Below are 57,671 nucleotides of genomic sequence, written 5' to 3'. Positions count from 1 at the left end.
GCGCTCGAAAGTATAAACCAAAAACGCATCGAACTAAATAAATAGGTGGTTTCATTTGGGAAACGAATGGCAAAATAATACACCAGATTTTTATGTTTAGGGAAAGAAACCGTTTTTTTTGCTTTTTCTTTTTCCGAAAACGAAATGTACTTTCCGTAAACCATTTCATCACTTTGGCAGTTGTATACTGCATATTCAAAATCTGTTGTAATATTCATTTTTTTAAACTCTGATCTCAGATAGAATTCTAAAACATCCGGTTCAAAAGCATTTTGAATGTTTACAATATAGTAGTCGTTTGATATTTTTTGAACGGGGTTCTGACATGATGATTCGTGGTCTTTTCCTTCGTATAATTTTCTGGCCACTTCGAGTAAAGCAATGTTGGCTTTCTGGCTCAGTTTTTTTTGTTCTAAAGTAAAAGCTTCTTTGGTCCAAAGCAGTTGTGCAACCAATATGCTTATAATGGCAACAAGTCCCAGAAGGATAATACTATTAAGTTTATTTATTTTCAAGAAAGCGGTGTTTTAGAGTGTAATATTAATCAAAATTATAGTTAAAAAAGCCCATTAACAAGTCGTTAACAAAGATTTGAAAGCGGTTAACAGCGACTTGAATTTGTCTGAATTATCTTTGTAATACAAAATTAGAACTATAAACCATTAAAAATAAATAACTATGAAAATGATTAAAATTTCGATGTTAGCCTTAGCTTTAAGCTTAATGTCTTTTTCAGCAATTGCACCAATAAAATCTTTAACTTCTGAAACAAAAGTGACTGCAGCAGCAGCTTCGACAATTGTTTGGAAAGCAGAAACTGTTGATGTAGGTGAAATTCCGCAAGGAACGCCAAAAGCAATTGTTTACGAATTCAAAAATACAGGAAAAACGGCAGTTGTAATTACAAATGTTCAGGGGTCTTGCGGATGTACTGCAACAGATTATACCAAAGAGCCTGTTTTGCCTGGTAAATCTGCAAAAGTAACAGCAACTTACAATGCAGCAAATAAAGGAGGTTTTACAAAAACAGTTACGGTGACAACAAGTGCAGAAAGCACTCCAAAAGTGCTTACCTTAAAAGGAACAGTAATTTAAAAATAAAGGTTGGTTATAAAGTGGCAGCTCCGGGTATGTAATGTATCCGGAGTTTTTTTTATGGTTTTTTTCTAAAATCAACAGAGCATCTGAACTGTTTTTCAGGATTGTAACGCCAATATTATTTTTTTTATAAATGAATTGTTTTCACCAAAACTTTTCTATTTTTATTAAAAAAATTACGATGAAAATTTTATATCCGCTTGTTGCTGTTTTCCTTCTTGTAACTGCTGTTTCCTGTAATAAGAAATCAGAAAAAAAAGAAGACGAACTAAAAAAGATTTCAGAAAAAGTAGTACCGGAGCTTAAAATTTCAATTGATAGTGCTAAAATCGCCGCTTTTTATGAAGCGTATCCCAAATTGATTAAATTTCAGACAGAAGTTTTAGCTCTTTACAAAAAAAATAAATCGACTCAATTGTGGTTAGACAATAAAGGTGTAGTAGAGTTTGGAAACACCTTATTCAATAAATACAAAGGATTAGATCAGGAAGGTTTGAAAGCCAATTTCCCCTATAATGAAAAGATAAGCCCCGTTTTTGAACATACGGCTGAAAATAAATTGTCACAGGCAGATACAGATTTGATGATCACGAATTTGTATTTCTATTATGTTCAGAAAGTTTCCGGTGTAGATGAAAAAACAACCAAATCATTAGAATGGCTTTTACCCCGAAAAAAAGTAAATTATCAGGTTTTCTCAGATTCGATCTATAAAAAATCGACCATTAGTGATGATAAGAAGAGCAAAATGTTCAGTCAATATTATAAACTTCGTGATGCCTTGCATCAATACAGGGAAATTGAAAAAAAAGGAGGCTGGAAAACAATTGAAACCCTGGAAGGTTTTAAAAGCTTTAAATTAGGAGATTCTGTTGCTACCATTGGCCAGATCAGAGAAAGACTTTATATCACCGGGGACCTTAAAGAAAATAATAAAAGTAATGTATGTGATTCTGTTCTAATAAAAGGAATTAAAAATTACGAATTACACCACGGATTAACACCAAAGAATACAATTTTACCGGAGCATATTGCCGAATTGAATATTCCGGTTTCAGACCGAATAAAAACCATAATCGTTAATATGGAACGTTGCCGATGGATTGATCCGGAGCTCGAAAAAGGCAAAGAATATATAGAAGTGAATATTCCGGAATTTAGATTATACTTAATTCGCAATCATGAAATTGCTTTTGTATCGCCAGTGGTAGTTGGAAAAGCGATGACCAAAACCGTAATTTTTAGCGGAATGATGAATAATATTGTTTTTAGTCCGTATTGGAATGTTCCTACCAGTATCATTAACAAAGAGATCAAACCCGGAATGGCTAAGAATAAAAATTATCTGGCACAAAAAAATCTGGAATGGAATAATGGTGCAGTGCGTCAGTTGCCGGGTAAAAATAATTCGCTTGGTCTGGTGAAGTTTTTATTTCCAAATTCAAATAATATTTATTTGCATGATACACCGGCAAAAAGCTTATTTGAAAGAGAAAACAGGGCTTTTAGCCACGGATGTGTCCGCGTAGGAAAACCAAGAGAATTAGCCATTGAACTTTTAAAACAAGACCCGACATGGACTCCCGCCCGAATCGATAAAGCCATGCATGCCGGCAAAGAAAGCTGGTATACCTTAAAAAAGAAAATTCCGGTTTATATTGGTTATTTTACTGCCTGGGTAGATCGTGATGGGAATTTGAATTTTTATAAAGACGTTTATCAAAGAGATGAAAGTTTGATAAAATTACTTACAGAAGAATAAAATTAAAAAAAAGCTGCCACGAATTTCCCAAATTAGCACTCATTTTTATCCAAAAGTTAAAAAATTAGTTCGTGTAATTTGTGGCAAAAAAACATTATTTGGGCAATACATCCACACACTTATAAAAACGTTTGCTGTAATGGTCCGAATCTAAATCACTAATAGTTACGCTGCCGGCTTTTCCGGAAGAAGCGTGTATGAATTTGGAATGCATGCCATTAGCCTCGCAAATGATGCCCACATGCCCTACGATGTTTTTGTTTTTATAACCGTAAAAAACCAAAACATCACCCACTTTAAAATCTTCTGCTGATTTTGCAGTCCCCAAATTTTTATAACCACTTGAGCTTCTGGGTACAGTAACTTCAAAATGCTGAAAAACATAATTAACAAAACCGGAGCAATCAAATCCTTTTTTGGGATCATTTCCGGCGTATAAATAAGGAGTTCCCATATATTGTTTGGCATACAAAATAATAGAATCCCGTTCTATAGTAGTTTGTGTGTTTTGTATGGAATTTGTTGCTGCAACATTTTCTTTTTTAAGCGTAAACGATGAACATAAAACAGTCAGGGAAATTGTGATATAAAGAGGTAGTTTCATTTTTAAGGGAGTAACGTAAGATTTGATTTATAAAGATAGTCCGTTGCTTTTGAATATCAAAGGAATGTTGGATAATCTGTCTCATTCAGTTATTAAAAGCATAATAATAATTTTGGTGTTTTTTTATTGCTTTTTGATGTTTTAGTATCTTTCTATATACTGTAATTCAGATATATTTGTGAATCGTATTTATATTTTAACAAATAAATTATGTTTCTCAAAAAAATAGCATTTTTAATTTCGTTTTCGCTGATTTCGGCCATTTCGACTTCGCAAAACAAAACGAATACATTTCTTTATCAGGGCCGGGTTGAAAAACTTGAAAACAACAATGTTATTTTAATCGGAACGGCTTCTTCTGTATCGTTTAATTTTACAGGAAATGAATGTGCTGTTTCTCTTCAAAGCGTTGATTCGTATGAACATCATAATTATGTTTCTTTAGTTCTGGACGGAAAATATATCGGAAAACTCAGAATCGAAAAAGGGGCAGCACAATCTTTTCCAATCCAAACGACATCGGAGAAAAAAGTTCATACGCTTGATATTTATAAAACTACAGAAGCACACAGCGGCGGAATTCTATTCGCCGGAACAACAGCAAAACTGACTTCGATTACTTCCAAAAAGAAAAAGAAAATTGAATTTATTGGGGATTCGATTACATGTGGAGCAGCAAGTGATCCTTCGGATGTTCCTTGTGATAAAGGAGAATATTTTGATCATCACAACGGATATTATGCTTATGGGCCCGTGCTTTCCCGTGCAATTGGAGTCCATTATCTGGTGAGTTCAGTTTCCGGAATCGGAATGTATAGAAACTGGAACGATGAAAACAAAGACGAAGCCATAATGCCCGATGTCTATCAGAATTTGTATTTAACCAAAGATGCTTCTAAACCAAAATACGATTTTGCTTTTCAGCCTGATGTGATCAGCATTGCCTTAGGAACCAATGATTTTTCCGGAGGAGATGGCAAAAAAGAACGTTTGCCTTTTAATCCTGAGAAATATGTTTCGAATTACATCAACTTCGTTAAGATGTTGTATCAGCATAATCCGAAAGTACAAATTGTAATTACAAACAGTCCAATGGTGGGAGGAGAAAGAGGAGTTGTTTTTGAAGATTGTCTGAATAAAGTAAAAGCTGCTTTTGCATCGGATAAAAGCCATAAACCAATCCTGATTTTTAAATTTAAACCCATGACGCCAAAGGGGTGCTCCGGACATCCTGATGTGGCTGATCATAAAGTTCTGGCAGATGAATATGGGCCGTTTTTAAAAAAAATACTAAATGAGAAATAATATATTTAAGTTTGTTTTCATTCTGATGATTTCCAGTACTATGATGGCAAACGTTACACTTCCGAATATTTTTGGCGATAATATGGTTTTACAACGCAATTCCGAAGTGAAAATTTGGGGTTGGGCCAATCCTAAAGAAGAAATCAAATTAGTTTCAGGCTGGAACAATCAGGAATATAAAGTCGTTGCCAATAATCAGGCACAATGGGAACTTCATATCAAAACACCAGAAGCCGGAGGACCTTACACGATTGCTATAAAAGGATATAACGAAGTCATTCTTAAGAATATTTTAATTGGCGAAGTTTGGGTGTGTTCCGGACAATCCAACATGGAAATGTCGGTGAGTTGGGGAATCGATAATGGCGAGGAAGAAATGAAAAATGCTGCGAATCCCAATATTCGCTTTTTTACCGTTCCGAAATTAACCGCTACAACACCTCAAAATAATTTACTTGGAAATTGGGCAGAGTCTACTCCCGAAACCATGAAATACTTTAGTGCGATTGGATACTTCTTTGCCAAACGCCTGAGAGAAGATTTAAAAAATGTCCCGATCGGATTGATTTCTTCCAATTGGGGCGGAACTCCGGCTGAAATCTGGATGCCGGAAGAAGTCGTTCAAAATGATCCGGTTTTGCTGGAAAATGCTAAAAAACTCAACGAACAAGAATACGGACCACGTCAGCCCGGGCGTGCTTATAATGCTATGATTTATCCTTTTGTGGGCTTTAAAATTGCGGGAACACTTTGGTATCAGGGCGAATCGAATGTTGGTTCATTAGTTTACGATCAGACTTTATCGGCGTTGATTACGTCCTGGAGAAAAGCCTGGCAAGATGATTTTCCTTTTTACTATGTTCAAATCGCGCCTTACAAAACAGGTTCTAATAACTTCTCGAATGTTACTGTGAGAGATTCTCAACGGAAAATCCTGAAAGAAGTTCCAAAGACCGGAATGGTAGTCATTAGCGATATCTCAGATACGGTCGATATTCACCCAAAGAATAAAAAATCGGTTGGAATTCGTTTGGCCAATCTGGCTTTGGCTGATATTTATAAAATCAATTTGGGATTGGTAAACAGCCCGCTTTTTAAGAATATTAAAATCGATAAAAACAAAGCAATCGTTTCATTTGATTCTGCAGACGGTTTGTATTTTAAAGATAAAAAAACGGATCAGTTTGAAGTGGCCGGAGCCGATGGAACTTTCTATCCTGCCGAAGCTGCTATAAAAAATAATCAGGTGATTTTGACGAGTAAAAAAGTTTCAAATCCGGAAAAAGTGAGATTTGCCTGGGGAAATACAATACAATCAGATTTGTTTAATAAAGCGAATTTACCGGCTTCTTGTTTTATTACGGAGTAATCGAATTTTAGAATGTAGATTTTAGAATTTTTGCCCGCGTATTGTGCGGGTTTAAACGGATTGGCGCTGGTTTTTTTGTTTTATCTCGTTTTATGTCAGGCTGAGCGGAGTCGAAGCCCCGCAAAGTTAAGACGCGAAGTTTGTCATTTCGACCGAAGGGAGAAATCGCACTAGAAACTCCGCAAAGAATTGTCAATCTGTGTCGATTTGCTTGTGTTCCTTCGACTTCGCTCAGGATGACATGTGCTAAAATGACAAGCATGTCGAAAAGTTCTCGTTAACCGTATGCGTGAGGGATAGCAGCGAAAAGCCCGCAGCCTGATGAAGGAAGTGCGAGGACTTGAAGCGAATAGCCCGATTCGCCGCGGCGAACACGCCCAAATTACTAAAATCAGAACCTTAGCGCCTTTAAAATAAACTATCTGACCATTATACCACTATGAAAAATAAAAAAATAATAACGATTGGGGTTTTTGCCCTCTTTACAGTTGGAAATATGAATGCACAGAAAAAGCCGTATCTGGATAAAAATAAAACAATTGAGCAACGTATCGATTTGCTTTTGCCTTTAATGACCCTAGAGGAAAAAATAGGACAGATGAATCAGTATAACGGATTTTGGGATGTCACGGGACCAGCTCCAAAAGGTGGAACAGCCGAATTAAAATACGAGCATTTACGAAAAGGATGGGTGGGTTCGATGCTTACGGTTCGTGGTGTGAAGGAAGTTCGTGCCGTACAGAAAATAGCAGTTGAAGAAACACGATTAGGAATTCCGTTAATTATTGGTTTTGATGTCATTCACGGTTATAAAACGTTAAGTCCGATTCCGTTGGCAGAAGCGGCGAGCTGGGATCTGGAGGCCATTAAAAAATCGGCGGCAATTGCGGCTGATGAAGCTTCGGCATCCGGAATTAACTGGACTTTTGGTCCTAATGTCGATGTGGCAAACGATGCGCGCTGGGGGCGTGTGATGGAAGGCGCGGGTGAAGATCCATATCTGGGAAGTAAAATTGCCACTGCCAGGGTTCATGGTTTTCAGGGGGAAACTATTGCCGATTTGGCGAAAGTAAATACCATTGCAGCTTGCGCGAAACACTTTGCAGCTTACGGTTATGTAGAGGCAGGATTAGAATATAATATAGTAGATATCAGCAATTCGAAATTGTACAATTCGGTTTTGCCGCCTTTTGAAGCGACGGTAGAGGCAGGAGTTCGTACATTTATGAATTCGTTTAATACCCTGAACGGAATTCCGGCAACAGGAAATGTATTTCTGCAAAGAGATATCCTGAAAGGAAAATGGAAGTTTGATGGTTTCGTAATCTCTGATTATGCTTCGATTCGCGAAATGATTGCGCACGGATATGCCAAAGATGAAGCCGATGCAACTGCAAAAGCCGTAATTGCAGGTTCTGATATGGATATGGAATCGTACTTGTATGTCGCAAAATTAGTGGCTCTAGTAAAAGAAGGAAAAGTAAAAGAAGCTTTGGTTGATGATGCTGTCCGCAGGATTCTTCGTGTAAAATTTGAATTGGGTTTATTTGATGATCCGTACCGATATTGTGATGAAAAACGTGAAAAAGCGGTTGTGGGAAGTAAAGCCAATAACGATGGTGTTCTGGACATGGCAAAGAAATCAATTGTATTGTTGAAGAATGAAAAGAATTTGCTTCCGCTGAAAAAATCAGGGCAGAAAATAGCTTTGATTGGTGCTTTGGCCAATGATAAAAACAGTCCGCTTGGAAGCTGGCGAATTGCAGCCGATGATAATACGGCGATTTCAGTTTTAGAAGGTATGCAACAGTATAAAGACAATCAGCTGGTTTTTGAAAAAGGAGCAGATTTGCTTTCGCAAAAAGCCACTTTTTTAACCGAAACTATTTTTAATACCACGGACAAAAGTGGATTTGAAGCCGCGAAAACAGCCGCAAAAAATGCAGATATTGTCGTTATGGTTTTAGGCGAATACGGTTTTCAAAGCGGAGAGGGAAGAAGCAGAACCGATCTCAATTTACCGGGTCTGCAACAGGAATTATTAGAAGAAATTTACAAAGTAAACCCAAACGTAGTTTTGGTTTTAAATAATGGGCGTCCGTTGAGTATTCCGTGGGCTGCTGAACATGTCCCTGCTATCGTAGAAGCCTGGCAATTAGGAACGCAAACCGGAAATGCCGTAGCGCAGGTTTTATATGGCGACTATAACCCAAGTGGAAAACTGCCAATGTCTTTCCCGAGAAATGTAGGTCAGGTTCCTGTTTATTACAACAAATACAGCACAGGAAGACCTGTTGACAGTGATAAAAACGTTTTCTGGTCGCACTATATGGATGTGGAGAAAACACCTCAATTTCCGTTTGGTTTTGGATTAAGTTATACTAAATTCGATTATAAAGATTTAAAAATAAATAAAACATCTTTCGCAAAAAACGAAAATGTACAAGTGAGTGTTGCCGTTACGAACTCAGGAAATTATGACGGAAAAGAAGTGGTACAATTGTATATTCATGATGAATATGCCAGCATTGTCCGGCCAATAAAAGAACTAAAGGGTTTTGAATTGGTAAGTCTGAAAAAAGGCGAGACAAAGACTGTAACTTTTACTTTAACCAATAAAGAACTTGGTTTTTATGACAATGAAGGAAATTATTTAGTAGAACCGGGAACTTTTAAAATTATGGTTGGAGGAAGTTCAGATGCTGGTTTAACGAGTGGTTTTGAAATAAAAGAATAGAAGTTTTGCCGCAAAGGCACTAATTGTCAAATATTGCTCTCGCAGGTTTTGCAGCTTCGGAAGATTTTTTAATTTCTGTGATCTGCAAAATCTGCGAGAGTTTTTTGTATTTTTAAAACCTATAAACTTCCAAACCATTAAATTAAAATAATGAAATACAACAGATGCGGAAAAAGCGGGTTATTACTGCCTGAAATTTCTTTGGGATTGTGGCACAACTTTGGGTCAGTAGATGATTTTGAAAATGCCGAAAGTATTGCTGTAGAAGCTTTTGATAAAGGAATTACCCATTTTGATTTAGCGAATAATTACGGACCGGTTCCGGGTTCAGCAGAAACGAATTTCGGAAAAATCCTCTGGCATAATTTTCAGGGAAATTTACGCGACGAAATCATTATTTCGACAAAAGCCGGTTACACCATGTGGGACGGACCTTACGGGGATTGGGGTTCCAGAAAATATTTATTATCAAGTTTAGACCAAAGCCTGAAAAGAATGAAAGTCGATTATGTTGACATTTTTTATTCGCATCGCCCGGATCCTGAAACACCAATCGAAGAAACCATGATGGCTTTAGATTACGCCGTAAGAAGTGGAAAAGCATTGTATGTTGGAATCAGTAATTATTCGGCAGAACAAACCCGTGTTGCAGTTGAGGTGTTGAAACAATTAGGCACACCATGTTTGATTCATCAGGCAAAATATTCCATGTTAGAACGTTGGGTAGAAAATGGTTTGTTAGATGTTCTGGAAGAAAAAGGAGTGGGCTGTATTGCCTTTTCACCTTTGGCACAAGGACTTTTAACAGATAAATATCTAAAAGGAATTCCGGAGAACTCCAGGGCCCATAATCCAAACGGACATTTAAAAGAAGATGAGGTTACAGCAGAACGCATTCAGAAATTAGTGCAACTGAATGAAATTGCTCAGAATAGAAATCAATCTTTGGCGCAAATGGCTTTGGCATGGTTGCAGAAAGATAAAAGAATTACTTCGGTTTTAATTGGTGCCAGTTCTGTACGACAATTAAATAATAATATTGATTGCTTGCAGAGTCTGGAATTTACGCCAGATGAATTGAATGCGATCGAGAAGATTTTATCGTGACTTATATTTAACCTAACAGGTTTTTAAAACCTGTTAGGTTTTCTTTTTATCGAATTATCATGGCCAATCCACCACCACTGGCTAATCGATAGGTTAATTTGGTTGTCGAATCAACGTTTACAATTTCTCTTTTATAATCAACGGCAGCTTTATCAGCATTTATTCCGTCTGAGAATATTTCGGCTTCGAATTTTTTGCCTTTTTCAAGAAAAGAAAAATCGATTGTAATTTCTCTGGAATCCCAATTAGTGATTGCGCCTAAATACCAGGTATTTGCTTTTTTTCGGGCTATTGTTACAGATTTTCCAACTTCACCATTTAGCGAAACAGTTTCATCAAAAGTGGTTGGAACTTTGGCTATAAAATCAGTGCTTTCCTGTGCTGCCATATAAGCTGTAGGACTATCGGCCATCATTTGCAAAGGTGCTTCAAAAATAGTGTAAAGTGCCAGTTGGTGACACCGTGTTCCCTGGCTCACCGGATTGGAGTGACTGGGTTTGAATTCGCTTTTAGTCGCATTTCGCATTGCACCCGGAGTATAATCCATAGGCCCGGCCATCATTCTGATAAACGGAATCGTACAATCGTATAACGGAACATCATCATTTGGTGTCCATTTGTTGTTCTCTAATCCTTTTACGCCTTCAAAATTGAGGATATTCGGATACGTTCTTTGAATTCCGGTTGGTTTATACATACCGTGAAAGTCTAACAGCAATTTGTTGTCGGCCGCTTTTTGTGCAATATCATAAACTGATTTCACCATTTTAGCATCATCGCGATCTAAGAAATCTACTTTGAAACCTTTAATGCCCAAATCAGCATAATTTTTTAAAATACCCGAAGTGTTTTTAGTTAAAGCCATCCAGGAACTCCATAAAATAATCCCGACATTTCTTTCTTTTCCGTAAGCGATTAAAGCTTCTAAATCTACATTCGGATTGTGTTTCATGATATCGTCTTCCAGACTCCAGCCTTCATCTAGAACCACATATTCTACTTTATTTCTGGAAGCAAAATCAATGTAATATTTATAGGTTTGCGTATTGATTCCCGCTTTAAAACCGACATTGTAAATATTCCAGTCGTTCCACCAGTCCCAGGCTACTTTTCCGGGTTTTATCCACGACATGTCTTTTATTTTAGACGGTTCAGCTAATTTCTGTACCATATCGCTGTTGGCTAAAGCAGCATCGTTTTCAGAAATTACTATAATTCTCCAGGGGAAACTTCTCGTTCCTTTTGTCTGCACCAAATAATCAGCTCTTTCTGTAATTAATCTGTTGATGTTATTAAAGCCACCGTTTTTTTCCTGCAAAGGATATGAAGAAAAACGGGATTCAAAGCCTGACTTTGAGTTGTTGTTTGTTACAAATAAACCAGGATAATCTTCCAGATTTGCTTCGAGAAAAACGGCTTTTTTATGATTTTTATAATCAATTAAAAACGGAAGAAAAGCCAGAGTATCTTTAGCAAACTCACTTATTTTTTTGTTTTCATAATGCGCTTCAAACGAAGAAATAAAAGGATCTTTAGGGTTTCGTAAATCACGAACATACGGCATTAGAGTGCTGTAATCCTGATCGAAATTCAAAACTACTTCTTCAGATTTTACCGTGATATTTTTTTTCTTTTGAGTTATAAAACGATAAGCAACACCATCATCAAAAGCACGATATTCTATGCTGAAATCATTTTTAAAGTTCAAAATCAATTTATTGTATTTGTTCTGAACTGATTTCTTTTTATAAAATGGAGCATCGAACGAAGTATCGACACTTTCTTTCTTTGGGTTTAAAACCACGGCATGCTGCCCTAAAACCCTATTTTGATCCAAAGTCATGGACATTGCCGAAGGAGCTAAAATCAAATCTTTTTCGTGAGAAACAGTCCAGGTTATTTTGTCATTCACGGCAATTTTAACTTCGATTTTCCCGTCAGGAGAATTCAAAACAAAATCCTGTTTCTGCTGTGCAAAAGAAAGGTTCAACAGTAAAAGACAAAGGCCGGAAAATAATTTTTTCATATTGGAATGTTTTTTTACCAGGTAAGTTATATAAGCTTTATTTAAAATCAATAAAAAAGATACTTATAATTTCTTAGATCACTTACAGGGTTTAGAAATTTTAAATTATCTCAATTGTAAATTGTATTTTTTTACAATATCTAAAGTTGATTTATCCGAAGAAAAAACAGAATTTAACCCTTGCGGTTCCTGCGGAGGATCAGTTGTTAAAGGATCACCGGGATTCCATTTTCCATCTTTGTTCACTGCTTTTCCTTCTCCGCCAAATCCCCAGAAATTTGCTGCTTGTAACGGACCATTATTTTGAACACTTTCAGCAACACGGCTAAAAATATAATTGTAAAAAACATCTCTATCCGCAACAGAAGTGCCTGCCACTAAGTTTTCATTTTCTCTTGGCAAACCAAATTCTTCAATAATAATAGGACGTTTTAAATTATGGGCCACCTTAATATGATCGTCAATATATTTGCCGGCATTTTCCAATGTCACCGGCATGGTTTTTTCGGCATTATCTGCTTTAAACCAATTCCAGTTTTTCGGCCAGATATGCATTGTCAAATAATCGATATTTGGGTTTTGATGTGTGCGTTCAAAAATTTCCATACTATCATTCGAACTGTTTTTTCCCTCAGAACCTGTAGAGACAAGATGTTTTTTGTCTAAACTGTCTATTAAATCAACAATATTGTTTAGCCACTTTGTAAATTTAATTTCATTTTCCGGCGTAAAAGTCCGGGGTTCATTCCCAACTTGCCATGCCATGATGGTATTGTCGTCTGTGTATTTCTTTTTAGAATACGTATTGGTTCTTCCCATGATAAATCTCACATGATTTTCTAAAGCTTTCATGCAGGGCTCACAACTATGAAATTGCTCGGTATACGACATAAATTGCGGCCAGGTATTGGGCGGAATAGCCGGAACCGGAATTGCACCTTTTCCATTCCATTCTAAATATTGGGACATTCCGCCAGACCATTCCCAGTTGTTTGTCAGATATAGAACGGCATACATTTTACGTTTGCTCATTTCGTTGATTAAGAAATCCAATCCGTCCAGTAAATCTGGATCATATTTTCCTTGTTCGTACTGTAATGCCGGACGCACCGTAAAATCATATTTTCCACCATCTCCACCCACCAGAATCCGTAGATTATCAATGCCGTTTTGCTGCATTAAATCCAATTCGCGAAGCAATCTTTTTCTGTCACCGACTTTTTTTGAAGCCAGTAAGCTTCCGTACCAATAATTGGTTCCAATATAAGCATACGGTTTGTCGCCTTTGTAAAATTGTGTTCCTTTTACCGTAATCCTTTCCTGTGCCTGACAAGCGATGGCAGAAAAAATTAAAGCCAATTGCAGGGTTTTTAGAAATCTGTTTTTCATTATTTATTTTTTAGGAGCTATTTCCTGCTATCCGTTTAAATCCTGTATGCCGAACCCCGGCATAAAAGGATATCCACTTCTGGCAGGGCTATGGCAATCCGTTATTTTATATGTTTTGTTATTACAACCTGAAACCTGAAACCTGAAACCTGAAACCTGAAATTTTCAGCCTGAAACAAAAAATCATTTTGGCAATTCATACATCTTCGGCAAAGAATTTAACAATGCCGATTTTGGTTTAGTAGCAAACGTCTTGAAATCAGCTGTATTTGAAACCGTACCATTCGGGACATAATAACCATCCTTAGTATTATTCCAAAACATGACATAGCTTATGGATAGAATGGTATCAAAACCCTGAATATTGTTTATTGCCCCGTACAGGTAATTAGAAAACCAATCAGTAACAGGCGGTTTTGTTGCAGTAACCTGATATCCGGTTTCTGTTAGTGCGGCTATTTTTACTTTATCAGATGCCAGGGCTGCAATCATTATCAGTTTTGAATTGGCTCTATTAGCACCAGCTTGCCCCTGATTGTCAAAGTCACCATAATTATCCATTCCCAGAACATCAACATATTTATCACCTGGATAGCGACTTAAATAATTGGCTGCTGTAGTATAAGAGTTGTCCGGTGAAAAAGCATATAAAATGTTATGAACCCCTTTTGTATTTTTTAAATAATCAACTGTAAACTGATAAGCCGTTTTATAATCTTCAGGGGTACAAAAATTAGCTCCCCACCAAAACCAGCTTCCGTCAAATTCGTGAAAAGGCCTGAAAATTATCGGGATCAATTCTCCATTCGAACCTTTTAAACTTAGCACGACACTGGCTATTTTGTCGAGTTTTTTCTTGTACCATTCATGATTTGTCCCGCCTGGCAAAATGCTTTTAAAAGCAGTGTTTTTTTGCTCAGTGGTCATATCAGCGGCATAAAACGAATCCTCTTTGTTGGGTTCTCTCAAATGCCAGCTAAAAGTATTGATTATACCTTTTGCGTAAGCGGCTTTTACATCGCTAATTGTTTTTTGTTCTTGTTGATAAAACCAATTATCAGGTTGATTGGTATTGTTTTTATCGGTAATAAAGATAAAATCAGAGCCTAAAAGTGCCGGATCGTAACCTGTATTTTTTTTAATATCGGATTCTCCGCCGTTATCCTGATAATAACTGTTAAAGGCGTCCTGCTGACCTATGGCGACTTTAGTTTTTGCAAGCTTTTTTAAATTATAAAATAGAGCTATGGTTTCTTTGGTTGCATTGGCATCGACCATATAAGAGGTCACATTTTGTGTCGTCAGGGGATCCGTTTCTGCAGGCGGGTTTACGATGACTTCCTCTTGTGAATCTTTATCAGAAGAACAACCTGCCAGTGATAAAACCGACAGACTTAAAAAGGCTATTTTCAGAAACGTATTTTTCATTTTGTTATGGTTTAATTCGGTTAATAAGCTCCAGACAAGCCCGGCCGTTATGATACGGGCATTTCCAAAAACCTGCTTTGTCTTTTTCTATCAAAGAATAATCCCGGTTAACTCCCCAAAACCATTCTCCATTTTGTTTGTCTAAAATGTATTTTTTTATAAAAGCCCAGTTTTTTAAAACAATGTCCAGATACTTTTCATTGTTCGTTAACTGATAGGCATTATAAAAGCCAATTAAAGCTTCGGCCTGGACCCACCAATGTTTTTCGGCAACTAATTCATTCTTTTCGGGATCAAATTCATACCATAAACCCCCATCAGAATCCAGTCCTTCCTGAGTTGCTTCGGCCATTTGAATGGCATGCCGGGTATAATTGGTGATTAAAGTTTTCTCTTCAGAAATTTCGGCACATAGCAACAAAAGCCAGGAGGCTTCTATATCGTGTCCGTATGAGATCACATCCGGTTTTTCGATCCAGTTTTCATCAAAAAATAATCGTAAATGTCCGGATTCAGTATTGATAAAATGTTTTTCTATGGTTTGTAACAATTCAATAATGTCATTTTGAAGTGTTTTGTCTTTCCAGACTTTAAATAAATTTGCATAAGCCTCAACGATATGCAAATGCGTATTCATCGTTTTCTTTTCATTAGCATCTTTATCGCTCAATCGCAAATCGTCAATAGGCTGCCAATCGCGGGTCAGAGCCTCAAAATAGCCTTTGTTTTCAGGATCGTAACTGTGTTCCTGAATTTTTAAATATAAGTTTATGGCTATTTCTAAAGCTTTGTCTTCTTTAGAAATAGCATAATATTCAGCTAATCCGTAAATCGCAAAAGCCAGGGCATAAATCTGATTTTTGGTATCTTTTGGTGTTTTATCGGTATGGATGCTCCAGAATAAACCGCCAAATTCAGGATCATAAAAATAGTCTGAAAGAAACTCAAAAGCTCTTTGTGCTATTTTTTTATGATCTTCCTTTTTAGTGATTTTATAACTGGATGAGAAAGTCCATAGAATTCGGGCATTCAAAACAGAACCTTTTTCGGTATTGGCAATTATGTGGTCGTTATAATCAATTTGACCAATAAAACCGCCATTTTCGTGGTCTAAAGTATGTTTGGACCAATATTTTAAAATGGAATCAAGTTCTTCAGATAGTGCTGTTTTAAGTTGCTTTAGTTTTGCTGACACGATATTTATATGGCGTTATTTTTTTCAATCTGACTGATAATAGTTTTTACAGAACCCGCAGAAATAAAAGTATCGGCAGGAGTATTGGTCACATAATCAACTAATTTTTCTACAGAGGAAACAGCCACATGCATTCTGGTGTCTGATGACGCGTAATACACATATACAGTTCCATCCGTATCTTCGATCCATCCGTTAGAGAATAAAACGTTTGATACGTCACCAACCCTTTCAATTCCTTCAGGCCCCATAAAATGTCCTGCGGGAACGTGAGTTACTTTGGCAATGTCGTTTAAATCGGTCATGAACATATAAAGGGTGTAACGCAAACCTGCAGCGGTATTACGAACGCCATGTGCCAAATGCAGCCAGCCTTTTTGAGTTTTAATAGGAGCAGGGCCCAGACCATTTTTTAATTCATAAATAGTATGATATTGTTTTCCGAAGATGATTTTCTCGTCTTTTACCACCGGATTAGTCATATCATCAACATATCCTAAACCAATTCCGCCACCGGCACCAACATCAATAAAACCATCTTGCGGACGTGTGTACAAAGCATATTTTCCGTTTACAAATTCCGGATGCAAAACCACATTGCGCTGTTGTCCTGTATTCGAAATTAAATCGGGCAATCTTTGCCAGTTGATCAGATCTTTAGAACGCACGATTCCGGCATTGGCTACAGCTGAACTGGTATCGCCTTTTGGTGCTTTTGGATCTTTTCTTTCGGTACAAAAAATACCGTAAACCCAACCGTCTTCATGGTTGATTAAACGCATGTCGTATACATTCGTATCCGGTTCTTCGGTTTGTGGAATCACGCATGGTTTTTCCCAAAACTTAAAGTTGTCGATTCCGTTTGGACTTTCTGCTATGGCGAAAAATGATTTTCTGTCGATTCCTTCAACACGAACGGCAAGCAGGTATTTTCCATTCCATTTCATGGCGCCGGCATTAAAAGCAGCATTCATACCAATTCGCTCCTGTAAAAACGGATTGGTTTTTTCGTTAAGGTCAAAACGCCAGTTTAAAGGTACGTGGGCTGCTGTAACAACCGGGTTTTTATAGCGTTCGTATATACCGTTTCCGGCATGGTCCTGAGGAGCATTTTTTTGCTCGATCAGTACTTTATGTTCTTTTTCTAATGCTACTTTTCTATCCTGAAATGTAGTTGAAGTGGCTATTGCTGTCATATAAATAGATTTCTGTATCGGTATTATTTTAATTTACTTGATCTCTTTTTTCGTTTAAATCCTGTTCGATTGTTTGAAGTTTTTCTTCAGATAAGGGGTAAAATGCGATAAAAGCAACGGATATCGCAGCTGCTATTGCCGGAAGTATGCTTAGCATTAATTGAATTCCGTTTTGAGCTGTAGCCGTTTGCTCGACATTAGCTTTAAAACCATAATAGCCCAAAAGCCATCCGGCCCCGGCTCCGCCAATGGTCCAGCCAAATTTTTGTGACATTGAAGAGGCTGAGAAAACCAGTCCTGTCGCTCTTCGGCCTTGTTTCCACTCCGAATAATCTGCGCTATCTGCATACATAGACCAGATTAAAGGGAAAATACAACCGGCACAAATACTGATTAGAACCTGAAAACTCATGATGAGGAATACATCTTCTTTTCCGAATAAATAGAAAACTAAACTCAAAATTGCGGCTAATGCCATAGCGCCAAAAAAGGTTTTCTTTTTTCCGATTTTATTCGCAATGGGCGTTGCTATAATCACTCCGATGATGTTTGCGGCTTGCCCTAAAACCAAATAAATAGAAGTGGGGGTCATGTGAAAGTCGGTTCCAAAAAGAGAAAAGTCGAAGTTTACGCTGTTGCTCACATAATATTTAAAGTAATATACGGCAGCTCCGTCACGGATTGAATTGAATACTAAAGCCCCAATTCCGGCCCCGAGTAAAATCCACCAGGGTTTATTTTTTAAGAGATCTTTTAAATCTTCTTTTAGATTGTTTTTTTCATCTGAAATAGGTTTGACTCTTTCTTTAGTAAAGAAGAAGCAACCCCAGAAAAAAGCAGTTGTAATGACTCCGAAAACAGAAATTGTAGCCAGCCAGCCTGTTTTAGAATTCAGGCTTCCGCCGAAATAATTTACTAAAGGTTCAATTAACCAAAGTGCCAAAAGACTTCCTCCAAAAGCAAAAACCATTCTGTAAGAGGATAAAGTGGTTCTTTCTTTTCGGTCAGACGACATTACACCCAAAAGTGAGGCATAAGGCACATTGATTAAGGAATAAATCATCATCATGGCCGAATAGGTTACGTAAGCATAAATGATTTTTCCTTTTTCATCAAAATCAGGGGTGTAAAAAGTCAATACGCCAATTACGGCAAAAGGCACGGCAACCCATAATAAATAGGGCCTGAATTTTCCCCATTTGCTTTTGGTTCTGTCGGCAATGATTCCCACAATGGGGTCAAAACAGGAATCCCAGATTCTGGTAATCAAAAACATGGTTCCAACTATGGCAGGTGCCAATCCGAAAACGTCGGTGTAGAAAAAGAGAAGATACATGCTGAAAATTTTCCAGAACATCGATGATGCGGCATCTCCCAGACCGTAACCTATTTTTTCTTTTAAACTAATTTTGTCGTGCATCAGGTTTTTTTTAAGTTGTAATTTAGATGTGGTTATTTATTGTTTTAGAATCTCTTTTTTAAACACATAGGAACATAGATTTTTTTTGAACTTAAAAAAGGCGTTTCGCTTATTTAACTGAACATAGCCAACTATGTGAAAGAAATATGTTTCTTTTGGTATTCTTTTTCAGGCTTAAAATCTATGTTGCTATGTGTTGAATTTTTTTTCATGCAGATCAGGCAGATTTAAGCGGATTTTATTTTTTACTAATGTCTTTTTCAAATAGTGTTTTGTCCAGTTTGTAAAAATCAACAAAGTCCTTCTCGCTTATTTGTCCCTTATATGGCACGTAATAATGCATTTTTTGTTCTTTTTCCTGCCAGCCGTGATTTCTCCATAACAAAACATACGAAATTTTATAATCGCCAATAGCTTTTGATAAAGTTCCTGTCCACCATTTTGGATCTGGAATGGCTTCGTAGCCTGCTTCGGCGAAAGCCATCAGTTTGTGTTGATTTGTCGCAATTTCATTTAAAATTTTAAACTGTTTTTGAGTTTGTTCGATAAATTTTGCACCTTCTTTGTCATCATTATTCTGGTAATTGTCAAAACTTAGGATATCAGCATAATTATCTCCGGGGTAGCGGTCAAGAAAATCTTCTTTTGAATCAAAACTACCGGTATTGTAAATATATATTAAATTATGAACTCCTTTTTTCTGTAAATAATCAAAGGTAAATTTCCATAAGGATTTGAATTCTTCAGGAGTACAATTTCCTTTCCCCCACCAGAACCAACGACCTGTAAGTTCGTGATAAGGCCTGAAAAGAATGGGAATGTTTTTTCCTTTTTTATCTTTTAAGGATAAAAAGAAAGCTGCAGTTTTGTCGAGCCATTTCGTGAACTTTTGATGATTTTCTCCTCCGGGTAAAACAGTTTTCAGGGAATTTGGCGTATTGTCCCAGGCATTTTTTCCGGTTGCGGGATTATCCAGATGCCAGCTTATAGTTGAAATTCCGCCTCTTTCGTTCGCTTCTTTTATATATTGTTTCATTTTGGCAAAAGGAACGCCGTCAATATTATTCAGATCGTCTTTTTCCAGGCCTGCAATATCCCAACCGTAAACCGCAGGATAATCTCCGGTAACCTCTTTTACATCACTTTGGCCTTCTTGGTATCTCCAGTTTACACCGTAAGCAAGATCGTCCTGATGTCCAAATAAATACCCTTTTTGGATTAGTTGATTGAGTTTTTTGTATAACGACACCGTCTCAGGTGTTGCTTTTTTATCTGCAAGTGACAAATTAGTATTAGTGACGAAAGATGCGGCAGAAGAGGAAATTCCTGTAAACGCTGCTATTATAAAGGTTATTATGCTTTTTTTCATTATGAATATACTTGTTTTTCAGTGTAATACCTGTTGTTTTGTAAATGATCAGACCTTCAAAATGCTTTTATTTTTCTGATCGAAAATACAATACTATTTTTAGACTTAAATTATCAAAACTATAAAAACATATTACATTTAAAACGATTAATGTTTATTATGAATGCTGTTTTTGTAAAAATGATAATTCTATTTTTCAAAGATAATCGGATGTTTATAGTGTAATTAATATTATTTTATCAATTATATATCATATTATTGCAATAAAAAAAACAAATATTACTTCTTAAAATACATTTTAAAGATGAGTAGCGCTAAAAATTTTTATAGAGAAATAGCTCCGCTGTCAGCCGGTGATAGCTTTTTGGTTTTTGACAGGGTTAAAGACAGCTTTGATTTTCCGGTACATTATCATCCGGAATTTGAGATCAATTTTATTTTAAACGGAAAAGGAGTGAAGCGTGTTGTTGGGGATAATATCGAAGAAATTGACAATGTCGAATTGGTTTTGATTGGCCCGAATTTATATCACGGTTGGGAATTAAATAAATGTACGAGCAAAAAAATCCATGAAATAACAATTCAGTTTCATAATGATTTGTTTCATGAATCTTTACTTTCAAGACGTATTATGAATCCAATTCGGGATATGTTCAATCGTTCGATTCATGGCATTTTGTTCTCTAAAAAAGTGGCCGAAGAATTGACCCCAAGATTGGTAAGGCTTTCGAAACTAGATGGTATGGACTACTTTTTAGAGATTACTTCTTTATTATATGATTTGGCAAACTCGAGAAACCAGCGGTTACTTTCGACATACACTGTAGATTATGACACGTTTGATGATTATGATAAAATGAAGCTGGTTTATGAATATGTGCAAAAACATTTTGCAGATAAAATTACCCTTGAGGATGTCGCAAATGTTGCGAGCATGTCTATTATCTCTTTTAATCGTTTTATTAAAAAACGTACCGGGAAAACTTTTGTCAATTATATAAATGATATCCGGATTGGATATGCGGCACGCTGGCTGGTCGAAAAAGATATGAGTGTTTCTGAGGTAGCATTCAAATCAGGCTTTAATAATATTGCCAACTTCAATCGTAGCTTTAAGGCTATAAAAAATTGCACGCCCAGTCAATATAGAGAAGATTTTTCCGGACTAAAGCGTATTTTGTAGTGATACTTTTTTTGCACAAACAAATATTATTTTTAACGAAATCGTTTGCTTTTTGGCGTTTTCGTTAATTTTTATTTATAATTTCAAGTGATTGTACAGGTGGTATTTGAGAATAATGTAATTTTTTATTGCTTTTATTTTGATATGTGTTTTTTTAAAGCGCTATAGTAAAAATATTATCATTAAATGATATAATACTATCGATTTAATGTTTTCTTGTGTTATAGATTTGTTAAATAATTTAAGAAAATAAATACCACTCCTTTTTATGACTTGAATTAGGATAACAAATTTAAACTAACCAAACATTTATTATGAAAAAACTAATGACTAACTTCATTCATTGGAATGCTAACCACAGAGCAGTTCCTTTGATTTTATTTTTGTTACTGACGAGTAATTTTATTGCGGCTCAGGTAAAAATATCAGGAACTGTTGCAGATGAAAAAGGATTATCGATTCCTGGGGCAAATATTTCGGTTGTGGGATTAAAAACAACTGTTTCAACAGATTTTGACGGTAAATATACAATTGACGTTCCTGCAAATGCTACTCTGGTATTTTCATTTATTGGATTTAATACACAAAAGATCACAGTAGGTACAAATAAAACGATAAATGTAGTTTTAAAAACGAATGCTGAAGACTTAAAAGATGTAGTCGTAATTGGTTATGGAACGCAAAAGAGAAAAGACATCAATAGTGCTATTTCCAGTATTAGCTCAAAAGATATCGAAAATTTGAAAGTGGTTTCATTTGACCAGATGATGCAGGGTAAAGCGGCCGGGGTTGTGGTAAACAGCAATTCAGGAGAGCCGGGAAGTAACGTTTCTGTAAAAATTAGAGGGGTTTCCTCTTTAACAGGAACAAATGAACCTTTATATGTTATTGATGGTGTGCCAATTTCCGGAGATGCGCGTAACTCCTCTACTTCAGGCAGAAATGCATCCGGGAATTCTAACTTCTCCAATTCAGGTAATATCACGCTAAGTCCTTTAGCACTTATAAACCCTAACGATATTGAGTCAATTGATATTCTGAAAGATGCTTCTGCAACGGCTATTTATGGTTCGCGTGGTGCAAATGGAGTGGTGATTGTAACGACTAAATCGGGTAAAAAAGGAACCGGAAAATTATCTTTCGAAAATTCCTATTCTATTAGTAATCTTCCGAAAAAATTGCATTCTATGAATTTGCAACAATATGCGGTTCATCAAAATGCTTTGGCTGACGTATATGATCCTACGGCTAAACGTCCTGAATTTGCTCATCCTGAAGTTTTAGGACAAGGAACAGATTGGCAGGATGCAATTTATCAAACCGGCATTATGACGTCAAACCAATTGTCATTTTCGGGCGGTAAAGACGGCATAAATTATTACATGTCCGGAGGGGTTTTAAATCAGGAAGGTATTGTAATTGAATCCGGATTTAAAAGGTATAATTTTAGAACCAATGTTGATGCCAGGGTTAACAGCTTTATTAAAGTTGGTGTTAATATTAGTGGAGCACTTACGGATGAAAAATTAACCTTAAACGGACAATTTAATGGCGTGGTTGCAACTTCATTATTGGCAACTCCGGATGTCGCGGTTAGAGAATTGTCAGGGGCTTTTGCAGGTCCGCCTGCAGGAGGGGCAACATCATTTGTTAATCCTGTAGCAACTTCTTTGTTAGGTTCCAATACATTGGTAAGAAAAAACTATTCCGGAAATTTCTATACTCAGATAGATTTGTTTAAAGGTCTGGAATACCGTTTTGAAGCAGGTGGTTATATTTATGATAACTTAGGACAGCGATTTGATCCGATGTATTCATTGGGTAATGCCGTGAAAAGTTTTGCGAATTTGTATTACAGCCCGTCTAGTGGTAATTCGTGGAACTTAAAAAATATGCTTACCTACAGAAATACTATTGGTAAACACAATTTTACGGTTCTGGCAGTACAGGAATCCAACAGAGCACACTGGGAAGGATATACGATAACCGGCGAAGGTTACAAAGATAATAATGATAAGTCCCTGGCGGCTTCAGATTTGCCAAAAGCAGTTACCAGCGGCGTATATTCAGGAACTCAGACTTTAGCTTCTTATTTAGGAAGGGTTGTTTATGATTATGGTGATAAATACGGAATTTCGGCTGCTGTAAGAACAGACGGGTCTTCAAAATTCTTTGTTGGAAATAAATGGGGTGTTTTTAGTTCTGTAGGTGGTTCATGGAAACTTTCAAATGAAGCTTTTATGGAAGGTACCAAGAAATATGTGGATGGAATCAAAATTAGATTTGGATGGGGACAAACCGGAAATAACCAAATTGGTAATAATTTATATGATGCTAATTTACATTTGATCAACAGTTCCATGGGAACTTCTTATCTGCCGTCAAATACGCCAAATAAAGAACTAAAATGGGAAACTCAGGACCAGACCAACTTAGGATTAGATTTCAATTTGTTTAAATCTAAACTTACGGCTTCGGTAGATTTGTACAAAAAAATATCTAAAAATTTCTTGTATCAGGTTCCTTTGCCAAACTACCTTTCAGGTGGCGGAGATTATGAAGGCGGTGTAAACCCTCCCTATTTTAATCTTGGAAGCATGCAAAATAAAGGTATTGAGATTACATTGGGGTACAGCGAAAAATTTACAGAAAACTTTTCATGGAATGCCAATTTAAACTTTACGAAATATGTAAATGAAGTGACGAATATGGCAGGATTGAATATTGTGAAAACAATGGGAACACTTGCTTATAATACAGTAACGGTTTCAAGAACTCAGGAAGGTTTGCCAATTGGTTCTTTTATAGGTTATGAAGCAGAGGGAATTTACAGAACAGACGACGACCTGACTAAGTACGGTCATACCGATGCGAATGGTAATAAAGTAGTTTTAAAAAACGGGACGAATTCATTATTGCCAAACTTTCAAAAAGGAGATGTTATTTATAAAGATCAGAATAATGATGGTGTTATTGATTTAAAGGATATGGTGGCGATTGGAAACCCAAATCCAAAATTTACTTACGGATTTACGAATAACTTCAAATACAAAAATGTCGATTTATCTATTTTTGTTCAGGGTACAGCCGGAAATAAGTTAATGAATTTAACTCGTTTGTCTGGTACAATGAATAGTAATCTGGGAACGAATTATTTAACAGAAGCAGCAGATTTTTACTCGGCTTCAAATTTAGAAGGTGCTTTGCCAAGACCATCAACTTATGATCATATCAACAATGCAATATCTACCCGCTATATCGAAGATGGATCGTATTTGAGAATTCAGAACGTGACTTTAGGGTATTCTTTGCCGTCTGATATGATTTCAAAACTAAAATTATCAAGATTAAGACTTTATGCTTCCGGACAAAACTTATTTACGTTTACGAAATATAAAGGGTATGATCCTGAAGTAGGTTCTTATAATCAGGACGCATTACTGTCAGGGGTTGACAACGGACGTTATCCAACACCTAGACAAATAACTTTTGGTTTTAATGTTGAATTTTAATACGAATTAATATGAAAAATATACTAAAAATAAACTGTGCTGTTGCTATGGCGGTGCTATTGTTGATCTCATCGTCTTGTTCTCAGGATTTTCTGGATGTACCGGCAGAGGGAACTCCTACAATAGGAAATTATTACGACTCTGATTCAAAATTAGACAATGCCAGTAACGGACTTTATGGTATTGTGTGGTTTAATATGAACAAATCGGCATTTTATGGTATTACAGATGTAATTTCAGGAAATATGTATGCAAGTCAGTATAATGATTTTGGAAAATTTACAGATTTAAGTTTTACCAATTCTCAGGCTTTTATATCTGATGCCTGGAGATCCTGTTTTGGGGCCATTGCAAATTCTAACGCTTATATTAGTAATTTACCACAAAGTGTTGGTCCGAATGTTACTAAAGAAGCGCTTAACAATGCCTTGGGAGAATCACATTTTATAAGAGCCTTTTCTTATTTTTTCTTAGTGAGATTATGGGGAAATGTGCCTATCATTGAAAACAATGCCGACTATTCTAAAAACTTTGTTATTCCAAGTAATCCGACTGAAGATGTTTATAAGTTTATAGAAAATGATTTAAAATTTGCCATTGCAAATTTACGAACTAAAAACAGAGGTTCTGATTATGCTTCAAATGCTCACGTGTCAAGCGGATCAGCAAAAGCTTTTTTAGCAAAAGTATATTTGTATCAAAAGAAATACGATTTAGCCAGACAAATGGCACAGGAAGTAATCAATAGTGGAGAATTTAAATTATTGGGCGGAGAAGAATTACCATTGAAATCTTTTGCTGATTTATTTTTACAGAAAAACAATAACAATGAAGAGTCTATCTTTTCATGGCAATGGACAGGTGCGGGAACTTATTTTGAAGGAAACTTCTCTAATACATTATTTGCTCCTGAAAACAGGTTGGTTGAGACTACCTATTCAGGTCAGATCGCTCCCTCTCAGGATTTGATTCATAATGCTTTTGAAAACGGTGATAAAAGAAGAAAAGAAACCTTCATGTTGCCTGGGGATTTTTATCCAAACTTAACCTACGCGCAAACGCTTGCTGTTGATTCTCCATTAATATTGGGATACACTTTTGCTGTAGAAAATGAAGCTCAGAGTTCCGGTGCAGGATTGAAAAAATATGTAATCGGAAAAGAGAATTTACCAATAACAGGACCGTTTAACCCACCGTTTAACGGGGAAAGCAGTATGAACAGTTATATGATGCGTTATGCAGAATTGCTGTTGATTCATGCAGAAGCGATTCTGGGCGGACAATCAGGTAGTACAACGGATGCCCAGGCACTAAAATCTTTCAATGCTGTTCGCAAAAGAGCTGGTCTTCCTGAAAAAGCATCGATTTCATTTGATGATATTTTCAAGGAAAGACGTGCCGAACTAGCGTGTGAAGGAGATTATTATTTTGACCTGGGACGTTTGCCTTTTGCTAAAGCGAAAGCTATTTTAGAAGCACAAAACAGGGGAGATAAGCTAACAGAAAAGCACATCTCAATTACGGCAAGCAACCTTTTACTGCCGTATCCTGCAGATGATTTGATTAAAAATCCAAAATTAACAGAAGTAGCACCGTATACTTTTAAATAATTTTTTAAAAATAAAAATATGAAAAATATAAAAATTGTTTCGTTAGCAGCATGCATGGCATGGATGTTATCTTTAATGTTTTTTAGTTCATGCTCAAATGATGATAGTGCTTCAGCTTATAGCGGTGGACCCGTTATAGAATCAATATCACGTTCGGGGTATGATCTTTCCGGGAATATTCTTCCGTCAACTCCGGTTACTTTAGTAGATCCAAAAAATTATTATATCATTCATGGTAAAGGATTACTATCAACAACAAAAGTTTATTTTAATGATTTTGATACCTATTTCAGGCCCACTTTTGTAACAGATACAGATATCGTTATTTTAGTAGATGAAAATACACCTTATGCTAATGCCTCAAATCAGTTAAAAGTAGTAACAGGAAGGGGGACGGCTGTTTTTAATTTAACGGTAGCACCTCCGGCACCTACATTTAGCAGTTATAATTTTATAAATTGTGCTGAGGGAGATGAAGTAACAATTAAAGGGAAGTATTTCCTGAACCCTGTGGTTACTCTTGCAAAAACAGCTACAGAGCCGGCCGTTCCGGTTACTATAGTATCTTCAACATTAGAACAAATTGTGGTTAAAATACCTGCTAATGCCAATTACAGAAATCTTGCAGTAACCAATATATCCGGAACGGCAACGTCTCTTGAAGCTATAGGAACTGCCATGTATGATGATAAGTTATATGGCATGGAATGGGGCGGTCCGTGGTCTGGTAAAGGAGTTAATTTTGATTTTGACGGAGATTCTTATCAGGGACAAAAATCATGGCAATGGGCCTTCGGTCAATGGGACGGAGGAAATTGGGGTTTCAATTATGATATGACGCGATACAAAGCAATGCGTATTGCAGTTAAAGGAACTAAAAATGGTCAGGTTAATTTTAGTGTAAATGGCGGGCCTAATTATGTTATCCCGGTTACAACTACCTGGGTTTACATGGAAATTCCGTTAAGTAAATTAGGAAACCCTGCAAGTGTTACTATGCTTACATTCCAGGAATCGAATAATGATGGAGGTAATACCGTGTTATTTGATGATATAGGATTTGTATTGAAATAGGTTATTCCGTTTTGAGTTTTGTTTTAAGTATTCCCTAATTCTCCATTAGGGAATACTTTTTTAATATAATTAATTTGAATTTTTAAGAATGAAAAATATCATTTTATTACTCGCTTTAAGTTTGTCATGTTTAGGTTTTGGTCAGGGAAATACGCACACGCAGCTGGCGGGAAAATTTGAAGGTTTGGCAATGACGCCACCAATGGGCTGGAATTCATGGAATACTTTTGAAACCAATATTGACGAAAAATTAGTAAAAGAAACTGCTGATATCATGGTTTCATCAGGAATGGCTGCCGCAGGTTACAATTATATTGTGCTTGACGACGGCTGGATGACCAGAGAACGTGATGCAAATGGAGATTTGGTTCCTGATCCGGTTAAATTTCCTAACGGAATGAAAGCAGTAATCGACTATGTACATTCTAAAGGTTTGAAATTTGGCTTGTACAATTGTGCGGGTACTCAAACTTGTGCCGGATATCCGGGGACTCGTGGTTATGAATATCAGGATGCTCGTTTTTATGCAAAACTGGGAATCGATTTTCTGAAATATGATTGGTGCAATACGCAGGGCATTACAGCAAAAGAAGCCTACACAACAATGAGTAATGCGATTAAAACGGCTGGAAAACCTATTGTTTTTAGTCTTTGCGAATGGGGGGATAATCAGCCTTGGGAATGGGGAAAACCAGTTGGAAATTTATGGAGGATTTCAGGAGATATTTATCCGTGTTTTGATTGTGAATTTAAACATGAAGAAGGGAACTGGTCTTCTTGGGGATTTATGAAAATTATCGAAATGCGTAAAGACATCCGTAAATATTCAGGCCCGGATCACTGGAATGATTTTGATATGATGGAAGTAGGGGACGGAATGACCAATACCGAAGACAAAGCCCATTTTACTATGTGGTGTATGATGGCATCACCGCTTATTGCCGGAAATGATTTCAGAAAAATGTCAAAAGAAACTCTGGCAATTCTAACCAACAAAGAATTAATTGCTGTAAATCAGGATAAATTTGGAATTCAGGGATTTAAATATTCAGCTGAAGATGGAGTAGAGGTTTGGGTTAAACCTTTGTCAGATGGAAATTGGGCGGTAACTTTTTTAAATAGAAGTGAAGTTGCCAAAAAAATCAATTTCGATTGGAAAAAACATACAATCAAAGATGGTGATTTTGGTTATCTGGCTGATTTTAATAGTACCGTTTTTGAGTTAAAGGATTTATGGAAAAATAAAGAAATAGGAAACACTAAAAAGAATTTTGTTTCAGAACTTGCACCTCATGATGTTATTGCCTTGAAATTAATTCGCAAAACGCAATGATTATGAAAACGATAAGAAAACTTTTTATACTTGCCTTCTTGTTATTGGCTTCTGCGTCGAATGCCCAATTTGTAAAACATCATGGTCAGCTTAGCGTGAGCGGAACGCAATTGGTCGATAAAAATAAGAATCCAATTGTATTGCGTGGTATGAGTTTTGGCTGGCATAGTATGTGGCCAAGATTTTATAATGAAAAAGCAGTAAGCTGGCTGAAAAAGGATTTTAATTGTAATGTTGTTCGTGCTGCAATGGGGATTGAGCTTGGAGAATGGTCGTATATAAAGCATCCTGAATTTTCGAAACAAAAAATAGAAGCAGTTGTCAACGGAGCGATAAAATCAGATATCTACGTGATTATTGACTGGCATAGTCATAATATTAATTTAAAAGAAGCCAAAGAGTTTTTTGAAGAAGTTTCTAAGAAGTATGCTAAATATCCCAATATTATATATGAGATCTTTAATGAGCCTGATTACGAGTCCTGGCCAGAGATTAAGGCATATGCCGAAGAAGTAATAACCGTAATTAGAAAAAATGATCCTCATAATGTTATATTAGTAGGATCACCACATTGGGATCAGGATTTAGATCGTCCAGCTGAAGATCCAATTAAAGGATTTGATAATATAATGTATACCATGCATTTTTATGCAGCAACACATGGTAAAGATTTAAGGGACCGAACAGATGAAGCTATAAAAAGAGGATTGCCTGTTTTTGTTTCAGAATCTGCCGGTATGGAGGCTTCGGGTGATGGCCCTTTAAATATGAAAGCCTGGCAGGAGTATGTAGATTGGATGGAAGCCCGAAAGTTAAGCTGGATTACGTGGTCAGTTTCAGATAAGGACGAAACGTGTTCAATACTTAAAAAATCTGCGAAATCAGAAGGGAAATGGAAAGATCAGGACCTTAAAGAATCCGGGATTAAAATTCGTCAGTTTTTAAGAAAATACAATACGCAGGATTAGATTTAGTTGCGTTGTTTTTATAAAGCCTGTTCAGTTTTGAACAGGCTTTATTTTTTTGTAATAATTAGTCATAATATGTCTGGTAAAGAAAATAGAAATAGAGTTTTTAAAGTGTTTTTTATAATTTTGTAAGTTTATTTTTGTAGGAATTTATTTTTGTTGTTTTCAAGTTTTTAAAGCTGATTGTTTGCTTTGTTTTTTATAAGTCTTTTTGTTTGTTTTTAATTAGTACCCCTATTTTTTATAGGGGTGTTTTATTTTTTAATCTGTTTTTATGATGTTTTTGATGTTTTTTAAATTGTTTTTTGCTGTTGTGTGGTGTGATTTTGTGTTTTTTGTCTTGAATTTGGTTATTGAATTTTCAAAAATAATTCAGTATTAATATCATATCACGATTATTGTTAATCTAATTTTTGTAATCCATAATTCTTGCTGTAAAACATCAAAAAAACGGAATTCAATTATTCTACTCATGTAAAAGTTAATAAATTCGCTAATGAAAATGAAGATGTTTTAGAGGCGAAAAAGAGGTTTTAGAAGTGACTTATAGTATACCATACATATATAAAAGATTAACTAACCAGAATCAATTAATAACTAAAAACCAATTAAACCATGAAAAAAGTAGTACACATTTTAGCCGCGATGTTAACGAGCTCTTTTGCTTTTGCCCAAGATGATACTGAAACTTCAGTTTCACCAGCAACCACTTGGGGGGGATCGGCAGACGCTTACTATAAGTATGATTTTTCAAAACAAATGAATGGATTAACGAGCTTTACCAACTCACAAGATTCATTCGAATTAGGAATGGCTTCTATTCAGGCAGGACATACATTCGGGAAAGCTTCTGTCTTTGTAGATTTAGGTTTCGGAAAAAGAGCAGGAGAATTTTCGTATAATGAAACAACAGACAAAGATATTGACGCAAAATTTTTAATTAAACAATTGTTTTTTACCTATCAGATCACAGACAAATTTAAAGTTGTGGCAGGAAGTTTCGGAACACATATAGGCTACGAGGTATTAGATGCAATAAGTAATAAAAACTACAGTATGTCTTATGCGTTTTCTTATGGGCCGTTTTTTAATACCGGAGTAAAAGCACAATATACTTCAGGGAAATTTACCGCTATGTTTGGGATCACAAATCCAACTGATTTTAAATCAGCAATGGATGCCGGTTCGACACAAAAAACATATATAGCACAATTAGGATATATTGGCGAAACGGGAAGCGCTTATTTGAATTTTACCTCAGGCAGCAGTAATCCTGCATCTGACGAGAATAAAACACAAATTGATTTTGTGGCTTCTAAAACAATAACGGATGCTTTTTCCTTAGGATTTAATGCTACTTATGCTAAAACTAAAAATGACTTTGACAGTACTTTAGATGGTGATTGGTTTTCATTAGTAGGATATGCAAGCTATGCTTTTAAACCCTCATTGAGTTTAGCATACAGAATGGAATATTTTGATGCCAAAGATGCCGCTGCCAGTTTAGGAACATTGACGGGATCAAACGTTTTTGCAAATACGGTTTCTTTAAATTATAAAGTAGGGAAATTAACGATAATTCCTGAGTTAAGATACGATGCTGCTTCAGAGGACATATTCCTGGATAAAGACGCTGCACCAACCGGAGGATCTCTCTTCGGATTAATAGCTACAACATACTCTTTCTAGAGATAAAGATTGATATTTTTTTTTTTTTTTTGGAGCTGTCAAAACACACTAATGTTTTGGCAGCTTTTTTATTTGAATACTATTTTCCCTCATCTTTCGCCAAAGTCTCTTGCCACAAATTAAGCGAATTTCTCTGATTGTTTGTGTTCGCTTTTGTTTTTAATTCTTTCAGTGGCCTTTCGTTAAGCTTATATTTTAATTGGTGCTTTGTGTAATTCGGGGTAAAAAACAGATAAATCTTGTTAGTCCGTGGCTAATATGTTTGTTTATTTTGTTCTAATTCAGGACGAGCTTTGGCTACAACAAAAAAGCGCATTTCTAAAATAATTCAGAAATGCGCTTTTGTATATTTTGTACGAAATTATTGTATTTGCTTTTTGTAAATAGAATAAATTGTATCTATTGTTTTTCGATCTAAAGTAGCGGTTACATCGGTTTGAATATAATGTAATTTAAATGCCATAATAGCTGCCGAAAGATTTTTGGTATTGTAGCCAATGATTCTTAAAGCGGGTTCAATTTTAAAATCAAAAGGAGCCTCTTCTAAAACTTCATCAGGCCATATTCCGAAGCCTTTTTCGGCTAAAGTTTTCCATGGAAATAATGCACTTGGATCTTGTTTACGGCCGGGTGCGATATCAGCATGACCTAATACATTTTGAGTCGGGATGTTGTAGTCTTTTTTTAGTTTCGTCAAAAGCGCTACTAAACTGCTGATTTGGGCTTCAGTAAAAGGTTTAAAGCCATTATTGTCAAGTTCTATACCAATAGAAGAAGAGTTTATATCTGTGTTTTTCCCCCACGTTGATGCTCCTGCATGCCATGCTCTTAAATAATCATTTAGCATTTGCACCACTTTTCCGTTTTCAGAAATTACATAATGAGCACTTACCTGTGTTTTGGTTTTGGTAAATGTATTTATGGTTTGCTGAATAGAATCCTGGGCAGTATGGTGAATGATAATGAAACTTGGTTTTCTTAGGTTGAAATTTACAGTCCCAATCCATTCGGTGTTTACGCCATTTAATAAATAGGTAGATCCGGTTTTTGATAAGGTGTCTTTTACAATTCCTAATTGTGCTGCATAAGAAGTGTCAATAATTACGGGACTTACTGCCGGAATGGGTTGTGCTTCTTTGCTGGTAATTTGGTTTTCTAAAGTTTTGAGCTGCTGGTCGTAAGCCTTTTCAGTCGTTTTGTATGGATTTGTGGAGCAAGAAGTAATTATAATTGCTAAAATCAGATAACAAAAATGTTTTTTTGCCATGGTTAATTACATTTTTAAGATGTCTTTCAGACAATTATTCCTGAACTTTTGCCGGCTCAGTATTCTCTTTAATTTCTTTCGTGTCTTTAGAATCTTTTTTCTTTTTTGATTTAGACGGTTTTTTGAGTTCTTTAAAGTTTTCCATAAACGCAGTATACTTTGGTACTTGGTCAGGATTTAAAAAAGCGGTTATTTTTTTAGTCGTGCTTTCTCTTAGTGCTTTAATTTGTTCAAGTTTTTCGTCCTGGCTACTGCTTTCATTCTTTAATAAAATCCCCTGTTCTTTCATGCTGTCTGCTAAAACGTTAGCAATCGCAATAGCTTGAAGTTCATCAAGATTAACTTCAGGTTTCATTTGGTCTACAATTTTGGCAGCTGTCTCTTCAACAGGAATTTCTTTAGGTTTGCTGGTATTACCCTGAGGCCCTCCCATCATACTTCTGTCCATGCCCATTCCGCCACCTCTTCCGTAGCCATTATTTCCATAACCGCCACCACCGTAACCACCTCCGCCATAACCATTATTATATCCATTTCCGTACTGAGCTGAAACAGAATTGAAGCAGAATAAAGTAAAAACTAAAAGGAATAAAGATTGTATAGCTTTCATAAAAGTTTTTTTTATCTAAAATTGATAATTGTTTAGCGTAAATTTAAGCAGGTTCTCCGTATAAATCAAATTCTGTAGCTTCTATTATTTTTATATTAACAAATTCACCTGTTTTTACATAATGTTTAGAAGCATCAATCAAAACTTCATTGTCTACATCCGGACTGTCAAACTCTGTTCTTCCCACAAAATGAGCACCTTCTTTTCTGTCAATAATACATTTGTAGACTTGTCCAACTTTTTCCTGATTCAGATCCCATGAAATCTGAGATTGTAATTCCATGATTTCATTTGCTCTTGCCTGTTTTACATCAGCCGGAACATCATCTTCCAATAAATAAGCATGTGTGTTTTCTTCGTGAGAATAAGCAAAACATCCCATTCTGTCAAACTTCATTTCCTGAACAAAATCTTTCAGTATTTCGAAATCTTCCTGAGTTTCCCCCGGATATCCAACAATTAAAGTAGTTCTAATTGCCATTCCCGGAACAGCAGCGCGAAAATCTTTCAATAACTGAGTTGTTTTCGCCTGAGTCGTACCGCGACGCATGGATTTTAAAATAGAATCTGAAATATGTTGCAATGGAATATCAATGTAATTACAAATCTTAGGTTCGCGCTTCATGATTTCAAGAACATCCATCGGGAAACCGGTAGGGAAAGCATAGTGTAAACGGATCCATTCGATTCCTTCTACTTTTACCAAAGCTTCTAAAAGTTCTCCCAGATTTCTCTTTTTATAAATATCAAGACCGTAATAAGTTAAATCCTGTGCGATCAGGATTAATTCTTTTACACCATTTTTAGCCAAACCTTCAGCTTCTTTAACTAATTTTTCAATAGTTTGAGAAACGTGTTTACCACGCATAATCGGAATAGCACAAAAGCTGCAGGGTCTGTCGCAACCTTCAGCAATTTTCAGGTAAGCGTAGTTTTTAGGAGTAGTCGTTAAACGTTCTCCTAATAATTCATGTTTATAATCGGCTCCCAGCGCTTTCAATAATTGAGGCAATTCTGTTGTGCCAAAATATTGATCTACATTCGGAATTTCTTTTTCTAAATCAGGTCTGTAACGTTCGGATAGACATCCTGTAACAAAAACTTTGTCTACTAATCCTTTGTCTTTTTTGTCTGCATATTCCAAAATCATATTTACTGATTCTGCTTTGGCATTATCAATAAAACCACACGTGTTGATTACGATAATGTTTCCTTCTCTTTCTGCTGGAGCTTCGTGTTCAACTTCTTTTCCGCTGGCACGAAGTTGTCCCATAAGCACTTCACTGTCATACACATTTTTCGAACACCCAAGAGTGATTACGTTAATTTTGTTCTTTTTTAAAGACTTGGTTCTCATACTTTTATAAATTGGAGTGCAAAATTACACTTTTTTATTCAAACACCGCTTGTTTCGGTTTCATTTAGCTGTTTTTTGTGAAGCTATTCGTGTGTCGGTTCTGTCTTTTCCTTGGTAAAGAAGCAAGAAAAAGAATGTCGCTGTCATCAGGGCTAAAAAAAATCCGTCAAGTAAAGAACCTGACGGAAATTTCCATTCATCTATTTAATTTTAATTACAATTCAAATAATAGCGTCAAAGAAACATTATTTAGTTTCGATGTGATGTTTGCTCCATCTGTAAATCCGGTGGCGAAGAATCCCTGGTTCGATTTTCTTTCTAAATAAGAGTATGCTAAATCTACTTTAGTTCCTCCAAAATTATAACCTAAACCTCCTGAATAGCTATTTAGATCTCCAATTGTGGTTCCGTTTTTGTACGGACTTCCCTCAAAGCGATATCCTCCTCTTAAACTCAGTTGTTTAATTTTATATTCCGCTCCAACTCTTAATTCGCCTGTATTTGTTAATTGGTTGCTGATATCATTATTTACACCTCTAAAGCCTGCGTCACTAGTGGGCTTATATTTAGTGTTCCCGTAATCTTTTATAGCATAATCAATACTAATTAAGCCTGATTTGCCAAATATATACGCAGCACTAAATGTTGTCTTTCCAGGAGTTTGAAGGGTGTATGAATCGTATACGTTTATTATATCAGGATTGACAGTTGCATAATTTTCTGGGCCTCCGGCAGCTTGTGTGGTTGTACGTATGCTTTGTGAAACCTCGTCATACAGCTCGTACCAAGTATTTGATTCATATGCTAAACCAAGTCTAAATGATTCTGTGACCTTGGCAATGGCTCCAAGTTGAAAAGAGAATCCATTTCCGTAGGTATAAAGTTCGTTGTTAAAACGTAAATTGGATATAGTTGCGGTTGGTTGTAAAGGATTGCTATTGTCTTCGTAAAAGCTACTGGATCTTCTGAAATCGGTAATGTGTACATTTAAATTTGCTCCAAAGTAAATCCTGTCTTTGTAGGATGTGGCTATATTAAAGCTTAATTTGCTGTTGTATCCTCTGCTATAAATTTCGTTTTCTTGATAGTAATTGCCGCCTGCAGGAACATTTGAAGTATATTGAGTGTTGCTGTTTGTGTCTGTCAAGGGGTTTATTACGAATCCTTTATATCCAAAATAAGCTTGTTGTTCATCGTAAAACTGATCTCTGTAAGGTATTTGAGTTATGTCACCCAAAGGAATTCCATTAGCATAGGCCAAAAAGTATTTGTCAATAGAATTTGTCGGATTTGTACCTGCTGAAAATACATCATTGTTAAAGTTATTAGTATTTTCGTATGATATGCCAAGGGCAATTTTTTTCCAATTGTTGTTTGGATTATGATCTTTAAAAACAAAAACACCTCCGGCCTGGTTTAAAATAAAAGAATTTTCTTTGTCTGAAGTCTGAGTGCCAAAGTAATTAGAGTTGTTTTTTATATTTTGGTTGCTAAGGGTTATTCCAACCTGATTGTTGGAGAATATCGCCGATCCGGCAGGATTGACACTTATAGATGATAAATCACCTCCGACGGCTCCAAAAGCACCGCTCATCGCTCTAAATCTTGCCGTTCCGGTCAAATTGTCCTGTGCATAACGAACAGCATCTGAAACTTCTTGAGAATGTGAGACGCTAACACTTAGTCCCGTAATTAGTAGGAATAATATTTTTTTCATTTGGATAATTTTTAATATGAATCTTTATATTAATGAAAGAAGAGGTTATCTTCTTCCACCACCACCGCCACCATATGATCTTCCACCACCGCCGCCACCGCCGCCGGATGATCTCATGCTTCCGCCTCCGCTGTTCATTGAACGTGACGGGCTAGGAGAGTAACTTCTGGATGAGCTGCCGTTATCATAGCTTCTCGTTGCGTTACTGTTTGATGATCTTCTGTTAGAATAGTCATAACTATTGTTTTGTCCCTGAGATGAACTTCTTCTGTTGCTGAAATTTGAGTTTGAATAGTCGTATGTTCTTCCATTCGTGTTAGCGCTTCTTCTGAAGTCTGTATACCCGCTTTGTCTATTGGTGGTATAGTTTCTGTTTGAATTGTAATTTCGGGTAGTATAACTTCTGTTTGTGGTGAAGCTTCTGTTGGTGTAATTTCTGTTAGAGGCGTAGTTTCTTCCGCTATAGTAAGCAGCAGATCCTCTTCTTCCATAATTATAGGAGTAATTATTATATCGGTAACCAGGTCCCCAATATCCAGGGTATCCCCAACCCGGATAACCCCATCCAGGTCCCCAATAGCTAGGGTAGCCCCAGTAACCTGCGTAGCCTCCGTAACCCCATCCGTAGTAAGGATATCCAAATCCAAATCCAAAGCCCATTGACCATGAAGGATCAGAATATACGTTTACTGAAACATCTGTATTGGCGCTTCCCCAGGCAGGATAAGCCGTGCTGGCAACTTGAGTACTGTCATTATCGCTGTAATTACCGTAACTATCGACATCGGTAAAGATTTCCGTTGACTGATTGTCATCTTGTAAAGATTTGAAGTAATCTCTATATTGATTATTTGTGCTTGTGGTATTTGTCTGAGCATATCTGTTGGTTGAATTACCATATACGCCATCATTATCATGGTAGGAGGTATTTTGGTAAGAACCACATGATGCAAGTAGAAAACTCAATAATCCAATTAAGTAAAAATGACTTGAGTTTTGGCGGAGAGTAGCATAAGTTTTCATATCTGTGGTGTTTTTTATTGTTGCACATTACAAAAATAGTTAGTTTTGTCAAACTATTTAGTTAAAATTATTAAAACAAAATTTGTGCCAAACTATTCAATATGAGTAAGAACCTCACTACAAGATCAGAAGATTATTCGAAATGGTATAACGAACTGGTTGTTAAAGCAGATCTAGCCGAAAATTCAGGAGTAAGAGGATGTATGGTAATTAAACCATACGGATATGCTATTTGGGAAAAAATGCAGGCTGAGTTAGACAGAATGTTTAAGGAAACAGGACATCAAAATGCGTACTTTCCATTATTTGTGCCTAAGAGCATGTTTGAGGCTGAAGAAAAAAATGCAGAAGGATTTGCAAAAGAATGTGCTATTGTAACCCATTACAGGTTAAAAAATGATCCGGATAAGCCGGGAAAATTAATGGTTGATCCAAATGCTAAGCTGGAAGAAGAGCTAATTGTTCGTCCTACCAGTGAAGCTATTATCTGGTCTACTTATAAAGGTTGGGTGCAATCTTACAGAGATTTACCTTTACTGATCAATCAATGGGCTAATGTGGTTCGTTGGGAAATGCGTACGCGCTTATTTTTAAGGACTGCAGAGTTTTTATGGCAGGAAGGTCATACGGCACATGCTACAAAAGCAGAAGCTGTGGAAGAATCCGAAAAAATGATGAATGTTTATGCTGATTTTGTTCAGGATTTTATGGCGATTCCGGTAGTTAAAGGTATAAAAACCGAAACCGAACGTTTTGCGGGTGCTGATGAAACCTATTGTATTGAAGCTTTAATGCAGGACGGAAAAGCATTGCAGGCGGGAACGTCTCACTTTTTAGGGCAAAACTTTGCAAAAGCATTTGATGTTAAGTTTGCTAATGCAGAAGGGAAACAAGAGCATGTATGGGGAACATCATGGGGGGTGTCAACTCGTTTAATGGGTGCATTGGTTATGACGCATTCTGATGATCAGGGATTGGTATTGCCTCCAAATTTAGCGCCAATACAAGTTGTTATTGTGCCTATTTATAAAACAGATGAGCAATTAGCAGAGATTACAACTGCAGTTAATGATTTGACCGCTAAACTTAAGAAATTGAAAATTTCAGTTAAATATGATGACAGAACAACTCAAAAACCAGGATTCAAGTTTGCTGAATGGGAATTAAAAGGGGTGCCTGTTAGAATTGCTGTTGGTCCGAAAGATTTAGAAAACGGAACTTTTGAAGTTGCCAGACGTGATAGATTGACAAAAGAGACTGTTTCTGGCGAAGGAATCGTTACCTATATAAATGACTTGCTGGAGCAGATTCAGGCTGATTTATTTAACAAAGCATTAGACTATCGTAATACTCATATTACTGAAGTAAATAGTTTTGAGGAATTTAAGGAAGTTTTAGACGGAAAAGCAGGGTTTGTATCGGCTCATTGGGATGGTACAGCTGCGACTGAAGAGAAAATAAAAGACTTAACAAAAGCAACAATTCGTTGTATTCCTCTCGATGCTGTAGAAGAGGCGGGAACCTGTGTGTTTACTGGGAATCCTTCTTCAAAAAGAGTGTTGTTTGCTAAGGCATATTAATTTTTTTTAATTTTTTTTGCATCAGGTATTGTACATCTTAAAAATAGTTGTATTTTTGCATCCGCATTAGAGAAGCAGGCCCGTTCGTCTATCGGTTAGGACGCATGGTTTTCATCCATGTAAGAGCGGTTCGATTCCGCTACGGGCTACTACTTTTACTGCGGGATTTTCTTGAAATACTGAAAATTAAAATGGCCCGTTCGTCTATCGGTTAGGACGCATGGTTTTCATCCATGTAAGAGCGGTTCGATTCCGCTACGGGCTACCAAATTTCAATTTATTAAAATTGAAGAAAACTTAGAGGATACTGGTCTGTTCGTCTAGGGGTTAGGACTCCAGGCTTTCGTCCTGGTAACAGGGGTTCGATTCCCTTACAGACTACTGAAATTAGTTGTAAATAAGTTTTGTAAAATAAAAATTGGTGTCTCGATTTTTGTTTTATTAGTTAAAACCAAAGTGATTGTTTTGCAATTGTGGGAGGTTTTTCTTTTTTAACTAGTATATAATAATTATTACATCTAAAATTAAAAAAAAATGGCAAATCATAAGTCAGCATTAAAAAGAATCAGAAGTAACGAAAAAAGAAGAGTTCTTAACAGATATCAGCATAAAACTACTCGTAATGCTATTAAAGCATTAAGAATAGCTACTGATAAAGCTGATGCTACTTCAAAATTATCAACTGTAATCTCTATGATTGATAAATTAGCTAAAAAGAACATCATTCATGATAATAAAGCTTCTAACCTGAAGTCTAAATTAACTAAGCATGTTGCTAAATTGTAATTAATTACAATTTCCTAAGATATATAAAAGTCCTCTGCAAAGAGGACTTTTTTTTTACTTAAAAATGAAATTCGAGAATAAATAAATTCGAATTTTTGGTTTTTATTGGATCAGTTGCAAAAGTTAGGGGATCAAGATGGGAAACTTTGGAGTAATAAAAATTAAAGAGGATGGTCTATATGAAATGCAGATATAATATCTGACAAAATGGATATATTACTGGATGTTTTTTATCTTTGAAACTTAGGCTTTTAATCCAAGCGGTTTTATCTTTGAGTCTTTAGAAAAATTGATATTCTTTATGGAACAGAAAATACATCAGGGAAGAAACGTAAAACGCTTCAGAGAAATGCTTGGTATCAAACAAGAAACATTGGCTTTTGATCTGGGAAAGGAGTGGAATCAAAAAAAAATTTCTATGCTGGAGCAAAAAGATGTAATTGAAGATGATTTGCTTAATCAAATCTCAAACTCATTAAAAATTCCTGTTGAAGCTTTTCAGAACTTTGATGAGCAGCAATCAATAAATATTATTTCTAATACTTTTCACGATACTCAGGGTTTGATAAATTATAACCCAACTTTTAATAATAATCCAATCGACAAATTAATTCAGCTCCATGATGAAAAAATAGCTTTATACGAGCGCATGTTAAAGGAGAAAGATGAAATGATGTCAAGGCTTGAAAAGTTAATTGCTAAATAATAATTTGTACGATATTAATTCCATAAAGAGGCTTTTTAGTCTCTTTTTTTTGTTTTTGAATTTAAAACATTCCGCTGGAACATTTGCACTTCTTTTTCAAAATAGTGTAAGATTGACTAAAGATCCATTTTCTTTTTAAGATACTCCAACATAGGCTGGGTGATGGGTTTTGAAAGGAAATCGATTATGATAGGGTATTTTTTTGCTTTAGCAAGATCTTCAGGATCAATAGTGGAAGATAATACAATTACTCTCGCTGTGTTGAACTCCCTGTAGTCAGGTGAAGTGAAATGATCCAGGAATTCCCAGCCGCCCATTACCGGCATGTTTAAGTCCAGAAAGATCAATTCAGGTTTTTTGTTTATTTTGTTTTTATTGTTGGTGTATTTTAAAGTATTGAAATGATGTAATGCTTCCTCGCCATTTTGAGCAGTGATAATTTCATTTGAAAATGATGATTTTGAAATTACTTTTTTGCACAACATTAACGTAATCGGATCGTCGTCAATGCATAAAATTTGCTGAAGCATAATGTATTAATTTTTAAATGTTATTGTAAATGTAGTTCCTTTATTGACTTCGCTTTCAATGCTGATTGTTCCTCCCATAGTTTCGACTTGTGATTTTACAAGATATAATCCCAGTCCTTTACTGTCGGGGTAATTATGGAATCTTTGGTACAAGCCAAATACTTTGTCACGGTTGCGATCTAGATCAATTCCAATTCCGTTATCTTTAAAAGTCAAGATTACTTTTTGTTCTGTTTTTTCGGCAGTGATAGAAATTTTTAATTTTCTGTTTTCTGACTTGTATTTTATAGAGTTGGTAAGGAGGTTTAATAAAATGCTTTCAATATAGGCTTTGTTGGTATTTAATAAAGGTACTTTGTCAAATTTTAGCCTGATAATAGGTTTGTGTAATTCGATTTGAAATGATAACTGACTAAATACATTTTCGAATACTTCCTGTAAAGAAACCTCTTCTTTTTGCATCGAAGGATTGTCTTTGATAATGATGACTTTTACTAAATCATTGATGGTTTCGTTTAATAAATGAGTGGATTTAGTGAAGCCGTTTAGGATTTCTTCCAATTCGGGGTTGTCAATAGGAATATCATCAATAAGGTTTAAAAGGCCAATTAGATTGGATAATGGGGCACGCAGATTGTGTGAGGTAATATAAGAAAATTGTTTTAGGTCTTTGTTGTTTTGTGTTAGTTCACGGATTAAATGCTCTTTTTCTGTTTCTAGTTTTTTTTCGTCCGTAATATCTCTTTGTATTGAAATCCAGTGTGTGATTACGCCTTCGTTGTTAAAAATAGGAATCATGGCAAATCTAACCCAGTATTCTTCTTTTTGTTTTGTGTATGTTATGGTTTCTATCAAACATTCTTCTTCATTTTTTATGGCTTTCAAAAGTTTCTTTAGTTCTTCTGAATCTGATTTTGGCCCTTTGAAGATACTCGCAGATTTACCAATAATTTCACTGGACAGATAGCCGGACATTTGAGAAAAAGCAGGATTGACATAAACGATTTTTGGAATTCTCCGATTTACAGAGTTGGCTTCTGTGATTAAGATAGAATCTTTAGACTGGGTAATTACTGTTTCTAAAAGTTTTAGTCGTTGTTCTTCTTCTTTTTGTTTGGTAATATCCTGAATGGCTCCAATCATTCTGATAGCCCTTCCATTTTCGTCTTTTAGTAAAAAACCTCTGTCTAAAACATACTTGTAGCTTCCGTCGGCACATCTAAAGCGATATTGATCCTGCCATTTTTCGGTTTTTTGTTCAATAAATGAGTAGAGTTTGATAGACATTCTGATGCTGTCTTCGGGGTGGATTTTGTCAAACCACCACTTTGATGTTTTGCCTACTTCGGCCGGATCGTAACCAAAAACGCTTTCGATTCCTTTGTTCCAATTTATGCTGTCTTCCTGGATTTTCCAGTCCCAAATAGTATCACTTGTTGCTTTTGCTACAATGTCATATTTTTCATTTGATTCTTTGATTTCCTCGTTTGTCTCTTTTAATTTTTTAAAAACGGCTATGTTTCTTTTTTCGTTTTTAGAGAGTATGTATTTGAAAAATAGTGCAGTAGTGAAAATGAAAAAAATATCTTTCAGAAAATAAATAAAAAAATACCCGGTCTTGGAAAAGTGTGTAATAAGTAATTTATGACAGACAATTGCCACAAATAACGATATGATAATATAAACCAGAGTAATTTGTAAAGTTTTGCTTTTCATTACTCAAATATAGTTAAATTAACTATAATTAAACAATAACAAAAGTTCAAATTACACTTAAATTTACGTTGTGTTTAACGAACTAATTACTTGGATATACGCAAACTATCACAGAAACGTTTTTTATATCAAAATAAAGTGTACCTTTGCACCCATTAAAAATCACAGATGGAATCTATTAGAAATATTGCAATTATTGCCCACGTCGATCACGGTAAAACCACTTTGGTTGATAAAATTATGTATCACTGTCAATTATTTCGTGACAACGAAAATACAGGTGATTTAATTCTTGATAATAACGATTTAGAGCGTGAAAGAGGTATTACTATTACTTCTAAAAACGTTTCTGTTCAATACAAAGGAACAAAAATCAATATTATTGACACTCCTGGCCACGCGGATTTTGGAGGTGAAGTAGAACGTGTATTGAACATGGCCGATGGTGTATGTTTGCTAGTGGATGCTTTTGAAGGTCCAATGCCACAAACTCGTTTTGTATTACAAAAAGCTATTGACTTAGGTTTGAAACCTTGTGTAGTGATCAATAAAGTTGATAAGGAAAACTGTACTCCTGAAGAAGTTCATGAAAAAGTTTTTGACTTAATGTTTGAATTAGGTGCTTCTGAAGAACAATTAGATTTCCCAACTGTTTATGGTTCTGCTAAAAACAACTGGATGTCTGACGATTGGAAAAACCAAACAGATAACATCGAGCCTTTATTAGACATGGTAATCAAAAATGTGCCAGCTCCTAAGGTATCTGAAGGAACTCCACAAATGTTGATCACATCATTAGATTTCTCTGCTTTTACAGGTCGTATCGCTATTGGTCGTCTTGAAAGAGGAATTTTAAATGAAGGTATGCCAATTTCTTTGGTAAAAAGAGATGGTAAAGTAATAAAATCACGTATTAAGGAATTACATACTTTTGAAGGTTTAGGCCGTAAAAAAGTACAACAGGTAATTGCTGGAGATATTTGTGCAATTATTGGTGTTGAAGGTTTTGAAATTGGAGATACTATCGCTGATGCCGAAAATCCGGAGGCTTTACAAACTATTGCTATTGATGAGCCTACAATGAGTATGTTATTTACAATTAACGACTCACCTTTCTTTGGTAAAGAGGGTAAATTTGTAACTTCTCGCCATATTAGAGAAAGACTAACAAAAGAATTAGAGAAAAACTTAGCTATGAAGTTAGGTGAAACTGATTCTGCTGATAAATTCATGGTTTTTGGCCGTGGAGTACTTCACTTATCTGTTCTTATTGAAACAATGAGAAGAGAAGGGTATGAGTTACAAATTGGTCAGCCACAAGTTATCATCAAAGAAATTGATGGTAAAAAATGTGAGCCAATTGAGGAATTGACAATCGATTTACCGGAAAACCTTTCAGGAAGAGCAGTTGAATTCGTTACAATGCGTAAAGGAGAAATGCTTTCTATGGAAACTAAAGGGGAACGTATGATTGTAAAATTTAATATTCCATCACGTGGAATTATTGGATTGCGTAACCAATTACTTACTGCAACAGCTGGTGAGGCTATTATGGCGCACCGTTTTATAGGATATGAGCCTTACAAAGGAGAAATTGCCGGACGTAACAAAGGTTCATTGATTTCTATGGAAAAAGGAAAAGCTATTCCTTATTCTATCGATAAATTGCAAGATCGTGGTAAGTTTTTTGTTGAACCAAATGCTGAAATTTACGAAGGTCAGGTAATTGGAGAAAACTCTCGTGCTGATGATATGTGTGTAAACGTAACTAAAGAGAAAAAACAATCTAACGTTCGTTCTTCTGGAAATGATGAAAAAGCGAGAATTATTCCACCAATTATTTTCTCTCTTGAAGAAGCTTTAGAGTACATTCAAAAAGATGAATATGTAGAGGTTACACCAAAATCTATTCGTTTGAGAAAAATCTATTTAACAGAAACTGATAGAAAAAGATTTAAAATCTAATACGTTTTAAATTTCAATATAGAAATCCCAAATTCCATTACGGAGTTTGGGATTTTTTTTGATTAGATAATGAATGATTTTGATGTTCAGAATTTTTAGAGCTTATCTTTTTAGGCTAAAATGACCTTTGGCTTCTCTGCCATCTTCTAGTTTTATGGTAAACCAGTAATCTGATGAAGGCATGGGTTCCTTTGTATAAGTTCCGTCCCAACCTTGTTCGAAAGGAGATAATTGCTTTAATAGTTTTCCGTAACGGTCATAAATGTAAATAACTGCATTTTTGTAGAGTGGGTCATTTATTCCATTAAAATTCCAATAATCATTATACCCATCATTGTTTGGTGTGAAATATTTGGGAGCATTTAGAACGGCAAAACTTTTTGTTATCCGGCCACAACCATCAATGCTTTCGATAATTAATTCATGAAAACCTCCGGGAATATTTTCAAAGACTTCAGAATTTTGAAATTCACTATACGTTCCGTCCTGAAAATGAATCCTATATTGATAATCTTCCGGATTTTGTACATCTATAATCACTTCATTTAAAGTGTTTAAATCATTTATTTCTAATTGGTTTAGAATAGGCATACGGGATAGTTTTACAGGATGCTCTGAAGTTGCTGTACATCCGGATTTATTTTTGATGGTAAGGGTGTAATTTCCTTCCTGATTAACCGTAATGGTTGGCGCTGTAGCACCATTAGACCATAAATAGGTATAATCATTCATTTGAGATAACGGAATGCCGGATTCTAAAACGGCAACTGTATTTGATCCGGTTTCGCAAATTACTTTTTGTTGTGCATTTATTAAAACCGGAGCTGCTTCAACGACAAGTTCAAATTTTCCGGTTCCATAACAGCCATCACTATTTTCGGCTCTTATAAATACTGTTTTAGAATTTGTAGTTATGGTGTTTTTTATCTCATTTAAGGATAATGAAGCATCACTTTCGCTATTGTAAAAGAATAATTTAACATCAGAAGGCAAATTTAACTGGGCTTTGATATTTTGTTTTTTCTCTTCTAAATCAAATATTGCTTTTCCTTCGCCTAAATCACATTTATGAAGATCTTCGGGAGAGATAAAAATACTCGGATTTGCTTGCAGAATTATTGTTGCAATACTATAACATGCTGAGTTTTGTTGGCTTATTTTTGCATAAAGTACTTCTTTTGGAACTGTATTTTTATAAATTGGATTTAAAGAAGATGAGTCATTAGTATCTGTTTCGGCTTCATTTTGGCTGTGATAATAAAATACTTCATAATCTTTATTTCCTAATGCAATTGCTTCATTTGCAGCAGAAAGATTAAAAGTAGCCAATCCGTCTAATGAATTGTTGTCCTGTGTATCACATTGAATCAGTTTGTAAGGCGTGGTAATTACAGCTGGTTTATCGAAAATAGTTATTGTTTTTTCAAGCGGCTCTCTGTTTTCTCCATTTACTGTTTTTATTAAGGTTACCTTATAATCTCCGGCTGTTGCATAAGTATGATAGGCATTTTTATCGTTAGAAGTGTTTCCATCCCCAAAGTTCCACAATACACTATCTATTGTCTCGGTCGAATTAATATAAAAATGTGTTGATTGCCCTAAACAATTAAATTCATAATCAAAAGTATATAGAAATAAAGAGGTGATAAAAGGAGGAAGTCCCAGTTTTGAAGTCCCGCTTTTCAGATCAATTTTGTTTTGAATAAAATTACAATTAGTCCCATCGGCTTCAGGATTATTGATTACTGATATTTTGGTGATGTTATTGTCTGTAAGTGAATAACCTGACCGGTAAATTTTTTCGTCTATGGCGAGTTGAAGTGCTCCTGCAACATAATTAGAAGTGTTTATGATTTGCATTGAGTTTGCAATATTATCTTTTTTTAAATCAAACTGAATTAAACTGCTCCTTTGAGAGATTCCGCGTACATCATACGTGTTGTACGTCATGTATAGTTTTGATGATTTTGCGGAAAATTCTATTCCGTAAGGATCACAATTATTGTACAGTAAAGTTTCATTACTTAAAATACCGGTGTTAGCATCAAAATTATAAAGACATACATTTCCTGTTCTTCTTTTTATCTGACCATTTGCATCCAGATCATTTGAAGTTTTTGTAGACATATTGGCAATTGCAATTCTTTTTCCATTGGGAGATGCTTTTAGATATCCAATTGCATTTGAATTGTAGCCACCCAAAGGAATATCCTGTGAAGTTATTGTTTTAACTGGAGTTTGTTCGACACCATTTGCGCCTATTTTAAAGCTATAGAAAGTATTTTTGAAATGAGTTACAACCCAGAATGAAAGACCATCGCTATGTTGTACGGCAGTAATTTTTTCTGAGCACTTAAACTTTGTGTCTTCTGCATTGTTTACATCATAGGTAATAAGAGGAATATTCTTTTCAGAAGAAACAATATCCCCCAAACCATTGTTTAATCTTAAATCAACTATAGAATAATTTAATCCGCTATTGGGAGGTGATTCATCATTTGAAGGGTTGTTATCTACGTTAAAAGGATTGGGCTCATCTACCGTAAAAATGTAATATAGATTGGGGTCTTTTGGTTTTGGAACTATAATTGCAGATTGTGTACTGGATCGATGTCCTAACAACCCGGTTCCGTTTGGCATTACCTGATGGCTTTTATCATAGACAAGTGAGCCATCTGTATAAAAAAGTAAGTTTCCGTTTTTGTCAGAAATAGTAGTACAACCTTCGTTGGTAAATAATTTTCCGTTGGTTAAGGCAACGGGATTTCCGGAATTAAAATCTAATCCTGCTCCATAACCAAAATACCAAATTGCAGCTTCTTTTTGAGCAGAAACCGGTATTGCAAATAGCAAGAAAATGAATAATAATAATCGGATAGATTTCATATATTTCTCATTATGATCAAATATACAAAATCGTGTAATATGTAAATTAAAAAGAATTTTTATCTTTTTAAGCTAAAATGATCTGTAATGCTTTTTCGTTTTTTTAAATCTGTATCATTGGAATGTTCTATTCGTTATCTTTTAAGACTAAAATGACCTTTTACTTCGCGACCATCTTCTAGTTTCAAAGTGTACCAATAATCGTCTGCGGGCATTGGACTGCCTGCGTAGGTTCCGTCCCACCCGTTGCCTGAAGTGGTGATTTGCTTGATTAATTTACCATATCTATCAAAAACAAGAATTTTGGCACCAGAATTAAAAGCTTCATTTACTCCTTTTATGTTCCAATAGTCGTTATAACCATCGTTATTTGGGGTGAAAAATTTAGGAACTCCAAGTACTGCTATAGTTTTTGAAATGGTTCCGCAACCATTTTTATCATGAATATAGAGTTCATGAATGCCGGAAGGAATATTTTCAAAGAAATTAGATTCCTGAAAAGGACCAGTGGACTCATCAATACTGTACTCATAATCCCCGGTTCCCGAAACGTTTGCCTGAACAGTATTATAATCTGACAGGTCTGAGATAGAAACAGAATCCAGATGTGCAATATCAGAGGCAGCTACAGTAATGTTTCGGGTTCTGCTGCAGCTGTTTTCGTCTTTTGTAAAAACTTCTACGGTGTATTTGCCTTCTTCATTTACATCTAAGGTTTCATGGGTTTCGCCTGGAATTACATTTCCATCTTTTGACCAGATATAGGTATAATTGCCGGCAGTGACATTTCCTATAATTCCTGCATCAAGTTGTATAAAAAAAGAAGGTAAATTCGAGCATACTAATTTATCTGCAACCAGATTACTGCTGGTGTCAATGTTGGGTTTTGGATTTACTTTTAGGGTTATATATGCTCCTAATCCAAAACAGGCATTGTCCAGATTGCTGTCAACACGAACCCAAATTTTTTGTTGGTCTGCTATTGTATTTCTATAACTTGAAGGATCTGTTATAGCATTGATTTCTGCTAAAGCATCAGTTTCACCAGTATAATATTTTATGGAATAATTTGCACCAGAAGAAGGAAGCATGCCCTGAATGTCATTTGTTACACTGCTAAAATCAAAGGTTGCAATTCCGTCTATGTCACTATTAGCGGCATCGATAAAATCGTCGCAAACGGTAAACAACCTTTTAAAATTTGGATTGATTTGCGTTGTTGAAACTACCAGATTTAATTGAGCGACCGAAAAACATCCATTTGAATTCTCCACTCTTACCCAGATATTTTTATTGCTGGTACTTGAAAACGCAAGGGGATTTGCAATTAATGCAGCAGGGTCTTTTGTGTTTGCACCTGGCAAAGTCGTATAGTAAGAGAATATTTCGTTAGTAGAATTGGCTGAAATAAAACTGTTTTTTTCGGTTATATTAAAGTTGGAAATCCCGTCAGTATCATCATCACATTGAACCAGAGTAATTGGAGAGTTTAAAATAGGTAAAGCAAAAAGACTTAGTTTTACAGCGTTAGAAGAGATTAATCCGCACGCATTATTATAGCGGTTTAATTGAACACGATATAGGTAATCATTCATGGCAGTATTTGCTTTTTGGATCGTTACAGCTGCAGTTTTTGTTCCGGAATAATTTGTATTATCAGTCAATGTAGTCCATGTCTTTCCGCTGTCCGTAGAAAGTTGCCATTGAAAAGTATCCGCATCTGAGACAATACTAAAAGTAGCTTTTTGCGATTCACAAACTGTTTGGTTCGCGGGTTGTTGAGTAGTTAAAATAGGAGCAGCAAAATGAATATAATTCATGTTAGGAGTGGTATACCCATCGGTTCCACTGGTTACGGCTCCACGAGGGTTTATCATAACCGGTATATTTCCTAATTGACCATCAAGATCCGGATCTGTAAATCCGGCTTCTGTAACATCATTGCAACCATCGTTGTCACTGTCAATTTCAGTATAATTTTTTAGGCCATCGCTATCAGCATCTGAAACAGTATAGTTTAAGATGCCACTATCGGGACTTGTTTCTAAAGAATCTGATAATCCATTGGTTCCAAAAGCATTTCCGTCAATAATTCCGTCCTTGTTAAGATCAGGAGCATTACTTCCTGACTCGGCCAAATCGTATATACCGTCATTGTCGCTGTCCAGATCAAGATAATTTGGAACACCATCATTATCAGTATCAATTGGTGGTACGGAAAGGCTAAAAATGTCATCCATTCCATCCAGATTGGTATCAGTGTTAGATAGAGCTATTGGTTTTATTTGTGATTCAATGGCATCCGGGATACCATCATTGTCTGAATCTAAATCTACCTGATCAGGAATTCCGTCGCCATCAGTATCTTTTGGTACACAAGTGGCAATAAGTCTAAATGTTGATTTGTTTCCGGCAGTATCCAACAGGTTTTTATGTGTAATTTTTAAGGACTGCGTTTGATAAGATTGAAATTTGAATGTGCCTGTTCCGGCCGGTAACGGAACAGTTCCGTTTAATCTGAAACGAATTTCGAAAGAAGAGAACTGAGTAATGCCACTTTCGTAAATTCCATCATAATTGGTGTCAATTAATAATTGATTATCAGGATTCAGTACAGTAACAGTTTTATCAATGTCTGAGTTGATACTGTATTCGGAATCAGAGTTTAATAAATCGGTTGTATTTGCAGTAGCGGCATATTCTAACCTAAGATTTATGGGTTTTGCAAAATTCATGCTATAGCTGGCCGAAAAATCTTTTCCAGCCATAACTTCAGTAACAAAACTTCCATCTGTGTTTCCTGTAAAAGGAACTGTGGCGGCAGGTATTGTGTTGGCAATTGTACCCAGAAAAGAATTGGAATAAGTTCCTGCTTTTACCAGGCCTGCACTTGGATTTGAGATATTTATAGGCATATCTCCATAAGATTCGGTGCAGTTTGTTATGCCGTCGTTGTCATAATCGATATCTATATTGTCGTTTACTAAATCATTGTCAAGATTAAGAGGGCATAAGCTTACCGGAATTTTGTCTGAGAAAATATTACTTAGACAACCTGAAATACTTCCTCTTACCTGATAAAAACCAGGTTGGGCAGGAGTGAAGTTGTTTTTAGTTTCTCCTGGGATTATAACATCATCTTTGTACCATTGAAAAGTGTCATAAGATGATAAAGAATTGATTTTTAAAGATACATTTGGGATGCATGCTGATCCGGTTAAGGCAATTTTACCACTTACAATTTCCGGTTTTAAGTCAAAACCTGAATAATAGCCCCCATAAGTTGCAGCTCCATTGGTCCCAAAATAAGAAACATATACTTGCTTTGTTGATTTGATCGCTATATTGCCAGATAAAGCTGCGACGTTATAGCGCACAAATGCTGTTGTTCCCGGGATTGCAACAGATGGAGCCGTTATGGGAGTGTTATTTAATAAAACTGTAGCACCGGTTTCGGTCACAATATTTAGAAAACCAGTAAAAGTATTATTGCCAATAGACTGGATTTGGGGGATGTTGTCTACTGTATTGGGTGTTGCACAATTTATAGGGGGAACAAAAAATAAATTTTGATTGGCAGGACTTTCGTTTCCTCCAATGCTTTGATAAGCAAACACGTTAGCGGATGTTTTTACATATAAACTTCCGTTACTAAACAGGCTTCCGTCAATGGCTACGTATTCTCCGCTATTAAGTGTAGTGTATGAAGCAGAAGAACCATTGAGAAATATTTCTGTATTATCATAGTGTGCTACTAATAAAACACGTTCCAGTTCATCTGTTCCAAGACCTTTAATAAAGATATATTCTTTTCCTGTTTTTTCTAATGAAACAATTTGATCAAAACCTACATCTCTTCCTACAGGAGCTAAACCACCATTTTGGGTTGGTCCTAATACGATACTGTTGCTTCCGCCAAACGAACCGGAATTGACTACCACCGGTTTATCTGAAACAACCAGTGCCCCAATCATTTTAGAACTATTTAATACATTAATAGCATCATTATAGTTTTTTAAAGCCAGGACATAACTTTCGTTTTTGTTTAGGGTAACAGTTATTGGCCCGGAAATAATGGTTCCGTCTAAAAGCTGGGTGCCGTTTTGAATATTTGAAATGGTTATTTTGGTTCCGTTTTCTGTAGCCATGATGGAGGCAAAATTCAATAATGTTGCATCAAAAAGCGGGTTTAGCATTGCGCCTAACCTAAAAGTGTTGCCCAGGGCACTGTTTCCTTTAGAAACCAATCCGCCGGCATGATTATAGCCTCCTTGCTCGTTGCGGCCGGCATTGACTCTGGCACTTACATAAATTAAGTCTTCAGCTTCAATAATATAACCGCGATTGGCTACGATGCCAAGACTGTTTAAAGGAGTAAACAATTGCGTATTAAGACCTGTACCAATATAATATCGGTAAGGATTGTTATTGTTTACAGTTCCTGTAATTACACTTCCGCCATTGGCTATGATTTTAAAATTTACATTCGTCACATTCGGAGTTGAGATGTACAGATACTGATCTTCTGCAAATCCTGTAACAGAAACCAATGGAGGAATATAATGTGTTTTGCTAAATTGTGAGAAACAATTTACTGTGCAAAACAGGAACAACATAAAAAGTAATGTTTTTTTCATTGGCTTGGCTAATGGCTTTTTAATGAATTGAATTGCCTAAGCCAAAATAAGGTTTATTTTAATTTCTTTTAAAATAAAGATTTTTTCTTTTTAAAATTTTAAAAATTGAATTTGTGATGATAAATTTTAAAAAAAAGATATAGTTATTGCTTTATCCGGATCAAAGAAAAAATTATCGTTTTAAGCTGAAATGGCCTTTTATAACTCTGCCATCAGCAAAGTTTAAATTAAACCAATAGTCATCAGAAGGCAATTGCTGACTATTAAATAGTCCGTTCCAGCCTGTGCTGTTTTGGTCCATCTGTTTTAGTAATTTTCCGTAACGGTCAAAAATAGAAATTTTATAATCCGGTAACTGGTCAGCATTTTTAATAAACCACAAATCATTATATCCGTCTCCGTTTGGAGTGAAAAATCTGGGATAATCCGCCACATATACTGAAAATAGATTAGAAGATCCGCAACCATTTTTATCTTTTGCTATAGCAGTATAAACTCCTGGTTTTACACTATTGAATAGAGCTTCATCCTGATAAATAGTCCCGTCTAATGAAAATTCGTAATTGCCAACTCCTGTATATTTAATTAATACCGAATTTTCATCACCGGAAAAATCTTTAATCACCGCATCTGTTATAAGAGCTTGTTCAGATAGAATGACTTTAAATTTTTTTGTTTTTTCACAACCATTTATATCTTTTACGATTACTGAATAATCACCGGCTGCATTAACGGTAATATAATTATCAGTACTTCCTGCGTCCCATAAATAACTGGCATAACCTGGAGCTACACTTAAAATTATTTGATCGTCTTTACACAAATATTTAGACTCATCTTCAAAGTTTGGAGGATTAAAGGTGTTTACAACAAGGGTGATGGGTAAAATGTCATAACAATCAGATCCATTAGTAGCTTTGGCATAAATAATCTGGCTAAACGGTGTCGTATTTTTAAAGATGTTTGGTAATGCATTTGCATCTGCTAAAGCATCGTTGGTATTTAAATAATAATTAAAAACGATTCCGTTGGGTAATCCGGCAGAAACCTTTGGTGTAATTTCTGTGCTTAAATCAAATTGATAAAGGCCATCCTGATTTTCATCTCCATCACAAGTCGCGAATGGGTTTTGATTGGCAATAGTGGTGTTTGAGATTTGAAGCGTTACTTCGGCAATTTTAAAACATCCATATTCGTTTTCAAGTCTGGCAAAAACAATTTGACCAGGGGCTTTATTAGTATATTTTTCAGGGGTTAAAATTGGGTTTGTTTTGGTCCGGGCATCAGCCAGGGATTCGTAGTACCCTTTATTTAGGGTTGCGGCAACATTGTTTTTGACGATATTATCTACTTTGGTTAAATTGAAAATTGAAATCCCGTCAGTATTGTCATCACATTGTAATATCGAACTGTTGGCAGAAAGAATTTCCGGGGCATATTCAATTTTAATGTTTCCTGTCGCCACACAAGTTGTACCGGTTAAAGTGGCTTCAACGCGATAGTCTCCTGTTGATTTAACGGTATAAACAGATCCGGTTTCTACAGGGGTAATTTCATTGTAATTGTTAGAAGCATCCTTTTTTAACCACTTAAAAGTATATTTGGTATTGTCTAGATGCGTATCTAGAATTATATCTTCTCCAAAACAAGCCGGATTATTATTTGCAATTGTTTTATCAGTTCCAAAATTAATTGTCGAAGCAAAACTACCGGCTTCTATAAAAACAGCAGAATTGTACTGTCCGGTTGGATCATCTGCAATCACCAGTTTTAAATGATAGGTTTTGTTAGGAACAACTTCAGCATGAGCATTCATTACGACTGTCTGACCGGCATAATTTATAGGACTGGTATTCGTATTGTATCCATTGAAAAAATTCTCGTTTAAAGGATCACATCCGGGATAAGTGGTTGCGTTGATGAAAACCGGATTAATTTTGGGGTGAACTGTAGTAGAAGAAACAGGTATAGTGGTGTTTGGTAATACCGCTAAGTTTTGATACGGATCTGTAGTATTTGCCTCTTTTATCAGAAAAGCAAATCCGTCAGAATAAACACAAGGATAATAGGTTTGATATTCATTTGATGCAAAGACATAATTGAAACTTATCGAGTTTGTCAAAGCTAAAAAGTCAAATTCCAAAACTGTTGCTTGTCTGCTTTGTGTATTGTTTAATGCCTGATTCAGATCCGGATCCCCTGGCCAGTTATTGTTTGTAAATCCTTCGGAGTTGGCCTGTATAAAAGGACCGGCAGCATGTTTACTTGCCGATGTGCTTAAAACTATTCCTCCCGTAAAAGGGAAACTACTCGTTCCGGAATTAAAATAAGCATAACTTTGTCCGGTATTACTGGGGTTTCCAGATGCATTAACAGTTCCGATATTAATACAGGAACTGTTAATTAAAATGTTTTTTACTAATTCTTCGGGTGTTTTTGAGGCATCTACCACAATATTTTGGGCCTTCATTCCAATAGAAAAAAAGCACATAAATAAAGTAAACAAAAAGACTTTAAAATAGTTCATAGTCTTACAAATATACTACAAATCTCTATTTTTTAATAGCTTGTAAGAAAAGTATATGAATAAAAATGTCCAGATTAAAACAATCAAAATAGTGAAATAATTGACGCTATAATCTTTAACGTTCTGGACTCCCATTTGGTTCCCGATACTTTTTATTAACGATAATCTTGAAATAGGTTCTACAATTAGATTAGACATTGATTCTAAAGGAAGAAACTGAGTAAAATATTTGTCTTTATCGCTATTAGGGAAAATGGTAAAGGCAAAAAGTAATTTTAAAAGAGATTCGATAAAAAACCATACAAAAAGGAACCCTAAGGCAAAGGCAGAACGCTTTATTAAAATTCCTAAAAATAAACAGAACGAGAAAAAACCCAGAAGCTTAACAAAAAAGGCTAGAAGATAACTCAGTTCAGAGAAAATAATACCAAATTCTGTATAGGATGAAAAGGATAACCCCAGAATTAGGCTCATTACAAAAACAAAAATGGTAGAGCACAAGGCAAAAAGGACGACTGTCAAGAATTTTGATAAAATGAATTCTTTTTTACTTAAACCATCAATAAGGTTTTGCTTTAAAGTACCATAGCTATATTCGTTGGCCATCATAGAAACAATAACAATGGCCAGGAAAAACTTAAGCCATCCCGCAATATACGTGTTAAAGTGCCAGATGTATGGGAAATTAAAAATACCCATTTCAGCAAAATGAATTTTAATAACACCAAACTCAAATTTAATCGAAGCAATGAGTGCAATAAAGGATAGTAAAATAAAATAAGTTAAGGTTAATACACGACTGGCTTTATTTTTCCAGATTTTTTGTAATTCTATAGCGATAAGTCTTTTCATGGTTTAATTGTTTTTGGTTAATTCTAAAAATTGAGCTTCTAAACTATTTTTACGCTTTACCAAATGGGTGAGTGTAATATTTTTAGAAAATAAAAACTGATTTAATTCTGAAGCTGACAAATCAGATTTTAGGTAAACCAAAATTTTCCCGTCTTCTTCCACAATTTTTTCAACGGCTGAATGTGAACTAAGGGTATTCTTTAACAAAAGAGCATCATCTGCCATAATTTCAAAAAAGCTCTCGTTTGCAGACATTCCATCAACAGAACCCGAATATAAAATTTCTCCTTTTCGTAAAACAATTACATGCGAACATACTTTTTCTACTTCATCCAACAAATGTGAAGCCAGTAAAATAGTAGTTCCCTGAGAAGCAATTTTTCTGATAATATCACGAATTTGGTGAATTCCCTGTGGATCTAAGCCATTGGTAGGTTCATCTAAAATTAAAATTTCAGGATCGTTTAATAATGCCGAAGCAATGGCTAAACGTTGTTTCATACCTAAAGAAAAAGTACTAAAGGTGCTGTCTTTTCTTTCAGTCAAACCAACTAAATCCAGTTTTTCACTGATTTTAGAGTAATTGATGCTTTTTATTTTACAGACCAATTTTAGATTTTCTTCGGCTGTCATGTACGGGTAAAAGTTGGGTCTTTCTATAATGGCGCCCACTTTTTTTAAAGCCTCATGTGTCTGCACTTTTCCGCCAAACCAGCTGTAATGTCCAGATGTACGGTTTACCACATTCAGTACAATTCCAAGAGTAGTCGATTTTCCACTTCCATTAGGGCCTAAGATGCCATAAACACGGCCTTTTTGTATTTCAAAAGATACATTTTTTAAGGCCTGAATGCGACCGTATCTTTTATGAAGATTTTCAATAGTAAGGATGGTTTCCAAATTTATTTCGGTTTTAGTTTTTAGTATGACGATTCAACTTTAATATTGTTACGCTAAATTTTATTTAATGTAAATTTGTAATAAAGATATTCAAAATGAGCGAACCTTTAATGGTTTTAAAAAAACCATCTTACCCTTTGATGCAATCTCTTTTAAGTTATTTAGAACGCTACGAACGAATTTCAAAAGTGTCCGTGTTCTATGACGACTTATTGCGTTTTTCCGGTTCTGTGAATGTGTATGATAAAAACGAAACCGATACCTTATGGATTCGGGTATATTACAGTGAATTTGAGCGAAATGAGATCGATTTAAACCTAAAAAAAATATATTCGCTTTTACATTCTGATGGAAACAATGAGATCATTCAGTTTTTAAATGTTGACGCCATAGACTATTGTACTTTTGGAAATTCAAAACCCTTTAGAATAAAAGTTCGTAATATTCTCAACGACAATTATGTTCATTTTTATATTAAAAAAGCTGATGCTTCGAGAATTTACGGATTAGAATTAGAAGATATCCTTTCGCCCGATAAGATCAACTTTCTGGTTTATAAAGATACTTTGATCGAGGAACATATTATTGGAATTCCGGGGGATGTTTTTATGGATACACTACTGGATAGTTGTACTGAAATGGAAAAATCACAAATTGCAAAAGAATTTGTAAAGTTTAACGAGCGCTGTATGATCAGGCTTTTAGGAGATATGCGTGCTTATAATTATGTGATTGTCCCCATTCATGATTTTGATCAGGTGGTGTATAAAATAAGGCCAATTGATTTCGATCAGCAATGTTACGAAGGGAATTTTAAAGTGTATCGTCCCCAGTTTTTTAAGGAAAATTATCCAATGATAAAATTGATAAAAGAGAAACTGGAAGACCGGTCTATTATTCAGTATAAAGATGAAGAGAGGGCCATTTTAGCTAAACGGATCCATTCTGCCGAAAACAGAATCAAAAAACTCCTGAATATTATGTGTCACGATACCATTTCGACAGAAGAACATTTAAGTCAGCTTAAAATGGAACTGTATCGCTATACCAATGATATGAAATTTAAAAATGCCAGATCAATGGGGCACATCATGCAGGCGGCATTTGAATTTATTACTCGTAATTTTAAAAACACAAATTTAGTTTAAAATGATTTGCTGCAGATTCTGGAATTATTACTGAAATGATAATAATTTTTAATGTGTCGCAGAATTAAAAATACAATCTTATGAAAAAGT

Annotated in this window: 40 protein-coding genes and 3 tRNA genes (2 of these 43 cut by a window edge); 22 read left to right on the top strand and 21 right to left on the bottom strand. The window is 35.5% G+C overall.

Features of this window, described 5'->3' with window-relative positions; genetic code table 11:
- A protein-coding gene (locus ACHRWY_RS17710; RefSeq protein WP_395356452.1) for a sensor histidine kinase crosses the window boundary here: on the bottom strand, nucleotides 1–515 show its 5' end (the start). It extends 748 nt beyond the left edge of the window; 515 of the gene's 1,263 nt are visible here — the first part of the coding sequence; it begins with the start codon at nucleotides 513–515; the stop codon falls past the left edge of the window.
- 163 nt (nucleotides 516–678) lie between these two features.
- Here ACHRWY_RS17710 and ACHRWY_RS17705 point away from each other — a divergent pair, with 163 nt between their 5' ends.
- Together ACHRWY_RS17705 and ACHRWY_RS17700 are read left to right on the top strand one after the other, a co-directional pair.
- Nucleotides 679–1,095 carry a DUF1573 domain-containing protein gene (locus ACHRWY_RS17705; RefSeq protein ID WP_395356451.1) on the top strand — a complete coding sequence of 139 codons (417 nt, stop codon included), beginning with the start codon at nucleotides 679–681 and terminating at the stop codon, nucleotides 1,093–1,095.
- Between the two features lie 184 nt (nucleotides 1,096–1,279).
- Entirely contained in the window at nucleotides 1,280–2,860 is a 1,581-nt protein-coding gene (locus tag ACHRWY_RS17700; RefSeq protein ID WP_395356450.1) for a murein L,D-transpeptidase, read from the top strand.
- Nucleotides 2,861–2,954: 94 nt separating this feature from the next.
- On the opposite strand, the gene ACHRWY_RS17695 is transcribed toward ACHRWY_RS17700, so the two are convergent.
- The gene (locus ACHRWY_RS17695; protein WP_395356448.1) at nucleotides 2,955–3,464 is read right to left on the bottom strand and encodes a C40 family peptidase; all 510 of its coding nucleotides are present in this window, start codon (nucleotides 3,462–3,464) and stop codon (nucleotides 2,955–2,957) included.
- A gap of 210 nt (nucleotides 3,465–3,674) precedes the next feature.
- Here ACHRWY_RS17695 and ACHRWY_RS17690 point away from each other — a divergent pair, with 210 nt between their 5' ends.
- The 4 genes from ACHRWY_RS17690 to ACHRWY_RS17675 all read left to right on the top strand — a co-directional run bounded on the left by ACHRWY_RS17690 (nucleotide 3,675) and on the right by ACHRWY_RS17675 (nucleotide 9,982).
- Entirely contained in the window at nucleotides 3,675–4,769 is a 1,095-nt protein-coding gene (locus tag ACHRWY_RS17690; RefSeq protein WP_395356446.1) for a GDSL-type esterase/lipase family protein, read from the top strand.
- Entirely contained in the window at nucleotides 4,759–6,138 is a 1,380-nt protein-coding gene (locus ACHRWY_RS17685) for a sialate O-acetylesterase (protein WP_395356445.1), read from the top strand. Before ACHRWY_RS17690 ends, ACHRWY_RS17685 begins: the two co-directional genes overlap by 11 nt.
- Before the next feature lie 439 nt (nucleotides 6,139–6,577).
- Complete coding sequence (bglX, locus tag ACHRWY_RS17680) at nucleotides 6,578–8,875, top strand: beta-glucosidase BglX (RefSeq protein WP_395356443.1); 2,298 nt, start codon at nucleotides 6,578–6,580, stop codon at nucleotides 8,873–8,875.
- A 150-nt stretch (nucleotides 8,876–9,025) separates the two neighbouring features.
- A complete protein-coding gene (locus ACHRWY_RS17675; RefSeq protein ID WP_395356442.1) occupies nucleotides 9,026–9,982 on the top strand; it encodes an aldo/keto reductase in 957 nt (318 codons plus the stop codon).
- A 46-nt stretch (nucleotides 9,983–10,028) separates the two neighbouring features.
- On the opposite strand, the gene ACHRWY_RS17670 is transcribed toward ACHRWY_RS17675, so the two are convergent.
- From ACHRWY_RS17670 to ACHRWY_RS17640, 7 genes are all read right to left on the bottom strand, one after another.
- Nucleotides 10,029–12,008 carry a glycoside hydrolase family 97 protein gene (locus ACHRWY_RS17670; RefSeq protein ID WP_395356441.1) on the bottom strand — a complete coding sequence of 660 codons (1,980 nt, stop codon included), beginning with the start codon at nucleotides 12,006–12,008 and terminating at the stop codon, nucleotides 10,029–10,031.
- A 105-nt stretch (nucleotides 12,009–12,113) separates the two neighbouring features.
- On the bottom strand, nucleotides 12,114–13,397 hold the full coding sequence (locus ACHRWY_RS17665) for a beta-mannanase (protein ID WP_395356440.1): 1,284 nt from the start codon (nucleotides 13,395–13,397) through the stop codon (nucleotides 12,114–12,116).
- Between the two features lie 183 nt (nucleotides 13,398–13,580).
- A complete protein-coding gene (locus tag ACHRWY_RS17660) occupies nucleotides 13,581–14,825 on the bottom strand; it encodes a glycosyl hydrolase (RefSeq protein ID WP_395356439.1) in 1,245 nt (414 codons plus the stop codon).
- Nucleotides 14,826–14,829: 4 nt separating this feature from the next.
- Entirely contained in the window at nucleotides 14,830–16,020 is a 1,191-nt protein-coding gene (locus ACHRWY_RS17655; protein WP_395356437.1) for an AGE family epimerase/isomerase, read from the bottom strand.
- A gap of 5 nt (nucleotides 16,021–16,025) precedes the next feature.
- Nucleotides 16,026–17,216: a glycosidase gene (locus ACHRWY_RS17650; RefSeq protein WP_395356435.1), complete on the bottom strand. Its 1,191-nt coding sequence runs from the start codon at nucleotides 17,214–17,216 to the stop codon at nucleotides 16,026–16,028.
- A gap of 28 nt (nucleotides 17,217–17,244) precedes the next feature.
- Nucleotides 17,245–18,636 (bottom strand): MFS transporter, encoded by a 1,392-nt coding sequence (locus ACHRWY_RS17645; RefSeq protein WP_395356434.1) that lies wholly within the window; start codon nucleotides 18,634–18,636, stop codon nucleotides 17,245–17,247.
- A gap of 238 nt (nucleotides 18,637–18,874) precedes the next feature.
- Nucleotides 18,875–20,005: a glycoside hydrolase family 26 protein gene (locus ACHRWY_RS17640; RefSeq protein WP_395356432.1), complete on the bottom strand. Its 1,131-nt coding sequence runs from the start codon at nucleotides 20,003–20,005 to the stop codon at nucleotides 18,875–18,877.
- A 304-nt stretch (nucleotides 20,006–20,309) separates the two neighbouring features.
- Here ACHRWY_RS17640 and ACHRWY_RS17635 point away from each other — a divergent pair, with 304 nt between their 5' ends.
- The 7 genes from ACHRWY_RS17635 (at nucleotide 20,310) to ACHRWY_RS17605 (ending at nucleotide 31,374) form a co-directional block, all read left to right on the top strand.
- On the top strand, nucleotides 20,310–21,188 hold the full coding sequence (locus ACHRWY_RS17635) for an AraC family transcriptional regulator (RefSeq protein WP_395356431.1): 879 nt from the start codon (nucleotides 20,310–20,312) through the stop codon (nucleotides 21,186–21,188).
- 314 nt (nucleotides 21,189–21,502) lie between these two features.
- Nucleotides 21,503–24,700, top strand: a complete 3,198-nt coding sequence (locus ACHRWY_RS17630) for a SusC/RagA family TonB-linked outer membrane protein (RefSeq protein WP_395356430.1) — start codon at nucleotides 21,503–21,505, stop codon at nucleotides 24,698–24,700.
- An 11-nt stretch (nucleotides 24,701–24,711) separates the two neighbouring features.
- A complete protein-coding gene (locus tag ACHRWY_RS17625) occupies nucleotides 24,712–26,310 on the top strand; it encodes a RagB/SusD family nutrient uptake outer membrane protein (RefSeq protein WP_395356429.1) in 1,599 nt (532 codons plus the stop codon).
- 18 nt (nucleotides 26,311–26,328) lie between these two features.
- A complete protein-coding gene (locus ACHRWY_RS17620) occupies nucleotides 26,329–27,384 on the top strand; it encodes a hypothetical protein (protein WP_395356428.1) in 1,056 nt (351 codons plus the stop codon).
- An 88-nt stretch (nucleotides 27,385–27,472) separates the two neighbouring features.
- Entirely contained in the window at nucleotides 27,473–28,717 is a 1,245-nt protein-coding gene (locus tag ACHRWY_RS17615; protein WP_395356427.1) for a glycoside hydrolase family 27 protein, read from the top strand.
- 2 nt (nucleotides 28,718–28,719) lie between these two features.
- Entirely contained in the window at nucleotides 28,720–29,685 is a 966-nt protein-coding gene (locus tag ACHRWY_RS17610) for a glycoside hydrolase family 5 protein (RefSeq protein WP_395356426.1), read from the top strand.
- Between the two features lie 615 nt (nucleotides 29,686–30,300).
- Nucleotides 30,301–31,374 carry an outer membrane beta-barrel protein gene (locus ACHRWY_RS17605; RefSeq protein WP_395356424.1) on the top strand — a complete coding sequence of 358 codons (1,074 nt, stop codon included), beginning with the start codon at nucleotides 30,301–30,303 and terminating at the stop codon, nucleotides 31,372–31,374.
- Nucleotides 31,375–31,735: 361 nt separating this feature from the next.
- Here the strand turns inward: ACHRWY_RS17605 and ACHRWY_RS17600 are convergent, their stop codons facing one another.
- From ACHRWY_RS17600 to ACHRWY_RS17580, 5 genes are all read right to left on the bottom strand, one after another.
- Complete coding sequence (locus ACHRWY_RS17600; RefSeq protein WP_395356423.1) at nucleotides 31,736–32,641, bottom strand: N-acetylmuramoyl-L-alanine amidase; 906 nt, start codon at nucleotides 32,639–32,641, stop codon at nucleotides 31,736–31,738.
- Between the two features lie 34 nt (nucleotides 32,642–32,675).
- Entirely contained in the window at nucleotides 32,676–33,251 is a 576-nt protein-coding gene (locus tag ACHRWY_RS17595; protein ID WP_395356422.1) for a hypothetical protein, read from the bottom strand.
- A gap of 43 nt (nucleotides 33,252–33,294) precedes the next feature.
- Nucleotides 33,295–34,608 (bottom strand): 30S ribosomal protein S12 methylthiotransferase RimO, encoded by a 1,314-nt coding sequence (rimO, locus tag ACHRWY_RS17590; RefSeq protein WP_395356421.1) that lies wholly within the window; start codon nucleotides 34,606–34,608, stop codon nucleotides 33,295–33,297.
- Between the two features lie 214 nt (nucleotides 34,609–34,822).
- Nucleotides 34,823–36,325: an OmpP1/FadL family transporter gene (locus ACHRWY_RS17585; protein ID WP_395356420.1), complete on the bottom strand. Its 1,503-nt coding sequence runs from the start codon at nucleotides 36,323–36,325 to the stop codon at nucleotides 34,823–34,825.
- A 45-nt stretch (nucleotides 36,326–36,370) separates the two neighbouring features.
- Nucleotides 36,371–37,348, bottom strand: a complete 978-nt coding sequence (locus tag ACHRWY_RS17580; protein ID WP_395356419.1) for a hypothetical protein — start codon at nucleotides 37,346–37,348, stop codon at nucleotides 36,371–36,373.
- Between the two features lie 101 nt (nucleotides 37,349–37,449).
- Between ACHRWY_RS17580 and proS the strand changes: the two genes are divergently transcribed.
- The 6 genes from proS to ACHRWY_RS17550 all read left to right on the top strand — a co-directional run bounded on the left by proS (nucleotide 37,450) and on the right by ACHRWY_RS17550 (nucleotide 40,420).
- On the top strand, nucleotides 37,450–38,928 hold the full coding sequence (gene proS / locus ACHRWY_RS17575; RefSeq protein ID WP_395356418.1) for a proline--tRNA ligase: 1,479 nt from the start codon (nucleotides 37,450–37,452) through the stop codon (nucleotides 38,926–38,928).
- 77 nt (nucleotides 38,929–39,005) lie between these two features.
- Nucleotides 39,006–39,077: transfer RNA gene (locus ACHRWY_RS17570), tRNA-Glu, on the top strand.
- Between the two features lie 44 nt (nucleotides 39,078–39,121).
- Nucleotides 39,122–39,196 (top strand) — tRNA-Glu (locus ACHRWY_RS17565).
- Between the two features lie 41 nt (nucleotides 39,197–39,237).
- Nucleotides 39,238–39,309: transfer RNA gene (locus ACHRWY_RS17560), tRNA-Glu, on the top strand.
- 153 nt (nucleotides 39,310–39,462) lie between these two features.
- The gene (gene rpsT / locus ACHRWY_RS17555; RefSeq protein ID WP_055095632.1) at nucleotides 39,463–39,714 is read left to right on the top strand and encodes a 30S ribosomal protein S20; all 252 of its coding nucleotides are present in this window, start codon (nucleotides 39,463–39,465) and stop codon (nucleotides 39,712–39,714) included.
- Nucleotides 39,715–40,015: 301 nt separating this feature from the next.
- Nucleotides 40,016–40,420 carry an XRE family transcriptional regulator gene (locus tag ACHRWY_RS17550; protein WP_395356416.1) on the top strand — a complete coding sequence of 135 codons (405 nt, stop codon included), beginning with the start codon at nucleotides 40,016–40,018 and terminating at the stop codon, nucleotides 40,418–40,420.
- 116 nt (nucleotides 40,421–40,536) lie between these two features.
- On the opposite strand, the gene ACHRWY_RS17545 is transcribed toward ACHRWY_RS17550, so the two are convergent.
- Together ACHRWY_RS17545 and ACHRWY_RS17540 are read right to left on the bottom strand one after the other, a co-directional pair.
- Entirely contained in the window at nucleotides 40,537–40,950 is a 414-nt protein-coding gene (locus ACHRWY_RS17545) for a response regulator (RefSeq protein ID WP_395356415.1), read from the bottom strand.
- A 6-nt stretch (nucleotides 40,951–40,956) separates the two neighbouring features.
- Nucleotides 40,957–42,666: a PAS domain-containing protein gene (locus ACHRWY_RS17540; RefSeq protein ID WP_395356414.1), complete on the bottom strand. Its 1,710-nt coding sequence runs from the start codon at nucleotides 42,664–42,666 to the stop codon at nucleotides 40,957–40,959.
- A 168-nt stretch (nucleotides 42,667–42,834) separates the two neighbouring features.
- On the opposite strand from ACHRWY_RS17540, the gene typA reads away from it, so the two are divergent.
- Nucleotides 42,835–44,631, top strand: a complete 1,797-nt coding sequence (typA, locus tag ACHRWY_RS17535) for a translational GTPase TypA (RefSeq protein WP_302097183.1) — start codon at nucleotides 42,835–42,837, stop codon at nucleotides 44,629–44,631.
- A 102-nt stretch (nucleotides 44,632–44,733) separates the two neighbouring features.
- Here the strand turns inward: typA and ACHRWY_RS17530 are convergent, their stop codons facing one another.
- The 5 genes from ACHRWY_RS17530 to ACHRWY_RS17510 form a co-directional block, all read right to left on the bottom strand.
- Nucleotides 44,734–47,517, bottom strand: coding sequence for a T9SS type B sorting domain-containing protein (locus tag ACHRWY_RS17530; protein WP_395356413.1), 2,784 nt, complete (start codon nucleotides 47,515–47,517; stop codon nucleotides 44,734–44,736).
- Nucleotides 47,518–47,651: 134 nt separating this feature from the next.
- The gene (locus ACHRWY_RS17525; protein WP_395356412.1) at nucleotides 47,652–52,154 is read right to left on the bottom strand and encodes a T9SS type B sorting domain-containing protein; all 4,503 of its coding nucleotides are present in this window, start codon (nucleotides 52,152–52,154) and stop codon (nucleotides 47,652–47,654) included.
- A gap of 172 nt (nucleotides 52,155–52,326) precedes the next feature.
- Complete coding sequence (locus tag ACHRWY_RS17520) at nucleotides 52,327–54,681, bottom strand: choice-of-anchor L domain-containing protein (RefSeq protein WP_395356411.1); 2,355 nt, start codon at nucleotides 54,679–54,681, stop codon at nucleotides 52,327–52,329.
- A 15-nt stretch (nucleotides 54,682–54,696) separates the two neighbouring features.
- Nucleotides 54,697–55,533 (bottom strand): ABC transporter permease, encoded by an 837-nt coding sequence (locus tag ACHRWY_RS17515; protein ID WP_395356409.1) that lies wholly within the window; start codon nucleotides 55,531–55,533, stop codon nucleotides 54,697–54,699.
- Nucleotides 55,534–55,536: 3 nt separating this feature from the next.
- Nucleotides 55,537–56,433, bottom strand: coding sequence for an ABC transporter ATP-binding protein (locus ACHRWY_RS17510; protein WP_395356408.1), 897 nt, complete (start codon nucleotides 56,431–56,433; stop codon nucleotides 55,537–55,539).
- 95 nt (nucleotides 56,434–56,528) lie between these two features.
- On the opposite strand from ACHRWY_RS17510, the gene ACHRWY_RS17505 reads away from it, so the two are divergent.
- Both ACHRWY_RS17505 and ACHRWY_RS17500 read left to right on the top strand, forming a co-directional pair.
- On the top strand, nucleotides 56,529–57,581 hold the full coding sequence (locus ACHRWY_RS17505; protein WP_395356407.1) for a hypothetical protein: 1,053 nt from the start codon (nucleotides 56,529–56,531) through the stop codon (nucleotides 57,579–57,581).
- A gap of 80 nt (nucleotides 57,582–57,661) precedes the next feature.
- A protein-coding gene (locus ACHRWY_RS17500; RefSeq protein WP_395356405.1) for an SdiA-regulated domain-containing protein crosses the window boundary here: on the top strand, nucleotides 57,662–57,671 show its beginning. The gene runs 854 nt beyond the window's last position; the window shows 10 of its 864 coding nt (coding positions 1–10); it begins with the start codon at nucleotides 57,662–57,664; its stop codon lies beyond the right edge, outside the window.

This window comes from Flavobacterium sp. FlaQc-48 (assembly GCF_044007335.1).
Taxonomy (GTDB): domain Bacteria; phylum Bacteroidota; class Bacteroidia; order Flavobacteriales; family Flavobacteriaceae; genus Flavobacterium.
This window is presented reverse-complemented; position numbering and strand designations above follow the sequence as displayed.

Coding starts and splice junctions, on each gene's coding strand:
- bglX (WP_395356443.1), top strand. CDS start 6,578: ATGAAAAATAAAAAAATAATAACGATTGGGGTTTTTGCCCTCTTTACA.
- ACHRWY_RS17645 (WP_395356434.1), bottom strand. CDS start 18,636: ATGCACGACAAAATTAGTTTAAAAGAAAAAATAGGTTACGGTCTGGGA.
- ACHRWY_RS17620 (WP_395356428.1), top strand. CDS start 26,329: ATGAAAAATATAAAAATTGTTTCGTTAGCAGCATGCATGGCATGGATG.
- ACHRWY_RS17520 (WP_395356411.1), bottom strand. CDS start 54,681: ATGAACTATTTTAAAGTCTTTTTGTTTACTTTATTTATGTGCTTTTTT.
- proS (WP_395356418.1), top strand. CDS start 37,450: ATGAGTAAGAACCTCACTACAAGATCAGAAGATTATTCGAAATGGTAT.
- ACHRWY_RS17530 (WP_395356413.1), bottom strand. CDS start 47,517: ATGAAATCTATCCGATTATTATTATTCATTTTCTTGCTATTTGCAATA.
- ACHRWY_RS17615 (WP_395356427.1), top strand. CDS start 27,473: ATGAAAAATATCATTTTATTACTCGCTTTAAGTTTGTCATGTTTAGGT.
- typA (WP_302097183.1), top strand. CDS start 42,835: ATGGAATCTATTAGAAATATTGCAATTATTGCCCACGTCGATCACGGT.
- ACHRWY_RS17705 (WP_395356451.1), top strand. CDS start 679: ATGAAAATGATTAAAATTTCGATGTTAGCCTTAGCTTTAAGCTTAATG.
- rpsT (WP_055095632.1), top strand. CDS start 39,463: ATGGCAAATCATAAGTCAGCATTAAAAAGAATCAGAAGTAACGAAAAA.
- rimO (WP_395356421.1), bottom strand. CDS start 34,608: ATGAGAACCAAGTCTTTAAAAAAGAACAAAATTAACGTAATCACTCTT.
- ACHRWY_RS17635 (WP_395356431.1), top strand. CDS start 20,310: ATGAGTAGCGCTAAAAATTTTTATAGAGAAATAGCTCCGCTGTCAGCC.
- ACHRWY_RS17605 (WP_395356424.1), top strand. CDS start 30,301: ATGAAAAAAGTAGTACACATTTTAGCCGCGATGTTAACGAGCTCTTTT.
- ACHRWY_RS17545 (WP_395356415.1), bottom strand. CDS start 40,950: ATGCTTCAGCAAATTTTATGCATTGACGACGATCCGATTACGTTAATG.
- ACHRWY_RS17660 (WP_395356439.1), bottom strand. CDS start 14,825: ATGAAAAATACGTTTCTGAAAATAGCCTTTTTAAGTCTGTCGGTTTTA.
- ACHRWY_RS17650 (WP_395356435.1), bottom strand. CDS start 17,216: ATGACAGCAATAGCCACTTCAACTACATTTCAGGATAGAAAAGTAGCA.
- ACHRWY_RS17700 (WP_395356450.1), top strand. CDS start 1,280: ATGAAAATTTTATATCCGCTTGTTGCTGTTTTCCTTCTTGTAACTGCT.
- ACHRWY_RS17630 (WP_395356430.1), top strand. CDS start 21,503: ATGAAAAAACTAATGACTAACTTCATTCATTGGAATGCTAACCACAGA.
- ACHRWY_RS17505 (WP_395356407.1), top strand. CDS start 56,529: ATGAGCGAACCTTTAATGGTTTTAAAAAAACCATCTTACCCTTTGATG.
- ACHRWY_RS17600 (WP_395356423.1), bottom strand. CDS start 32,641: ATGGCAAAAAAACATTTTTGTTATCTGATTTTAGCAATTATAATTACT.
- ACHRWY_RS17540 (WP_395356414.1), bottom strand. CDS start 42,666: ATGAAAAGCAAAACTTTACAAATTACTCTGGTTTATATTATCATATCG.
- ACHRWY_RS17665 (WP_395356440.1), bottom strand. CDS start 13,397: ATGAAAAACAGATTTCTAAAAACCCTGCAATTGGCTTTAATTTTTTCT.
- ACHRWY_RS17685 (WP_395356445.1), top strand. CDS start 4,759: ATGAGAAATAATATATTTAAGTTTGTTTTCATTCTGATGATTTCCAGT.
- ACHRWY_RS17580 (WP_395356419.1), bottom strand. CDS start 37,348: ATGAAAACTTATGCTACTCTCCGCCAAAACTCAAGTCATTTTTACTTA.
- ACHRWY_RS17670 (WP_395356441.1), bottom strand. CDS start 12,008: ATGAAAAAATTATTTTCCGGCCTTTGTCTTTTACTGTTGAACCTTTCT.
- ACHRWY_RS17515 (WP_395356409.1), bottom strand. CDS start 55,533: ATGAAAAGACTTATCGCTATAGAATTACAAAAAATCTGGAAAAATAAA.
- ACHRWY_RS17695 (WP_395356448.1), bottom strand. CDS start 3,464: ATGAAACTACCTCTTTATATCACAATTTCCCTGACTGTTTTATGTTCA.
- ACHRWY_RS17625 (WP_395356429.1), top strand. CDS start 24,712: ATGAAAAATATACTAAAAATAAACTGTGCTGTTGCTATGGCGGTGCTA.
- ACHRWY_RS17640 (WP_395356432.1), bottom strand. CDS start 20,005: ATGAAAAAAAGCATAATAACCTTTATAATAGCAGCGTTTACAGGAATT.
- ACHRWY_RS17525 (WP_395356412.1), bottom strand. CDS start 52,154: ATGAAAAAAACATTACTTTTTATGTTGTTCCTGTTTTGCACAGTAAAT.
- ACHRWY_RS17675 (WP_395356442.1), top strand. CDS start 9,026: ATGAAATACAACAGATGCGGAAAAAGCGGGTTATTACTGCCTGAAATT.
- ACHRWY_RS17595 (WP_395356422.1), bottom strand. CDS start 33,251: ATGAAAGCTATACAATCTTTATTCCTTTTAGTTTTTACTTTATTCTGC.
- ACHRWY_RS17690 (WP_395356446.1), top strand. CDS start 3,675: ATGTTTCTCAAAAAAATAGCATTTTTAATTTCGTTTTCGCTGATTTCG.
- ACHRWY_RS17585 (WP_395356420.1), bottom strand. CDS start 36,325: ATGAAAAAAATATTATTCCTACTAATTACGGGACTAAGTGTTAGCGTC.
- ACHRWY_RS17550 (WP_395356416.1), top strand. CDS start 40,016: ATGGAACAGAAAATACATCAGGGAAGAAACGTAAAACGCTTCAGAGAA.
- ACHRWY_RS17610 (WP_395356426.1), top strand. CDS start 28,720: ATGAAAACGATAAGAAAACTTTTTATACTTGCCTTCTTGTTATTGGCT.